The sequence below is a fragment of the Bradyrhizobium sp. CER78 genome, from assembly GCF_029846235.1.
In the GTDB taxonomy this organism is placed as follows: domain Bacteria; phylum Pseudomonadota; class Alphaproteobacteria; order Rhizobiales; family Xanthobacteraceae; genus Bradyrhizobium.
Window position 1 is genome coordinate 56,634 of the sequence record NZ_JARVWP010000010.1, and the last position, 57,671, is coordinate 114,304.

Sequence of the window (57,671 nt, forward strand, 5' to 3'; positions counted from 1 at the left end):
CGGCATCGTCGGTGATCTTCATCTCGACGCCGAACGGCGGATAACCTTGGGTCTGCAGGATGTCGAGCCGCTCCTCGCCGCTGCGATCGGTGAACGGCGGCTTCAGCGTCGCCAGCGTGCCGAGCGGACTCATCTCGGTCATGCCCCAGGCGTGGCGCACCTGGCTGCCCATGTCGAGGAACGCCTTGATCATCGAGCGCGGCATCGCCGAGCCGCCGCAGATCACCATCTGCAGGTCAGGCAGCTTGAGATTGTTGGCGGCCATGTATTGCAGCAGCATCAGCCACACCGTCGGCACGCCGGCGGTGTGGGTGACCTTCTCGGTCGACAGCAGCTCGTAGACGGAGGCGCCGTCGAGCTTCGGGCCCGGCATCACCAGCTTGGTGCCCATCGACGGGGCGGAGAAGGCGATGCCCCAGCTGTTGGCATGGAACAAGGGCACCACCGGAAGCATTGTGTCCGAGGCGGAGGTGCCGAGCGCGTCCTTCGAATTGGCCATCAGCGCGTGCAACACGTTGGACCGGTGCGAATACAGGACACCCTTGGGATCGCCCGTCGTGCCGGAGGTGTAGCACATCGCAGCTGCGGTGTTCTCGTCGAAGGTCTTCCACTCGAACTTGCCGTCGGATGCCGCGATCCAGTCCTCATAGGCGACCGCGTTCTTCAGCGTGGTCTGCGGCATGTGCGCCTTGTCGGTCAGCACCACGTAGCGCTCGACGCTCGGCAACTGGCTCGCGATCTTCTCCAGCACCGGAACGAAGGTGAGGTCGGTGATGACGATGCGGTCCTGGGCGTGGTTGACGATCCAGGCGATCTGTTCCGGGAACAGGCGTGGATTGACCGTATGGCAGATCGCGCCGATCCCCATGATGCCGTACCAGACTTCCAGGTGGCGCCAGGTGTTCCAGGCGATGGTGGCGACACGGTCGCCGAGCTTGATGCCATCGCGCTCGAGGCTCTGCGAGACCTTCAGCGCGCGGGCATGGATCTGGGCGTAGGTGGTGCGATGAATCGGGCCTTCGACCGACCGAGTCACGACTTCCTGCGTGCCGTGATATTTGGCGGCGTGCTCAATAATCTTGTGGCACAGCAAGGGCCAATCTTGCATCAAACCAAGCATACGCAAATCCCTCCTCGATCCTCACGCATGATCTGCCTGCATCTTGGACGGCCGGCAGTAAAATCATGGAACTGACATGAACTGTAGCGCGGAGAAAGCAAGCCGAAAATGGCCTGATGGCGCGTTTCGCCGCGGGGGTGCGGCAATGGTTACCGCCGTCGCTGCGCTGCTTTGCCTTTTGCTTTCCCTTGGTATGCAAGCGGGGCCCGCGCAGGCTGCCCGCGGCGCGCCCACCTTTCCGTGGGACGATCTGTTCGGCACCCGGCTGCAACGGTCGCACAAGGCGGTCCGCCGTTCCGCGGTGCCGCTGCCGAAGCCACGCCCTGCTGACGCGCCTGCTGCAGCCGAGCCCGAGCCGCCGGCGGCCGAGACGCAGCCTCCGGCCGCGCCTGCCGAGGCTGCCAAGCCCAGCGAGGCGGCGAAACCTGCCGAAGCAGCCAACCCGGCCGAGCCTCCCAAGCCGCGGCTTTCGGCCTGCCGGCAGGCGCTCACCGAGGAGATCGCGATCGCGCCGAGCATTCCGGATATCCACGGCGCCGGCGGCTGCGGCGGCGAGGATCTGGTGCGGCTCGAGGCCATCGTGCTGCCGGACAAGCGCAAGGTCGCGGTCAAGCCGGCGGCGATCCTCCGCTGCAAGATGGCAAGTGCGGTCGCCGACTGGGTCCGCACCGACATCGCGCCGCTGGCGCTGCGCGTCGGGGGCGGGATCAGCAATCTCGACAATTTCGACTCGTTCGAGTGCCGCGGCCGCAACCGTGTTGTCGGCGCGCAGCTCTCCGAGCATGGCCGCGCCAATGCGCTCGACGTGCGCGCGTTCGGTCTTGCCAACGGCAAGTCGATCTCGCTGACCGACCGCAGCGTGCCGCGTGATCTGCGCGAGACCGTGCTGCATTCGGTCTGCGCCCGCTTCTCCACGGTGCTCGGTCCGGGCTCGGACTGGTACCACGAGGACCACATCCATCTCGACCTCGCCGAGCGCCGCAACAACTTCCGGATCTGCCAGTGGAACGTGTACGACCCGCTGCCCCAGGTCGCGCCGCTGCTGCCGGCCGAGCGCCCCGAAGAGGCGCCGCCGCGCGAGGTCGCCGCCAAATCGGAGGCATCCAGGCCGGACGCCGCCAAGGCCGACCACGGCAAGGCCGATGAGCCGGATGCGGCGCAATCAGATGATGCGGCGGCCGCACCCAAGGGCGCGCCGGAGACCAAGCCGCCGCCAACAAAAAAGCGCCGGCAAAGCCGGCGCCTTTGATCGCGGTTGCGATGTGATTGAGATCAGTAGGGGACGTTGCCGCCGCCCTGCAGCGCCATCTGCGGCTTGTAGGGCGAGTCGCCGTGCTTCGGCTCCAGCACCACGACGATGGTGCCGAGCTTGACGCGGTTGTAGAGGTCGATGACGTCCTCGTTGGTCATGCGGATGCAGCCCGAGGAGATCGACGAGCCGATATATTCCGGCTGGTTGGTGCCGTGGATGCGGAACAGCGTGTCCTTGCCGCCCGAGTAGAGATACATCGCGCGCGAGCCCATCGGATTGTCCGGACCGGGCGCCACGAAGGTCGGAACGCCGAGGCGCGAGATCTCGCCGGGGGTCGGGTGCCATGCCGGCCATTCGGTCATGCTGCCGACCTTGGCAATGCCGGACCAGGCCATGGCTTCTTCGCCGACGGTGATGCCGTAGCGGATCGCCTTGCCGTCGTTCAGCACGTAATAGAGGTAATGGTTGTCGGAATCGACCACGATCGAGCCGGGGGCTTCCTTGCGGTGATACTCGACGATGGCGCGGCGGAACGGTTCAGCCACCGGCGTCTTGACGTAGGTGGTCTTGGCCAGGAGTTCCTTGTCACGCGGCTTGAAGGCAGCAGTATTGGTTGCCTCGTAGGTCGTGGCCTGCATGCAGCCCGACAACATCAGACCCGCGGCCAGGATCCCGAAGGTAACTTTGAGCGACGACATGATTACATTCCAATCGAAAATCCGCGCTCAAAAGCGCCAACATTACGCCCCAAACGCCACGATTCCATGAGGGGCATTATTGCCTGAAAGCCGCCATTCTTCCCAGACTTTAGATGGCTTTCCCGCATCGCGGGACGTGATCTGTGGCTTTTTTGCCGCAACTGTTCTGGCGTGGGTCGATTTTTTGTGCAAACAGGCAACGGTCGTCGAGTTGGATCTCCTTCACTGCCACCCGGCTGCCACAAATATGGACGCCCGGTAAATGCCCCGGTCATGAAGCGCCAGCCAGAATCGCGCTAAGTCGGCGGGTCCTGCCAGCCCTGTTTTGTGGAGTTCCTGATGCTGTCGGTGTTCGTTCCCTCCGATTCTTCGCTGAAGAAGGCCGCCGCCAGCGACCTCGGCGCGCTGCCGGAGGGCGCGGTCTGGGTCGATCTGGTGAACCCGACCGTCGAGGAGGACCGGGCCGTCGAGAGGCTCGCGGGGATCGCGGTTCCGACCCGGGAGGACATGCAGGAGATCGAAATCTCGAGCCGCCTCTACATCGAGAACAGCGCCCGCTACATGACCGCGACGCTGATGTGCCAGTCTGACACCGACATGCCGCGCACCACGGCGGTCACCTTCATCCTGACCAGCCATCGGCTGGTGACGGTGCGCTACGACCTGCCGAAGCCGTTTGCGCTGGTCGAGAACAAGCTGGCCCGCGCCTGCTCCCCCGGCATCACCGGCGAGCAGGTGCTGATGGAACTGCTGGATGCCGTGATCGACCGTTGCGCGGACCTCCTGGAGCGCTGCGGGGCCGACATCGACCAGGTCTCCCACGACATCTTCGAGCCGGAGAGCGAGCGTCACGGCCACGCCAAGCAATATTCGCAGATCCTGATCGCGATCGGCCGCAAGGGCGACCTGACCTCGAAGGTGCGCGAAAGCCTGGTCTCGATCGGCCGCCTCGTCACCTTCCTCTCGGCGATCGTGGAAGGCGTGAAATGGTCCAAGGACATGCGCGAGCAGCTCAAGACCATGCAGCGTGACGTCGCCTCCCTGACCGATCACGCCTCCTATCTCTCCAACAAGATCACCTTCGTGCTCGACGCCATGCTCGGCGTGGTCAATCTGGAACAGAACAACATCATCAAGCTGTTCTCGGTGATGGCGGTGGTCCTGATGCCACCGACGCTGATTGCCTCGATCTACGGCATGAATTTCAAGGTGATGCCGGAACTCGAATGGGTGAACGGCTATCCGTTGGCGCTGGTCGGCATGCTCGCGGCAGCGATCGTGCCGTACTGGATCTTCAAGTGGAAAAAGTGGCTGTAGAGCAGTTCCATACGTCGCGTTTTGGGACGCGCTTTTCTGCCTTATTTCCTCTCCTAAAATTTGAGCGTTGCGCTGAACGTTTGGGCGAAACTTGTCTGCGATAACGCCTGCCTCGAAGCCGGAGGACAGCAATGGTTGAGAAGATCATAACGCCACGGCGTAACGTCATCGACTTTGCGCGCTATCAACAGGACCGCGCAGCAGGCAAGGTGCAGGCGATCTCGCCGAGACTTTGCCGTTACTGTGACGCTGCGCTGCTTGATGGCGAGGACGAAGACGACTGCTCCAGCGCGCTGAATGACGTCGCGCTGCGGCGGACTGAGAAGAAGTCGCGTCGATTCTATGCGGACTAAAGGCTGAGGCCTTCTGGAGGCAGAAGCCTCGTCTGCGTCGTTACGCCTGCCATCGAAGCAATCCCTGCACTACGGCCGCGGCGGCGGCCGGGATCGCCTCGAACCTCTTCCCCCGAACATCCAAGCCAAAGCTCAGACGTGCTGGCCACCATTGATGTGGATCTCGGCGCCGTTCACGTACGAGCTGGTTTCCGTGCACAGCACGTAGATGATCTTGGCGACCTCGTCCGGGGTGCCGAGGCGATGCATCGGGATTTGCTGATCGACGATCTTCTCGGTGCCGGGCGACAGGATCGAGGTATCGATCTCACCCGGGGCGATCGCGTTGACGCGAACGCCGACGCGGCCGAAGTCCGACGCCATCTCGCGCGTCAGTGCCGCGAGCGCCGCCTTCGACGTCGCGTAGGCCGCGCCGGCAAACGGATGCACGCGCGAGCCGGCGATCGAGGTGACGTTCACCACCGCGCCCTTGGCATGCTTCAATTCCTCGATCAGCCCGCGCGCGATCATGATCGGCGCGAAGAAGTTGACGTGGAAAACATGGGTCCAGGTCTCGATGTCGGTGTCCATGGTGCCGAGCCGGCCGCCGCCCACGGCCTTCGGCGAGATCGCGGCATTGTTGACCAGCGCATGCAACTCATCATTGTCCAGCCGCTGCCGGATCTCCGAGATCGCGCGCACGGTGTCGTCATGGCTGCCGAGGTCGACCTCGATGTGATCTTCCGGCCCGGCGCCCCAGGGGCAGACCTCCGGAAACGCATGCCGCGAGAGGGTGATGACGCGCCAGCCGGCGGATGAGAACCGGATCGCGGTGGCATGGCCGATGCCGCGGCTCGCGCCGGTCAGGAGCAGCGTGCGCCGCGGTGCATTGGAGGGGCGGGTCATCGATGGTTTCTTTCGTTTTCGCCATGCGCGGCACCGTGCCGGGCATCGACGTCTTCGAACGAAGAGGGATCAGGACGTCGATGGCCGGGTCATCTTACACGAAGACGCGCTTCGCGCTTTCGCCCTTCCATGACAGTCGCGGGTTTTCAGGGATAGAGCCGCAGCTTCGACCATGCGCGACCTTCGTCATCGCGGCGGAATTCGATGCGGTCGTGCAGGCGGAACGGGCGGTCGTGCCAGAACTCGAAGCGCTGCGGCGTGATCCGCCAGCCGCTCCAGCCCGGCGGCCGCGGCACCTCGCCGATGACATACTTCGCGCCGACCTTGGCGATCGCCTGCTCGAAGGCGAAGCGGCTCTCGAGCGGCTGCGATTGCTTGCTGGCCCAGGCGCCGATCTGCGCCTGCTTCGGCCGCGTGGCGAAATAGGCGTCGGCCTCGGCATCGGCGACCTGCGTCACCGGCCCGCGGATGCGCACCTGGCGGCGCAGCGATTTCCAGTGAAACAGTAAAGCGGCCTTAGGATTTGCGGCCAATTCGCGGCCCTTGGCGCTCGCAATGTGGCTGTAGAACACGAAGCCGTCGGCATCGAAGCCCTTCATCAGCACCATCCGCACGTCGGGCAGCCCGTCGGCATCGACGGTCGCGAGCGCCATCGCGTTCGGATCGTTCGGCTCGGACTTGACCGCTTCCGCAAACCATTCAGCGAACAGGGCGAACGGCTCCTCCGCCGCGGTGAAATCACCCGATGTTAACGGTGTCGGGTGTTTGATGGAGGTCGTGTCGGTCATGTCAGGAGTCCCGATTTGCGTTCGCCCGCGTCCGAGAGCGCGTTACTAGCCCTATATAGGGCATGGGGGCGCGTTGGCCTATCGGCGATCCACCCCGCGGGCGCGGTGGTGACATTGATCCTGATCGGCGTCGGCGCCAGCGGCTGCAGCCTGTCGCGCACCGATGCCTTCGCCAAGATGGACGACAAGGATGTGACCGGTTCGATCAGCCCGACCCAAGTCAATTCGACCCAGGTCAGTGCCGTGATGCCGACCGACAGCGATCTCGCCTTTGCCCGCAACGCGGCCTCCGACGTGCTGACCAAGGGCGACAAGGATTCCAGCCAGCCCTGGGAAAATCCCGAGACCGGCGCGCGCGGCTCGGTGACGCCGCTCGCCCAGGCCTATTCGGGCGAGGACGGCAGGACATGCCGGGATTTCCTCGCCAGCTATGTCAATGGAGCCACCGAGAGCTGGCTGCAGGGAGCCGCCTGCAAGGCTGGACAGGGACGGTGGGAAATCCATAGTTTGAAGCCTTGGAGAAAGTCCTGAGAGTTCCGGCAGAAGCCGGTACTGGCCTAGTTGCAAAAATGCCACTGAGCCCCCACATGAAGGTAAAGTGGGCCCGGATGGGTTCCCGGCCAGGACTGATTTTCCCGTGAAGGAGACGTGACGGATGCGCGACCCCTATGAGGTCTTGGGGGTGCAGCGGAGCGCCAGCGCTGCGACGATCAAGAGCGCTTATCGCAAGCTCGCCAAGAAGCATCACCCTGACAACAACAAGAACGACCCGAAGGCGGCGGCCCGCTTTGCGGAGATCAACACGGCCAACGAGATCATCGGCGACGAGGACAAGCGCAAGCAGTTCGACCGCGGCGAGATCGATGCCGAGGGCAAGCCGCGCTTCCAGGGTTTCCCCGGCGGTGGCGCCGGCGGCCGTGCCGGTCCGGGCGGCGGCTTCGAGTACAGCTTCCGCGGCGGCCCCGGCGGGGGCATGGGCGGCGGCAGCTTCGAGGACATCCTCAACAGCATGTTCGGCAACGCCGCGCGTGGTGGCGCTGGTGGCCGCACGGGGCGGGCCAGCCCGTTCGAATTTGACGGCGGCGGGGTCGGCGTCGACCTCGATCTGTCGGTCGCGATGACAGTGTCGCTGGAGGAATCGGTCAGGGGCGGCGACAAGCGCGTCCGCCTGCCGACCGGCCGTGAGCTCAACGTCAAGATTCCGCCCGGCGTCACCGCAGGCCAGCAGATCCGGCTGAAGGGGCAGGGCGACACCGCGCAAGGCCACCCGCCCGGCGATCTCCTGATCACGATCTCGATCACGCCGCATCCTTTCTTCAAGGTCGACGGCAACGATCTGCGGATCGACCTGCCGGTGACCCTCTACGAGGCGGTGCTGGGCGGCAAGGTCCGCGTGCCGACGCTCGGCAGCGCGGTCGAGCTGTCGATCCCGAAGAACACCTCCAGCGGCCGTACCTTCCGCCTCAAGGGCAAGGGGTTGCCGAAGGCGGGCGCTGTCGGCGATCTCTATGTCACGACCCGCATCATCCTTCCCGACGGGAACGATGCCGAGCTTGAGGCATTGATGCAGACGTGGCGGGAGCGAAATCCCTACAATCCGCGCAGCGATCTCGGCTGACCGCCGGGAGCGCGCTCCAGAGACGCGAAGACGCGAAACTGCAACTACCCCGGACTCTATCGGGGTAGACGCGGCGCCGTGAGCGCGTCAAAGGATGACCGGCCGTCCGAACTTCTGGCCTGCGGCGTGCAGACCGGATGGCGGAAAAAGAGTGCGGCCTCGAGAGGGGGACCAGCGCGGTACACAAAACCCCAATCGAGGCCGCGTGCGCCGATCGGCGGATCGGGCGCAGATCATCTTCGCGTGAGCATCCGGTGCGATAATGAGACGCGGCAATGACGCGAATCGAAATTTTCAATGTCGGAATTGGGACGCCGGCTGAGGCTGGATTCACTTGCTCGAAACGGCACATTTTCCCGACGTGATCTCCCGTAAAATTACGGGAGATCAGCCGCCGCTCTTTTCCATCTGATCGTAGACCGCCTGCGCGACCTGGGTCAGACGGTTGCGGTCGGTGCCGCCGCTGACGACATAGGCGACGCCGCGATCGGCCCAGAACAGCGCGCCGTCGCTGCCCTGCGCGGCGTAGCGCATCTGGGTCGCCTCGGTCTTCGCCTTGGCGGTGTAGACCGTGAAGCGCTCACCGGACGTGCTCTCATACATCAGGAACGACGCCGGCCCGCTCGGCCCCGGCAACAGGCGGCCGCCGACCAGCTTGAGCCCGCTGAGGTCGGGGGCGCGGACATCCCAGCCGCAGCGCTTGGTCAGCCATTGCTGCAGATGGTCGCGCTCGCTGCCGGGCACCTCGACCGGATGGCGGACCTCGACCACGTAGAGCCGATGCGCATCCAGCGCATCGAGCGTGAAGCTCTGGAAGGTCGACGGCGCAGCGGTAGCGCCGCGCGCGACCCAGCCGACGCCGCCGCCGGCGATGAAGGCGGCAAGCGTTGCCGCCACCGCGCCATAGACCCAGCGGCGCGGCTGACGCACTAACCGCTCGAGCTCGAGCCGCTTCGGCACCGCCTCGTCCAGCACGCCGTCGTAGCGCGCATGCAGCGTCTCGGCCATCGCGCGCCATGATTGCACCCGTGCCGCGTCGTCGGGATGGGTGGCGAGCCACGCCTCGACATCGCTGCGGCGTTCGGCCGGCAGCTCATTGTCGACGTAGGCGTGCAGCTCGTCTTCGGTGACGGGAATGTTCGGGTCGGTCATATCAGTCGTCTCTGCCAAATCTTGTTCGAAAATCGCTCATCATAACGTCTGCCAATGCGCACATTATCATTTCACCCGCCTCAGCGCCGGACGCTGGCCTTCGATCGAGGCCCGCACATGGGCGCGCGCACGGGCGAGGCGGGACATCACCGTGCCGATCGGCACGCCCTGGATGTCGGCGACCTCGCGGTAGCTCATGCCCTCCAGCATCACGAGCAGCAGCACCGAACGTTGCTCCTCGACCAGCGTCGACAGCGCGCGCTCGATGTCGCGTCCCTCGGCCTCGGTGCCGCTGGCGTCGGCGTTGTTGTCGAGCAGCGGCATGAAGGCCGGTCGCCGCGCCAGCGAACGGCGCCGGTTCTTGTTCAGATTGGTCAGGATCGTATAGAGCCAGCTCCTGATGTCGCCGCCGAGAAACAGCCGCTCCGAGCGCAGCGCGCGCACCAGCGTGTCCTGCACCAGGTCGTCGGCGATATCCGTGTCACGCACCAGCGCGCGCGCATAGCGGCGGAGCGCTGGAATCATGGCTTCGACACTTTGACGAAACGCGGTCATGCATCCCAGTCTTCGATGGTCCCGGCGACAGCCGCCTTGTCAAACATAACACCCTAACGGCGTGGCTATTCCGGTTGCATCCACCTGCATGCATACCGCCTCAGCTGCGGCCGATTTGGGCTTGTCGCCAGCCGAAGTGCTGGTGTACCTCCGAGCCGAAAAAATTCGAAGCGTGCAAGCCTCAGGTCAGGCGCCCGACAGCTCGCTCAACAGGGACCAGCGGTTACGGGAATGCCGGTGCCAACGATCTACTACATCCGCCACGGCGAGACCTCGTGGAACGCCGAAGGCCGGCTTCAGGGCGTGCAGGACATCGCCCTCAACGAGCGCGGCCGCGCCCAGGCGGTGCATGCCGGCCGCATCCTTGCCGATCTCCTGGCGCGCGCCGGCCGTGACAAGACGACGCTGCCATTCGTCGCAAGCCCGCTGATCCGGGCACGCGCGACCATGGAGCTGGTGCGCAACGAGCTTGGCCTGCCGGTGGGCGATTACGCGCTCGACGCGCGGCTGCGCGAGATCGCCTACGGGACCTGGGAGGGCTCGACCTTGGCGCAGGCGCAGGCCGCGGACCCCGTCGTCTATGCGCGCCGCCTGGCTGAGAAGTGGCAGGTCGCGCCGGAGGGCGGCGAGAGCTATGTCGATGTACAGGCGCGGATGACCGAATGGTACGGTTCGGTGACGTCGGACACGGTCGCCGTCGCCCATGGCGGCACGGCGCGGGCACTGATGGTCGCGCTCGGCTTCGAGACGGCGGCCTCGGCCGCCGACCTCACGATCGAGCAGGGCGCGGTCTACGTGTTCGGCGCGGCGGGCCTGCGGAAATATAGTTAACTTGCACTGTCATTCCGGGGCGGTCCGCAGGACCGAACCTCAGGGGCGCAATTGCGGCCCGGGGAATCTCGAGATTCCGGGCGCGATGCTTCGCATCGCCCCGGAATGACGGACTCGAAGTTTGACCCCGCTGCCTGCGCGCGTTACGACACGCCATGTCCTTCAATACTTTCGGCCATATGTTCCGCGTCACGACCTTCGGCGAGAGCCATGGGGTTGCGATCGGCTGCGTGGTGGATGGCTGCCCGCCGATGATCCCTCTGACGGTTGAGGAGATCCAGCACGACCTCGATCGTCGCCGGCCAGGCCAGTCGCGCTTCACCACCCAGCGCCAGGAGCCGGATGCGGTGAAGATCCTGTCCGGCGTGATGGCGCATCCGGAAAGCGGCGTGCAGGTCACGACCGGCACGCCGATCGCGCTGCTGATCGAGAACACCGACCAGCGCTCGAAGGATTATTCCGAGATCAAGGACAAGTTCCGTCCCGGCCATGCCGACTTCACCTATGAAGCGAAATACGGCCTGCGCGACTATCGCGGCGGCGGACGCTCCTCCGCACGCGAGACCGCGACCCGCGTCGCGGCCGGCGCGATCGCGCGCAAGGTGCTGCCCGAGGTCAAGGTGCGCGGCGCGCTGGTGCAGATGGGGCCGCACAAGATCGACCGCGAGAAGTGGGACTGGGACGAGATCGCAAGGAATCCGTTCTTCTGTCCCGACAGGGACAAGGCGGCGTTCTTCGAGAGCTATCTCGACGGCATCAGGAAGAGCGGCTCCTCGATCGGCGCCGTCATCGAGGTCGTTGCCGAAGGCGTGCCGGCCGGTCTCGGCGCGCCGATCTACGCCAAGCTCGATAGCGATCTGGCTTCGGCGATGATGAGCATCAACGCGGTCAAGGGCGTCGAGATCGGCGCGGGCTTCGGCGCTGCCGAACTGACCGGCGAAGAGAATGCCGACGAGATGCGGACCGGCAACAACGGAACGCGCTTCTTGTCCAACCATGCCGGCGGCGTGTTGGGCGGCATCTCGACCGGCCAGCCGGTGGTGGTGCGCTTTGCGGTGAAGCCCACCTCGTCGATCCTGACCACACGCCGGACCGTGGACCGCAAGGGCGCCGATACCGACATCCTGACCAAGGGCCGCCACGATCCCTGCGTCGGGATCCGGGCCGTGCCGGTGGGCGAGGCCATGATGGCCTGCGTGCTGGCCGATCACTTTCTGCGCGACCGCGGGCAGATCGGGCGCTAAGGCGCGATGATCGCGCCTTAGCTTCTTGTTTGGGCATGATCTTTTCGGAAAACCGCTTCACACTTTTCCGGATCATGCCTTGGTCCCTATATAGTGGTGGTCGCCAGACCGCCTGGGGGACTGCCATGAACGCGTCGGAGCTTCGGGATATCATCGCATGGATGATCGGCGGCGCGCGGTCGGCGCCGACCCCGCAGCAGATGATGGCGGAATGCTGCGAACGGCTGGTGCGGGCCGGCCTGCCATTGTGGCGCGTCGGCGTGTTCGTGCGCACGCTGCATCCTGAGATCTACGGCCGGCATTTCTTCTGGAAGCCCGGCTCCGAGGTCGAAACCGGCACCGTCGATCATAACATCGAGGACACCCCGGAATTTGCCGCCAGCCCGCTGCGGGTCGTCTTCAAGCAGGGAATTGAAGTGCGCGCGCGGCTCGACGACCCTGCCAGCAAACGCTTTCCCGTCGTCGTGGACCTGCAGGCCGAGGGCGTCACCGACTATATCGCGGTGCCGCTGATCAATACCGACGGCCGGCCGAACGCCTCGAGTTGGACCACCCGGCAGCCCGGTGGCTTCACCGACGAGCAGCTCGATGCGATCCGCTCGATCACCGTGCCGCTGTCGCGCTACATCGAGATCGTGACGCTGCGCCGTACCGCCTCGCTGCTGCTCGACACCTATGTCGGCAACCGTGCCGGCGAGCGCATCATGGGCGGCCAGATCCGGCGCGGCCATGCCGACACGATGGATGCCGCGATCTGGCTATCCGACCTGCGCGGCTTCACCGCGCTGTCGGACCGTTTGCCGCCCGAGACCGTGGTGGAGATCCTCAACCTCTATTTCGACTGCCAGGTCACCGCGATCCGCGAGCATGGCGGCGAGGTGCTCAAATTCATGGGCGACGGCCTGCTCGCGGTGTTCCCGGTCGACGAATATCTCGGCGACGAGGTGCAGGTCTGCGCACGTGTGCTGGATGCCGCGCGCGCATCCCGCGCCGGCGTCGAGGCGCTACAATTTGCCAATGGCGACGCCGTCGAGCGCTTCCGCTTCGGGGTCGCGCTGCATCTCGGGCGGGTGCTCTACGGCAATATCGGCGGCGGCAACCGGCTCGACTTCACCTGCATCGGCCCGGCGGTCAATCTCGCGGCGCGGCTGGAGAAGATCGCCGGCCGGCTCGGCCGCACCGTCGTCGCGTCCGAGCGCTTCGCCGGCCTCCATGACGGCGGCTGGAGCGATCTCGGCGAGTTTCCGATCGCGGGGTTCTCGAAGGCGGAACGGGTCTACGGCCTGTTCGACGAAGCGCCGATTGCTGCGGCAAGCTAGCATCGGTGCGACGTGACTGACGCGGACGCGCAGCATCGCACCGGGATTGCGCTGGTCGTGGCGGCCGCGGCGGCGTGGAGCACCGCGCCGTTCTTTACCCGGCTGCTGCATTTCGATTCCTGGACCATCCTGTTCTGGCGCGGGCTGTTCGGTGGCGGCGCGATTGTGCTGTTCCTGGTCGCGACGCAAGGCCGGCGCGGCGTGCGCGATCTCGTCGCGATGCCGTTGAGCGGATGGCTGGTGGCCGGTCTCTCGACCCTCGGCATGGTGACGTTCATTCCGGCGCTGCAACTGACCAGCGTCGCCAATGTCGCAATCCTGATCGCGATGCAGCCGTTTGCGGCCGCTGCGATCGCCTGGCTTTGGCTGCGCGAGCGGGCGCGCCCGGGCACGTTGCTGGCGAGTCTCGTCGCGCTCGCGGGCGTCGCCATCACCGTCAGCGGCGCCGGGGGCATCACGGACTACAGGGGCATCGGGCTTGCCTGCGTGATGGTGCTCGCGATCTCGCTGATGACGGTGGTGATCCGGCGGCACAGGGGCACGCCGATGATACCCGCTGCGGCGCTCTCCAACTTCCTCGGCAGCGCCGTTAGCCTGCCGTTGGGGCTCGGCATCGGCGCGGCCGGCGGTGCCGATCTCGGCGTGCTCGCGATGTTCGGCGCATGCCAGGTCGGGCTCGGCCTCACTTTGTTTACGGTCGGCTCGAGATTCCTCCCGTCCGGTCAGGCATCGCTGATCGCAACCCTCGAAACGCCGCTGATGCCGTTCTGGGTGTGGCTGGCGTTTGCCGAAGTGCCGTCACTCCGCGCCCTCATTGGCGGCGCGCTGGTGATGGGGGCGGTCATTGCTGACATCCTAGTCAGCCAGCGGACGCAGCTCGCGCAACCTACGGAGTTTTGAGGGCCGCTATTCTTCCGGCTCTGTCGTGAACAGCAAGGGATAGCCCTTGGCGCGGCCGGCGTCGGTGGCGCGCGTCGCCTTGGTCTCGGCGACGTCCCGGGTGAAGACCGCGACCACGCAGACGCCGCGCTGATGCGCGGTCAGCATCACCTTGTAGGCCTGGTCGTCGGTCATGCGGAATTCACCCTTCAGCACGGTGACGACGAATTCGCGCGGCGTGTAGTCGTCGTTGACCAGGATCACCTTGTGCAGGCGCGGCCGCTCGACCTTGGTCTTCGTCCTGGTTTTCGGCTTGACGACAGTATCGGGCATCGCACTCCCTCGCGATTGCTCCGTAAGAATACCGTCTTCCGGCGCGTCTTGGAACCGTTCGATTTGCACGGCGTCATTGCGGCAACGGCACGGCGCGTGTTGCCGCATTCGCGGCAAACAATGTCCAGCTTGCAAAAGCGACTGAACTGCGGACCTCTAACCTGAATGTGAAGGACTGATGCTGTTCGCGCTTGCGTCGCCGGATTTGCGTGTCACGATGACAGCTACACGACGGGAGGTCCGCCATGCGCTGGTATGTCTCGATCGGAGCGGTGCTTGTCGCCGGCATGCTCGCCGGCGGCGATGTGGCCGCTGTTGCCGCGCCCGGCGTGGGTAGAGAGCCCGACCGACGGGTCGAGAAGGAGTCTTCGCCGAGCGTGGATGTCGAGCTGATCCTCGCAACGGACGTCTCCTATTCGATGGACATGGACGAGCTCGCGATCCAGCGCGAGGGCTACGCGCAGGCGATCGTTTCCAAGGAATTTCTGCAGGCGCTGAAGGCCGGCCCGAACGGCAAGATCTCGATCACCTATTTCGAATGGGCCGCTTCCAACGACCAGAAGGTGATCATCCCCTGGCGGGTGATCGACGGCCCCGAATCCGCCGATGCCGTCTCCGCCGAGATCATGAAGACGCCGGTGCGCCGCGCCTCGCGCACCTCGATCTCGGGTGCGATCTATTTTGCGATCCCGATGTTCGACGAGAATCCGCATCGCGGCCTGCGCCGCGTGATCGATATTTCCGGCGACGGCCCCAACAACAACGGCGCGCCGATCACGCCCGCGCGCGAGGCGGCGCTGGAGAAGGGCATCGTCATCAACGGCCTGCCGATCATGGTGAAGGAGCCGTCCTACTCCACGATGGATATCGAGAATCTCGATTGGTACTACGAGGACTGCGTGATCGGTGGTCCGGGCTCCTTCGTGGTGTCGATCAAGGATCGCGAGAAGTTCAAGGAAGCGATCCGCACCAAGCTGTTGCTCGAAGTCGCCGGCCGCACCCCCGAGCGCCCGATCGTGCGGACCGCCGAGAAGGAGCCGCGGGTCAGCTGCACGATCGGCGAGAAGATCTGGCAAGATCGCTGGGGGCGATGATCTTGTAGGGTGGGTTAGCCGAAGGCGTAACCCACCATTCGTTCCGCGGAGGTGCGGTGGGTTACGCTAACCCACCCCACAAATCTCTCCTACGTCGCTCTCCAGCACGCGCAGTGTCTGCAACACAGCCGCGTACTCCGCGGCCCCGATCCGCCGCCAGACTTCGGCGACACGCGCGGCGTGGTCACGAACCGTCATGGGAAAATCCGCGGCCTGCGCCAGCGCGCCCTTCTCATTGATCAGATACTGCCCGTTCAGCGCAAACAGCACCTGCGCGATGCAGGCCAGCGCGCGACAGGCGCAGCCGGCGATTTGCGTAGTGTCGCCGCGCGGCACGGCAAGTTCGGCATTCTCGATGCTGAACAGGATTTCCCATTGAAAGCGCCGGACCAGTGCGTCGCGCAGGGCGGGTGGATAAGGCGTGGTCCTTTCCTTCATCGCGGCGACGAGGCGGCAGGGATCATGCAGCACACGGCACAGCGCGATCTCACCCATCCAGATCGCCGAGCAGAAGCCGTGCGGATGGCCCGGCTGGTAGTGCATGCTGATCTCGCCGTTGCGGCAGGCGTCGATAACAGCCGCGACCTGCTCGATGCTGCGGTAGAGCAGGTCGACCTTGCGGCCGTCGATCACAAGCCAGGCGCCGCCCACGATCCACGGTCCCCATTCGTCGACTGTTGTCACATGCGCAGCAGCGGGATCGTCGACCAGGCCCGCGACTGCCACGCGCAACCGATCGATATCGAGAGCTGAGCCATCCCGGTAGTAGAGGCCGAGATCGTAATCAGAGGCGTCATGCGCCGTGCCACGCGCCCGCGAGCCGCCGAGCACGATGGCGGCGACGCCCGGCACGGCGGCGAGGACGGGAATGATGCGCGCGAGCAGCGGATCTTGGGACATGCGAGGCGGATTATAGCGAGACCACCGCACGCTGCGATAGGCGCAACAATACCTCAGCGTGCGAAGCGCGCCACCAGCTCGACATGCGGCGTATGGCGGAACTGATCGACCGGTGTGACACCGGCGATCCTGTAGCCGCCGTCGATCAGGATCCTGGCGTCGCGCGCAAATGTCGCGGCGTTGCAGGACACCGCGACGATCACCGGCACCTTGCTCGCCGCGAGCTGGGTGACCTGCGCCTGCGCGCCTTGCCGCGGCGGATCGAACACGACGGCGTCATAGTCGCGCAACTCCTGCGGCATCAGTGGGCGGCGGAACAGATCGCGCGCCTCGGCCTTCAGCGGCTTCAGCCCCGGCGTCGTCTGCGCCGCCTTCTGCAGTGCCGCGATGGCACCCGCATCGCTGTCGAAGGCTGCGATCCGCGCCTTCTCGGCGAGGCGCAGCGCGAACGGGCCGACGCCGCAGAACAGATCGGCGATGTGCTTGGCGCGGCCGCAATGCTCGCGAACCAGCGCCGCGAGCGTCTCCTCGCCCTTGACCGTCGCCTGCAGGAACGAACCCGGCGGCAGCACCACCTTCGTCTTGCCGATCGCAACCTCAGGAGAGCCGCGCTGCAGCACCAGCTCGCCGTGCCGCGTCAGCCGCGCCAGCCGGTGTTTCTCCGCAACCCGCGACAAAGTGGTGATCAGGTCGGTCGGCAGCGCGCCGGAGCCGCGCACATCGATGTCGAGGCCGTTCGCGGTCGCCGTCACCTGGATGTCGAGCGGCTTGCCGATCGCAATCAGCGGCTCGGCCATGGCCCAGGCCGCCTCGAGCGCGCCGTCGAGCACGGGGTCGAGGATCGGACAGCGGTCGACCGGGATGATGTCGTGCGAACCAGCGGCGGCGAAGCCGACCTTGAGGACTTCATGGGTACCCATGCGTCCGTGCAGCGTGATGCGGCGTCGGCCGGCGCCATGGGCGTCGCGCAGCGGCGCGACCTCAGTCGCGATCTTCGCCTGCGCCAGCGTCTCCACCACGATGTTGCGTTTCCAGGTGTGGTAGGGCGCCTCGTTCCAGTGTTGGATCGCGCAGCCGCCGCACACGCCGAAATGCGGACAGAACGGCGCGATGCGCTCGGGGCTTTCGTGCATGACGCGCAGCAGCCGCCGCCGGTCGCGATGATTGCCGGGGACGTCCTCGACCTCGACCGTTTCACCGGCTAGCGTATAGGGCACGAAGATCGACTGCGATCGGTCGATCGCGACGCCGTCGCCGCGGTGGCCGACATGGTCGATGGTGAGCAGTTCAGCCACGGCGCGCGCCGAGGAAGAATTCGATATTGCCGTCGCCGCCCGGTATCGATGACGGAAACACCTCGATATCGGTGCAGCCGAGCGAGGCGGCAAAGGCTGTCATATCGTCGCAGATCTCCTGGTGCACCATCGCATTGCGGATCACGCCGCGCTTGGAGTGTTTTCGGGCCGCCTCGAACTGCGGCTTGATCAGCGCGAGCAGGTGCATCGGGGCTGCCGCCAGCGACAGCGCCACCGGCAGCACCAGCTTGAGCGAGATGAAGCTGACATCGATCACGACGATATCGGGCCGTGCCGGCAGCCGCTTGCCCTCGTAGTTCCTGATGTCGGTCTCCTCCATGGAGACGATCTTCGGATGGCCTTGCAGCGAGGGATGCAACTGGCCGTGGCCGACATCGATGGCGAACACGAGGCTCGCGCCATTGGCGAGCAGCACTTCGGTGAAGCCGCCGGTCGAGGCGCCGACATCGAGGCAGACATGGCCCTCGACGTCGATCGGATAATGCTCGAGTGCGCCGGCGAGCTTGACGCCGCCGCGCGAGACATAGGGATGCGCCGGCTCGGCCGTGAGCGTGGCGCCGGGGGCGACGATCTCGGATGCCTTCGCAATCTGTGTGCCGTTGGCGGTGACGAGACCGGCGTCGATTGCGGCGCGCGCCCGCGCCCGGCTCTCGAACAGGCCGCGCTCGACCAGCAGCACGTCGATGCGCTTGCCGGCGGATGCGCTATTGTCGTTGTCGCCCGCCTTGGTCACTTGCTTGCTCACTTACTTGCTCACTCACTTACTCATTTGGCGCTCTGCCGGCGCTGCGCGGCGGCGAGCCGCACGCAGGCCTCGAAGGAGGTGAGGTCGTGCCAGAGGTCGGTCGCCGGCTCCCGCGGTGTCACCAGCGGGCTGCCGTGCAGATCGAGCGCGTGCATCATCATCAGATTGTCCGGCAATCCAAACTCTTCCACCGTCAGCCCCTCCGCGTCGATCAGGCGTCCGTCGGATGCCGGCACGACCTGGCTCAGCCGCGCCACGCGATTGGCGTAGGACGTGGGATCGTTCGAATAGGCGAGGCACAGTTTGCTGCGTCCTGCCATGTAGCCGAGTTCGTAGACCGTGCCTGCGTCGGCACTGGGGCCGCGAAAGGGCGTCAAATTGGCGATGATGGCGTCGGCAGATTCCATCATCGCCTCGTTGCTCTTGAAGATGGTGAGCGAGGCGCCGGCGACGGTGGGATTGATGCTGTTGTCGAGCGGATACAGCCCGGTCAGCCCGTGATAGGCGCAAACCTCCGCCTTGCGGCGGCCGATCTCCACGGCATCCGGCAGGAACACGTCAGGACCTGCCAGATAGATTCTCATGGACTTGCCCGGAACAAGATCGACTCGAAACCTCTCCCATCGGGAGAGGTCGCGCTGCAGGCGCGGGTGAGGGGTAATGCACTTTCATGGGACCTCACCCCCTCACCCGGATCGCTCGCGCGATCCACCTCTCCCCGGTGAGGAGAGGTGGAAGGCGATTACGCGAGCTTGACGGTTTCGGTCTTGTAGTCCTTGCCGAGGGTTTCGAACACCTTGGCAACGATGCTCTTGGCGTCGAGACCGGCGCGGGCATACATCGCCGCCGGCGAGTCGTGATCGAGGAACACGTCGGGCAGGATCATCGAGCGGAACTTGAGCATGCCGCTGTCGAGCATCGCATTGTCGGACAGGAACTGCATGACATGCGAGCCGAAGCCGCCGATCGAGCCTTCCTCGATCGTGATCAGGATCTCGTGGTCGCGGGCGAGCTTCATGATCATCTCTTCGTCGAGCGGCTTCATGAAGCGCGCGTCGGCGATGGTGGCGGAGAGGCCGTGGGCGGCGAGCTCGTCGGCCGCCTTCTCGCACTCGGCGAGACGGGTGCCGAACGACAGCAGCGCGACCTTCTTGCCTTCGCGGATGATGCGGCCCTTGCCGATCGGCAGGGGAACGCCGACTTCCGGCATCTCGACGCCGCGGCCCTCGCCGCGCGGATAGCGCAGCGCGCTCGGGCGATCGTTGATCGCGACCTGAGTCGCGACCATGTGCACCATCTCGGCCTCATCGGAGGCCGCCATGATCACGAAGTTCGGCAGACAGCCGAGATAGGCGTTGTCGAACGAACCGGCATGGGTCGCACCGTCGGCGCCGACCAGGCCGGCGCGGTCGATCGCGAAACGAACCGGCAGGCTCTGGATCGCGACGTCGTGGACCACCTGGTCATAGCCGCGCTGCAGGAAGGTCGAGTAGATCGCGCAGAACGGCTTGTAGCCTTCGGTGGCAAGGCCCGCGGCGAAGGTCACCGCATGCTGCTCGGCAATGCCGACGTCGAAGGTGCGGTCCGGGAACGCCTTGTTGAAGATGTCGACGCCGGTACCCGACGGCATCGCCGCGGTGATGGCGACGATCTTGTCGTCCTTCTGTGCTTCCTTGACGAGGCTCTGGCCGAACACGTTCTGGTAGGCCGGCGCATTCGGCTTGGCCTTGGCCTGGGTGCCGGTCGCGACGTCGAACTTGACGACGGCGTGGTACTTGTCGGCGGAGGCCTCGGCCGGGCCGTAGCCCTTGCCCTTCTGGGTCACGACGTGAACCAGGATCGGGCCGGTCTCCATGTCGCGGACGTTCTTCAGCACCGGCAGCAGATGGTCGAGATTGTGACCGTCGATCGGGCCGACATAGTAGAAGCCGAGTTCCTCGAACAGCGTGCCGCCGTCCATCATGAAGCCGCGGGAATATTCCTCGACGCGGTTGGCGCGGTTGGCGAGGATCTTCGGCAGGCGCTTGTTGATCTGCTTGGCCGCCTCGCGCAGCGAGCGGTAGGTCTTGCCGGAGTAGAGCCGCGACAGATAGGCGCTCATCGCGCCGACCGGCGGCGCGATCGACATGTCGTTGTCGTTGAGGATCACGATCAGGCGCGAGTTCATCGCGCCGGCGTTGTTCATCGCCTCATAGGCCATGCCCGCCGACATCGCGCCGTCACCGATCACGGCGATAACGTTGTTCTTGCCGCCGGAGAGGTCGCGCGCCACGGCCATGCCGAGGCCGGCCGAAATCGAGGTCGAGGAGTGCGCGGCGCCGAACGGATCGTAGTCGCTCTCGGTGCGCTTGGTGAAGCCGGAGAGGCCGCCGCCGGTGCGCAGGGTGCGGATGCGGTCGCGGCGACCGGTCAGGATCTTGTGCGGATAGGCCTGGTGGCCGACGTCCCAGATCAGGCGGTCGCGCGGGGTGTCGAAGATGTAGTGGATGGCGGTGGTCAGTTCGACCACGCCGAGGCCGGCGCCGAAATGGCCGCCGGTCACCGACACGGCGTCGATGGTTTCCTGGCGGAGCTCGTCGGCAACTTGCCGCACCTGCTCGACCTTCAGCTTGCGCAGGTCATCGGGCGTGTGAATAGTGTCAAGAAGCGGCGTTTTACTAAATGTGGTCACAGCGAATTTCCAATTTTTGCCTGTCGGAACGAACCGCCCGACGCGAGATGGGTTGGCGCGCACATCGCGCAGCGAAAGCCAGACACTGGGTGCCGCCCCGGCAGACCGTGCCTGGTTGTAAGCCTAGATTCACTCCGGATTGGACCACGTGATACGCATCACCTTGGTCGCTCTTCACCCGTCCCGGTTCAGTTTTGTCGAACCATTTGAGATGCATGCCGCCCGAAAATCGGGCCGCCGGCCACCCTCAAATGCCCATAGAACTGGAAGCATTACACCAAAGCCGTAACCAAAGCCAACCCGATAGGCGGCGCAGGGTTCCTATGCGCCGTCTTGAAAAACCTATATTTTTCAATGGCTGGGGCCCGGAGCGGGTTCCAATTTGGCCATTTTAGCGGCAACCGGCCGGTCCGGAACGGCCCGATTCGTGGCCGCGCCGGTCGCCGCGGTCCCCCCGCGGCGCGATCAATCAATGGAAATACCCAGCAACAATTGCCCGCTGTGGCGGACATCCTGTCGCATGGGGCGCGGCGGTCGGCGGCGCTACTGCACGTCCAGCGGCTCGGTCCCGTTCGCCTGGCCCGAGGCGTCGGTAGTGATCTTGTCGACGCGGGCTTCGGCCTGGCGCAGCAATTCCTCGCAGCGCCGCTTCAATGCCTCGCCGCGCTCGTAGATCGCGACCGATTCCTCAAGCGGGACCTTGCCGTCCTCGAGCCGCTTGACGATCGATTCGAGTTCCTCGATCGCGCGTTCAAAGGAGAGCTTCTTGACGTCGGCTTGAGTATTTTCGGCCATTCTTTGCGTTCCCGATTGCGTGGATCAGATCGCAACCTGATCTTGTCGTCCAAACATGACCTGTCGCAGGCCATGCTTGCCCCGGCGCAGAATCAATCGAATTTTTGCGGGGGTATTGTGGCGGGGATTTACCGGCCCATCAATGCGGTGACGTGAGATGCCACCGACTCTTTCAGGCCCTCGAGGTCGTAGCCGCCCTCCAGCACGGAGACGACGCGGCCGCCGGCGCTCTTGTCGGCGAGGTCCATCAGCTTGCGCGTGACCCAGCCGAAATCCTCGCCCGTCAGGTTGATCGAGGCCAGGGGATCGCGGTGATGGGCGTCGAAGCCGGCCGAGATGACGACGAGTTCGGGAGAAAACTTCTCGAGCTGCGGCAGGATCAGGTTCTCGAAGGCGGAGCGGAATTTGGCGCCGCCGTCGCCGGGCGCAAGCGGCGCGTTGACGACGGTGTCGTGTTCGCCGCGTTCGCCGGCAGCCCCGGTGCCGGGGAACAGCGGCATCTGATGCGTCGAGCAGTACATCACGGTCGGATCGGCCCAGAAGATGTCCTGCGTGCCGTTGCCGTGATGGACGTCGAAATCGATGATCGCGGCGCGCTTGATGCCGTATTTGCGTTGTGCGTGGCGCGCGGCGATCGCGACATTGTCGAAGAAGCAGAAGCCCATCGGCGTCGATTTCTCGGCGTGATGCCCGGGCGGGCGCACCGCGACGAAGGCGTTGTGGTGCTTGCCCTCCATCACCGCATCGGTCGCCGCCACCGCGCCGCCGACGCCGCGCATCACGGCTTCCCACGTGCCCGGCGACATCGAGGTGTCGCCGTCGATATAGATCATGCCCGAGGTCGGCGCGATGTGGCGCAGCTCGCCGACATAGTGCTCGCCATGGCAGAGCAGCACGGTGTCGAGGTCGCCCTCCGGCGCGAGGTCGCGCACCAGCGCCTTGAAGCGGTCTTCGCCGAGCACCTCGGCCACCGCGCGCAGCCGGTCGGGGCGTTCGGGATGTCCGGGTGGGGTCAGGTGATCGAGGCAGGCGGAGTGCGTCAGAAGCAGTGTCATGCAAATTCCCGGCGCAATGGAGGCGCGTACGAGGCCGCTCTAATGTAGGCGGTTACCGGCCCAGCGGAAAGGGCCCGCTCTGACCCGGTCCTCACCTTTTCGGGACAGCATGGAAGGCAAAAAAGCGCGACCCTTTGGCCGTCATTGCGAGGAGCGAAGCGACGAAGCAATCCATGTAACCGCGTACGCGGACAAATGGATTGCTTCGCTTCGCTCGCAATGACGGAGATAGGCGGGTGTTCCAACGCCCGCACTTCACTCAATTGATCCGCTCGATCCGCTTGCCGGCCGCCGGGCCGACCGGGCTGTTGGCCTTGAAGTAGGCATAGAGCGCATCGACGTCGTAGATGCCGAACTGCTGCGCTGTCCCTTCCTTGAACACCGTGAAGCCGTCGCCGCCTTCGGCGAGATAATTGTTCACGGTGACGCGATAGCTCGCGGCCGGGTCGATCGGCTTGCCGTCGAGCGACATCCGCGCCGCGATGATGCGCGCGCCGTCACCCTTGCTCGCATCCCACGCATAGGCAAAACCCTTCGAGACCTGCAGGGCGCGCGGCCGCTTCGGGTCGGCCCATTGCTGCTCCAGCACGTCCTTGAGCTGCTTGCCGGTCAGCGTCATCGTCACCAGCTGGTTGCGGAACGGCTGGCTTGCGAAGATGTCGGCATAGGTGACCGCACCGTCGTCGCGCTTGACGATGTCGGTGCGCACGCCGCCGGGATTGGTGAAGGCGATTGCCGCGCCGCCATTCGGCTCCGAAGCGGTCGCAGCGAGCTGCGCGTCGGCGACGATATCGCCGAGCACGCTTTCGCCGGTCTCGCCGGGCGTGCGCGACAGCGTTTCCGTGACCGAGCCCGCCGCGCGGTTGGCGATCGGCGCGGCCAGCCGGTCATAGGATTCCAGGAGCGCGCTCTGCTCGGGATCCTTGGCGGTGCCGCCGATCTTCACGATGGTGTTGTTGGCCTTGGCGCTGATCATGTCGTGGGTCTTCGGATCGAGCTGCAGATCGATCGCGGTGACCAGCGTGCCGTATTTGTCGCCTGACGTGACGAGCCGTCCGTCGATCTCGCAGACATAGGCCTGGTGGGTGTGGCCGGAGATCACGACATCGACCGCGCGATCGAACTTCTTGACGATGTCGACGATCGGCCCGGAGATCCCGGGGCATTCATTATAGTCGCCGGTTGGAAAACCGCCTTCATGGATCAAGACCACGATCGCCTCGACGCCCTTCGCCTTCAACTCGGGAACCAACGCATTGACGGTGTCGGCCTCGTCGCGGAATTCGAGGCTGGCGACGCCGGCCGGCGACACCAGGTTCGGCGTGTTCTTCAGCGTCAGACCGATGAAGGCGACCGGAACGCCGTCGAATTCCTTGATCTCATAGGGCGGAAACACCGGCTTGCCGGTGGCCTTGTCGATCGTGGAGGCGGCGAGATAGCGGAATTTGGCGCCCGTGAAGGGACGCGGCCCCTGGCACTTGTCGACCGGGTGGCAGCCGCCATTCTGCATCCGCAGCAGCTCGTCCTTGCCCTCGTCGAATTCGTGATTGCCGACCGAGGAGATCGCAAGCCCCATCATCGAGAGCGACTCGATGGTCGGCTCGTCGTGAAACATCGCCGACAAAAACGGGCTCGCGCCGATCAGGTCGCCGGCCGCGACGAAGATGTTGTTCCTGTGTCCTTCGCGCAGCTGCTTGACGACGGTTGCCACGCGCTCGGAACCACCGGCGGGCACCATGATCTTCTTGGTCGCATCCGCAGGATCGGTGATGCGGATGCCGCCGGGCGGCGGCCGCAGATAGCCGTGGAAGTCGTTGATCGCGAGAATGCGCAAGTCGACCGGTGCGGCGCTCTGCGCCAGGCAAGGGCCAGTTGCGGCGAGGCCAAGCGCGAAGAGCGCGGCGAGGGGCGTGAGGCGGGGCTGTCTCATGACCTGTCCAAGGCTTTACACAATCATGGAACACACGATCATGGCGCGACGCCACTACAATTTTGCGACGCTTCGTTTCAATCCCGACGCTTCGTTCAATCCTTGGGGCGCGCCATGAACGCCTTGAAAGCGGCGATCGCTTCCTTGGAGCGCATCCGTTCGCTGAACAAATGGTTCTCCTGCTCGATGCGGCGGGTGACGTCCTCCGGCGGCAGCCGGATCAGCCGCCGCGAGGTCGCCACCGCCTCGGCCGGCAGCGCGCAGATCTCGCGCGCCACCTTGTGCGCCTCGACCTCGGCATGTCCCGGCGCCACCACGGTGTTGACGAAACCGGCGACGCGGGCGTCGTCGGCCGACATGGTGCGGCCCATCACCAGCATCGCGAAGGCGCGCTGGTGGCCCATCATGCGCGGCATCAACAGGCTGGAGGCGCCTTCCGGCACCAGGCCGAAATTGGAGAAGGGCGTCGAGAACAGCGCGGTCTTGCTGGCCAGCACATAGTCGCAGTGAAACAGCATCGTGGTGCCGATGCCCATCGCGACGCCGTCGACGGCGGCGATGATCGGCTTCACATTGTGGGCCAATGAATACAGGAATTTGACGAGGTCGGAGGCGGGCGGCGTTTCTCCGGTCGAGGTGCCCTCTGCGAGCAAATCCTCGATGTCGTTGCCGGCGGTGAACACGCCGGAGCCGCCGGTGATGATCAGGCAGCGGATCTTCGGATTGTTCTGCGTCTTGTCGATCGCGTCGCTGATCGCGCGAAACATCTCCTGGGTGATCGCGTTCTTCTTCTCGGGCCTGCGCAGCCGGATCACGCGCGTGGCGGCTTCGTCGGTGACTATGACATGCGCGGTCATCAAGCCGTCCCAGGGTCGGCCGGCATCGTCGCCGGTGGAGGTCGTGACCGCTATCCTACATCATCCCGTGCAGGCCCCAAGGGTTCAGACGCGTTCTGGATCGCTTTTCCCCCTGCGCGCGCATGAGAACAGCGCAGGGCAGTTAACCGGATTTTGCCATGCCTGGCCGGGCACTGCGCAAGTCCGACCCGCGCCACGATCGGCAGCGCTCGCGAGGAGTTCAGGCGACCGCGAGAAACAATCCGCAGGCCGGGGCATTCCCTCGATGGACCGGCAGGTGCGCGCGGAGTCGCCGGTTCCGCCCGCCAAGGTGCGGCTCGGCGTGACACGTAGAAGGAGAGCGGCATGCAAATCTCAGGACGTTTGGAACTATCCCGGCGCCATCTGTTGATTGTGGGAGCCGCCTCGCTTGCGGCGTCGTCGGTCGCAACGCCGCCGGCTGCGGCCGCCCAACCTGCTGCGATCGGAGCGCCCGTGATGACGCGAGTATCCTTTGATGTGAACGGCGAAACCCATCAGCTCGAGCTCGATACCAGGACCACCCTGCTCGATGCGTTGCGTGAGCACCTGCACCTGACTGGCACCAAGAAGGGCTGCGACCACGGCCAATGCGGCGCCTGCACGGTGATCGTCGATGGACGGCGGATCAATTCCTGCCTGACGCTCGCCGTGATGCATCACGGCGACGAGATTACGACGATCGAGGGTCTCGGCACGCCGGACGGGCTGCATCCGCTGCAGGCGGCGTTCGTCGAGCATGACGGCTATCAATGCGGCTATTGCACGCCCGGCCAGATCTGCTCTGCGGTCGGCGTGCTGGCCGAAGTCAAGGCCGGCATCCCGAGCCATGTCACGGCCGATTTGAATGCGCCGCTGCGATTGACCAATGCCGAGCTTCGCGAGCGCATGAGCGGCAACATCTGCCGCTGCGGCGCCTATTCCAACATCGCCGAGGCGATCAGCGAGGTCGCCGGGAGGAGCGCATGAGATCGTTCAGCTATGAGCGTGCCACCTCGCCGGGCGCAGCCGCCGCTGCCGCCGCCGGTACCGCGAACGCCAAGTTCATTGCGGGTGGTACCAACCTGCTCGACCTGATGAAACTCGAGATCGAGACGCCGGCGCATCTGATCGACGTCAACGGCCTCGCGCTCGACCGTATAGATGAAACGGCGGACGGCGGCTTGCGGATCGGCGCGCTGGTGCGCAACACCGATCTCGCTGCGGATCGGCGCGTGCGCCGCGACTATGCAGTCCTGTCACGCGCGCTGCTTGCGGGCGCGTCGGGCCAGCTGCGCAACAAGGCGACGACCGCGGGCAACCTGTTGCAGCGGACGCGCTGTCCATATTTCTACGACGCCAATCTGCCCTGCAACAAGCGCAAGCCCGGCAGCGGCTGTGCCGCGATCGGCGGCTTCAGCCGCCAGCATGCGGTGATCGGTGCCAGCGAGGCCTGCATCGCGACCCATCCGAGCGACATGGCGGTGGCGATGCGCGTGCTCGACGTCGTGGTCGAGACCGTACGGCCGGACGGCGCCACGCGCAGCATCCCGATCGCCGATTTGCATCGCCTGCCCGGCGACAGTCCGGAGATCGAAACCACCCTGCAACCCGGTGAATTGATCACTGCGGTGGCGCTGCCGAAACCTGTCGGCGGCACGCAAGCCTATCGCAAGGTGCGCGATCGCGCCTCTTATGCGTTCGCGCTGGTCTCGGTTGCTGCGATCGTGCAGGGCGACGGCACCGGCCGCGTCGCGCTCGGCGGCGTCGCGCACAAGCCGTGGCGGGTCGAGGCGGCGGAATCCGAATTGCCCCGTGGCGCCAAGGCCGTCACGGCGCGGCTGCTCGCCGATGCAAAGCCGACCAAGGACAATGCGTACAAGCTGCCACTCGCCGAGCGAACGCTGGCAGCGGTGCTGCGCGAGGCCAGGGGCTAAGATCAAGGGCTTAGATCATGCGTTTTGAACATCCCGCGACGTTCAATCCGATCGACCAACTCAAGGTGATCGGCCATCCGACCAGCCGGATCGAAGGACCGCTGAAGACCACCGGCACCGCGCCTTACGCCTATGAACGCCACGACGTCGTGCCCAACCAGGCCTATGGCTACGTGATCGGATCCGCCATCGGCAAAGGCCGGATCGCGGCGATCGATCTTGAGGCGGCAAAGGGGGCGCCCGGCGTGCTCGCGATCGTCACGGCCGAGAACGCCGGCAAGCTCGGCAAGGGCGAACGCAATGCGGCGCCGCTGCTCGGCGGGCCCGAGATCGCGCATTACCATCAGGCCGTTGCCATCGTCGTCGCCGGAACCTTCGAGCAGGCTCGCGCCGCAGCGCAACTGGTCCGCATCGATTACGCGAAGGGCGACGGCCGGTTCGATCTTGCCGCCGGACGCGACGAGGCCATCGCACCGCATCCGTCGTTCGGCGGCCCCGCGGACACCGCGGTCGGCGATTTTGCCGCCGCCTTCGCGGCGGCGCCGGTGCAGCTCGATGCCACCTACGCCACGCCCGATCAGAGCCACGCGATGATGGAGCCGCACGCGTCGATCGCGGCCTGGGATGGCGACAAGCTCACGGTCTGGACCTCCAACCAGATGATCGCCTGGGGCGCGGAGGACATGGCCAAGACGTTAGGCATCCCCAGGGACAACGTTCGTCTGGTTTCGCCCTATATCGGCGGCGGCTTTGGCGGCAAGCTGTTCCTGCGCGCCGACGTGCTGCTCGCCGCGCTCGGCGCGCGCGCGGCACGCCGCCCGGTCAAGGTGGCGCTGCAACGCCCGCTGATGTTCAACAACACGACGCATCGTCCAGCTACGATCCAGCGTATCCGCATCGGCGCCGAGCGTGACGGCAGGATCACCGCGATCGGTCACGAGAGCTGGTCCGGCAATGTCAGCGGTGGCGAGCCGGAGACGGCGGTGAGCCAGACGCGGCTGCTCTATGCCGGCGCCAACCGGATGACGGCAACGCGGCTCGCGGCGCTCGATCTGCCCGAGGGCAACGCGATGCGCGCGCCCGGCGAGGCCTCCGGCATGATGGCGCTCGAGATCGCGATCGACGAGCTCGCCGACAAGCTCGGCATTGATCCAGTCGCGCTGCGTATCGCCAACGACACCCAGGTCGATCCGGAGCATCCACAGCGGAAGTTCTCGCAGCGTCAGCTCGTGCAGTGTCTGAACGAGGGCGCCGCGCGGTTCGGTTGGAGCAAGCGCAATCCGAAACCGAGCCAAGTCCGCGACGGCCGCTGGCTGATCGGCATGGGCGTTGCCGCGGCTTTCCGCAACAATCTCGTGACCAAATCGGCCGCGCGCGTTCGTCTCGACCGGCAGGGGAGGGTGACGGTCGAAACCGACATGACCGATATCGGCACCGGGTCCTACACCATCATCGCGCAGACCGCCGCTGAGATGATGGGTGTGCCGCTCGAGGAGGTCTCGGTTCGGCTCGGCGATTCCGACTTTCCGGTGTCCTGCGGCTCGGGCGGGCAATGGGGCGGCAACAACTCCACCGCCGGTGTTTATGCGGCCTGCGTCAAGCTGCGCGAGGCCATTGCGCAGAAGCTCGGCTTCAATTCCGCGGAGGCGGTATTCGCCGACGGCGTGGTTCGGTCCGGCAACCGCAGCGTGTCACTGGCCCAGGCGGCAGCCGGAGGCGATCTCGTGGCGGAGGACGCTATCGAGTATGGCGATCTCGCCAAGACCTACCAGCAATCGACCTTTGGCGCTCACTTCGTCGAGGTCGGCGTGGATGCGGACACCGCGGAGATCCGCGTGCGGCGGATGCTGGCGGTGTGCGCGGCGGGCCGCATCCTCAATCCGAAGGCGGCCCGCAGCCAGGTGATCGGTGCAATGACCATGGGTGTCGGCGCCGCTCTGATGGAGGATCTGGTGGTCGACAAGCGTCATGGCCTGTTCATCAATCACGATCTTGCCGCCTACGAGGTGCCGGTCCATGCCGACATTCCGCACCAGGACATGATATTTCTCGACGAGACTGATCCGATCTCGTCGCCGATGAAGGCCAAGGGCGTCGCCGAGCTCGGCATCTGCGGCGTCGCCGCCGCGGTCGCCAATGCGGTCCATAACGCCACCGGCGTGCGCGTGCGCGACTATCCGATCACGCTCGACAAGCTGATTGCAGCGATGCCGGTCTAGCCGCGCCCGACGAACGAGCCGATGCCGCGGCCGATCGCTGCGCCGTGCTGCAAGAGCGCGCCGAGATGATCGCCGGGGACCGACATCTCGTAAAGGCCGTTCTCCGCGGCAAAACGTTGCATCGGCGCATGCGGTCCGTCGTCCTGTCCGTTCCACAGCAGCACCGGCACGCGCGAGGACAGCACGGCATCCTTGGCGCCGTCGACCTGGCCGAGCGCATCGAAGCAGGCACGCACGCCGCCTTCGAGATCGGGCGTCACCCATTCGGCAAGCTCCGGCACGGTGCGGCGGGCGAAGGTGATGAAGGCGCCATAGGTCAGCGGGCCGGCATTGCCGCGCGGCAGTCCGGTGAGAAAGTCCCAGCCGCCGATCGCAAGCGAAGCCAGCCGCGCCGGGAAAAACCGGGCGACGCCGACCGCGACCCAGCCGCCCATCGAATGTCCGACCACATGGGCACGCTCGTCGCCGAGATCGTCGATCACGGCAACGATGTCGCCGGCGCGCTGTGCCTGATCGTAGAACCCGGGATCGGCGGGCTTGTCGCTCAAGCCGTGTCCGAGCGAATCGACACAGGCCACGCGGAAGCGATCGGCAAGCGCGTCGACCACGCCGCATTGCTTCCAGCTCGCGGCGTCGAGCAGCAGGCCGTGCTGCAGCACGATCAGCGGCCCGGATCCTTCGACGGTGTAATGGATGCGCTGGCCCCGATGATTGGCAAAAGGCATGTACTGAGTTCCCCACGTTACACCGTCAGGTGAGCGTGCAGACGGGCCGTTTCAAGACCTCGTTCCGAATTGGGAACCATTCCGCATGGCGTTGTCGCGAACGGAACCTCGTCCTCAGCCACCCCACACGGCCGTCTCGCTCCAGCCGAGCTCCTTGAACTCGGCCTCCCGGAGCGGGGCTTCGCCGGCGGCAAAGAATTCGTCGAGCTGCGGCGGCTTGACCGTGGTTTCGGACAGCATCGCGTGAGCCTGGCCGCGATGATGGATCTGATGCTGGAACAGATGCATCAGCAGGCGGTCGCGCCGCTCGGTTTGTACCGATGTGTCGCGATTGACCTTGACGACGTCATCGAGCTGCCCGGCCGTCAGCGCCTCGCAGTGCGCGATCAAGCGCCGGTCGACCGCAGCCTGCGCCGCTTGCACCTCCGCGACCAACGGGTAGGGCACCTCGTTGGCCCATGCCGCCGGCCCGAGCCAGCCACCCTCGAGCGCGTCGACATAGAAGAGATCGATGACATGGATGTGGTTCAGCGTCGCCTGCAGGCTCGGGAAGAACCCGGTCCGCGCCGCCGCGAACTCCGCCTGGCTGAGACCGGCGCATGCCGTGAGCAGGCGATGATTGGCCCAGGCATTATTGTAGGCAAAAGCTCGAAAAGTCTGAACGAGGCTCGCAGGCATTTCGGTCCTCACTGCATCGCGTGATCTTAGAGCGCTTTCGAGGCAAGTGGACACCCGTTCACGTGAAGAGAACGCGTCAAATGCGCCAATACAAGAATCTCTAGACGGGCGCCTCGGCCAGCCGGCCGACGCGCGACAGCATCAGCTTCAGGACCGGGGATTGTTGGCGCTTGCACAATGAGGTGATCCTCGCATAGCTAGTCGGGTCCGGAGACTATGTGTGAGGGCGGCAGGCAAATGCAACTCGCGAAGAATGTGATCGACATCGGCCTCTCGACGAACAATCTCGAGCCGATGCTGCATTTCTGGCAGCAGGATGCCGGGCTTCGCTTCGATCATGTGCTGCCGATCCGGCGCGGGCAGAAGCAGTATCGGCACGACGCGCACGGCTTGGTCATCAAGCTCAACCATCATGTCGAGCCGCTGCCCGACGCGGCACCGAGCGGCTATCGCGAGCTGATCGTTGCGCGCGAGGGCGTTACCGCGCCGCAGCGCATGGCCGATCCCGACGGCAACAGCGTTTGTCTGGTCGCACCCGGACATGACGGCATCACCCAGATCGCCATCGCGATGGCGGTGCGCGACCTCGCCGCGCACCGCAGGTTCTACGGCAACATCCTCGGCTTCGTCGAGCAATCATGGTCGGGCGGCCCGGCCTTCCGCCTCGGCGAAAGCCTGATCCTGCTCAGGGAAGATCGCGCCGCGAGCGTCGATCAAACTCGGCAGGCGCGCGGCTGGCGCTATATCACGTTGCAGGTCGCCGACATCGACGCCGTGCATGAGGAACTGCGCGCGAAGGGCGTACGCGAAGGCCTCGCGCCGGTGACGCTCGGCGAGGTCGCGCGGATTTCCATGATCCTCGATCCCGACGGCAACTGGATCGAGCTGTCCCGCCGCGCGTCGATCGTCGGTAGCCTGTCCGACGATTAGACGGACGCATCCGCACGACCGAGGTGCGGATCCCATCCAAATTCTCTGCCCGTCGAGCGGCGCCGATGGTATGATCCGGGCGGACACAGTCTCCGTTTTGATGATCGCTTCATGCAGTCGAGTTCCGGGCCGCGGCGGATTCATCGATTTCCACGAACGGCCATCGCCTCGGCCTGTCTTCTGCTGCTCGTCCGCGTCGCAGGCGCCGAACCGGTCGGCAATCCGGCGGTGACGCCGGCCGCGCAACACGCCGAGCCGGCGCAAGCGGAAGCACCTCATCCGAAGCCGAATATCGGAGAGAACAACGCGGAGACCGATCGATCGGCATCAGACCGCCAATCCGCATCCTCTCCATCTCCGCCGCCAACGCAACCGGACCCGAAGCTCGATGGGCCGCAACAATATTGCAAGGCGTTGGAGGAGACAGCTTTAAGGAACGGCCTGCCGCCGGATTTCTTCGTCCGGCTGATCTGGCAGGAGAGCAATTTCGATCCCGGCTCAGTCAGCCGGGCTGGTGCCCAGGGCATCGCCCAATTCATGCCCGGCACCGCACGCTGGCGCGGTCTGGCTGACCCGTTCGAGCCGTTACCCGCGTTGCAGGTATCCGCGCGCTGGCTCCGCGAGCTGCGCGCGCAGTTCGGCAATCTTGGCCTCGCGGCGGCCGCCTACAATGGCGGCCCGCGGCGCGTCCAGGATTGGTTGGCCGGACGCGGCAACCTGCCGGGCGAAACGCGCGCCTATGTCAGGATCATTACCGGCAAGTCGGCCGAGGAATGGGCGCGGAATTCGGTCGAGGATCGAGTCCATACGGACGCTGCAATGGCCTGCGGCGACATCGTGCGCGGCATGCTCATCAGGGCGCTTCCTGCGGCTCCGAGGGAGTCCGTGACGTCTGCACAGCAAGCTGCGTGGGGACCCTGGGGGCTTCAATTGGCCGGCGGTCCGTCGCAATCCCGGGTCCTTGCCGACTACCAGCAATTGCAGAAGCGGTTTGCATCCGTGCTCGGCGATCGCGCGCCGCTTGTTCTGAGATCGCATATGGCCGGGCCTGGCTCGGCCACCTGGTATCTGCTCCGGGTCGCCGAGACCTCCCGCGAGCGAGCCGACCAGCTCTGCGCGCGACTTGAGGCAATCGGCGGGCGCTGCCTCGTGTTTCGAAACTAGCGAGAACGCCGCGTGGGATCGGAGTCGAGCGACAGCACCGGCAGTCCCAATAGGAACATTTGCTATCCTTGAAGGGTTCTCGAAACGCCGCATGGAGCGGCGAGGAGGACACCATGAAGAAGCTGCTGCTGATTTCCGCCGTCGCTCTGGCGGCGTCGACGAGCGCATTCGCTCAAGACAGGGTTACCACAACGGGAGCCGGGCACACCGCGGTCATTCAGATCGAGCCGGAATATCGCACGCGGATCCACAGCTACGTCACTGAGCACAAGATCCGACCCGTCGAGACGCGGGAGAAGATTGTCGTTGGATCGCCCGTGCCGCGCGATGTTGAACTCGAAGCTGTGCCAGCCGATTGGGGGCCGTCGCTGACCAAGTATCGTTACGTATATTCCGGCGAACGCGTGATGCTGGTCGATCCCGAGACCCGTACGGTCGTCCAGGAAGTGGAGTGACGCCCGCGCAGCAGGGCCTTCGATAGATGGCCCGCTGCAGTCTGCGGCCAGCACTCTCGGTTTTCCACGGCTCCGAGACCGGCCGGCGCTCCAAGGGAGCCTTCCCGTATCGTGATGACGGTAAGCGGCCCACTGAGTTGCCCGACATGGCAAGCCCCGGCAGGAAAAACATTTCGGTTTACCGGAAGGGCAACTCAATGTATGGTTCGCCCGTCTCACCCGATCGAGGGGCGCTGCGCATCGTCAGGAGTGTTGCGGTGAGATGCGGTGGACGCCGAGGTCACGACAGACGACGCGTGATTGAGGCGGACGGTGAAGTCGTGTGGTCCTGACGCCCTAGCGGCAGGTGTCCGTCGCAAGGTGCGAAAGCATTTTGCGAAGGCGGTGACAAGCAAGCCCAGTCTCGCCGGGGAGAGCACGAAGTAAGCCGGTAAAACCATCGCGCAGGGAAAGCCGGGTTGTTCCCGGTTACACCTGTGGTCCTACCTCCCGCGTTTTTCATTACGCGGGACCCATGGGTGCGATCGGCACCCGGCTTTCCCTGCGCCCTCTGCTTTCGGAGCGGCGAAACGAGATGCAAGACTCGGACAAATCATGTCGCGAGAATGCGAGCGCTTGCCTCACCGGCCGCGCAACATACTCACTGTCGTCCCTGCGAAAGCAGGGACCCATAACCACGAATGGTTGTTGGTGCGCGATGTTGGAACGACGAGTCCCATTCACCACATCCGCCGCGGCGTATGGGTCCCTGCTTGCGCAGGGACGACGGGTGTGAATGTGGCGCGACGTGCGTGCCAAACTAGCGTGCGAACGATACAGCCGATGATGGCGGAAGGTGTATTACCCCGCCAGCACCGCATCCGCGCCGGTCACCGCCTCGGCGCTTTCGGTCACCGTCTTCTCCAGCGACGGCGCCTGCACGGAGATGTTCTCGGCGAAGAAGCGCGCCAATGCGACGTAGCGCTGCGGCTCGGCCTCGCCGTTGGCCTTGGCGGCGAGCGCCTCGCCGGCGAGCATGCAGCCGCCGAGCGTGGCGCCGAACAGCCGCAGATAGGGCGTCGCGCCGGCCAGCGCATCGTTCGGCGCGGAGGCCAGCCGCTCGAGCAGCCATTTGCTGCTGCGCTCGAGTGCGGCGTGGGCATCGCGCAGCTTGACGCCGGTGGTGCCGAACGCCGGATCGTTGGAGGTCTCGACCTGCTTGATGGTCGAGGCGAGCTCGTCGAGCAGCGCCCACACCGAAGCGCCGCCATTGGCGCCGAGCTTGCGGGTGACGAGGTCGATCGACTGGATGCCGTTGGTGCCCTCATAGATCGAGGTGATGCGGGCATCGCGGTAATGCTGCGCGGCGCCGGTCTCCTCGATGAAGCCCATGCCGCCATGGACCTGCACGCCGAGATAGGCGACCTCGTTGCCGACATCGGTGGAGAACGCTTTCGCGATCGGGGTCAGCAGCGCGCCGCGTGCCGCCGCGTCAGCGCGCACCTTGGCGTCCTTGGCGCGCACCGAGACGTCGAGCGCGACCGCGGTGGCGTAGCAGATCGTGCGCGCCGCCGCCGTCATGCTGCGCATCTGCATCAGCATGCGCTTGACGTCGGGATGCACGATGATCGGATCCATCCCGTCGCCCCTGTGGCCGACCGCCTTGCCCTGCTTGCGCTCCTGCGCATAGGCCAGCGCCTGCTGATAGGCGCGGTCGGCAATGCCGACGCCTTCGAGGCCGACGCCGAGCCGGGCCTGGTTCATCATCGTGAACATGCAGCGCATGCCCGCGTTTTCCTCGCCGATCAGAAAGCCGATCGCGCCGCCCTTGTCGCCCATGGTCATGGTGCAGGTCGGCGAGGCGTGCATGCCCAGCTTGTGCTCGACGCCGCTCGCGTGGATGTCGTTGCGCTCGCCGAGCGAGCCGTCGGCATTGACCATGAACTTCGGAACGAGAAACAGCGAAATTCCCTTGGTGCCGGCAGGGGCATCGGGCAATCGCGCGAGCACGAAATGCACGATGTTGTCGGTCATGTCGTGTTCGCCATAGGTGATGAAGATTTTGGTGCCCTTGATGCGATAGGTGCCGTCGGAGGCGCGTTCGGCGCGGGTGCGCAGTGCGCCGACGTCGGAGCCGGCATTGGGCTCGGTGAGCTGCATCGTGCCGGTCCATTCGCCGGTGACGAGCTTCTCGAGGTAGACCTTCTTCAACTCGGCGCTGCCATGGGCATCGAGCGCCTCGATTGCGGACAGCGTCAGCAGCGGGCAGAGGCCGAAGGCGACATTCGATGCGCTCCAGATCTCGGTGCAGGCGGCGTTGATTGCGAGCGGCAGGCCCTGGCCACCGAAAGCTTCCGGTCCGGACACCGCGTTCCATCCCGCGGCGGTCCAGCGCTGATAGGCGTCGGGCCAGCCGGGCGCGGTGGTCACCTTGCCGGTGTCGAGCTTGATGCCGTGCTCGTCGCCGACCTTGTTCAGCGGCGCCAGCACGTCGGAGGCGAACTTGCCGGCTTCTTCCAGCACCGCGGCGGTGATGTCGCCATCGAAATCGCCGTAGTGGCCGGCCTCGACGGCGGCAGCAAGCCCCGCACCATGATTGAGGGACAAGAGAATATCGTTGATCGGCGCACGGTAGGTCATGGCGTTACTCCCGACGAGGCGTTTGCGAATTGTCATCCCATGAAACCGGCGGGCTCTCAACTGTCCGAACGGACATCGCACGGTCTGTTTCGGTCACCGCGGCGGCGCTCTATAATGGGAGTGCCGTCATCATCCCTCGGCTTTCGTGCCTTTTCGATCGCCGCCCTGTTGAAATGGCGGGACTCACCCTATAGACCGGCGTGGCCTTCAATCGGCGCGTTGGGGCGTAGCCAAGCGGTAAGGCAGCGGATTTTGATTCCGCCATTCGGAGGTTCGATCCCTCCCGCCCCAGCCACAATCAACGTATTGATTTTGTTATTATAATCGTTGCGACCCAAGCCGCAATTTCGGGGCATTTGGAAACGGATTTGCCCCGTCATTTGGAAATCTGTGCGCATTTTGTTTCGGCATCCACGCGCACCGCGAGTCGAGCCGCGATCCGTGAGCGATGTTCAAATTTCGGCTGTGACGAGATGAGCGTCAGTCTCGTTATGACGCATTCCGTTGCATCTCGCCGTCGCCGCTCGTCGTGCCCGGCTCACCCGCGTTGGCATCTGCTTGTTCGAGCTGCTTCTGCGCCAACAGGTGCGCGTGACGTTTGCGTGTTGCCGCCAGCGCCCGCCGCATCGTTTCTTTGGCGTAGCCACGATAGGCCTGCGCCGTCTTGTGTCCGGAGAGGGCACGGCCCTGACCGTCGGTCAGTTCGGCTTCCTCGAGTTCGGTCATGCCGCCATGCCGGCAGGCATCAAGCGTAAACAGCTCCGATACGCCATCGATCTTCTTGCGCATCTGCTGCACGACTTTTTCCATGCCAGGATAGGACCACACCTTGGCATCGCCCTTGCGCTCACCTCTTTCGATCTTGCGCATGATCATGGGAATGCCGAGCCTCGGCAGATGGCCCAGGATCTCCTCGGCCTCGGCGTAGAACTTGATGGCTTCGCCGTCGACAATCTCCTCGAGGGGATGCCAGACCAACGACTTGTTCTTATGGTGTTCAATCCTCACCGCGTGCGGCCAGTTCTTGCTACGATAATCCGGCCAGCTCAGAAATCCGGCCACGACGTTCTCGGGCCGTTGCAGCCACTCAAAGCAGATGACCGCAACGGCGGCTGGTTCCGGCCGGTTCTCCTTGATGCAGCCCCAGGCGAATTTGTAAACCTCTTCGCGGGTGACCGCGTGCTTCTTGGTTTTGGTGCGGCTCCTGAGCGTAAAGTCGTCCCAGGGGTTCGGATGCTTCTTGTCGAACAGGTCCGGGTGCAGGCGCCGCATGATGCGCCAGACCTTGCGGCAGAGGGCCACAACCTTCTCGCCCTGCCGCAGCCGCAGCCCGTTCGGGCCGTGAATGATCCTCTCATATATTTTGTCGGCAGCTCGCGGTGTAACCTCTCTGATCTGCCGTTCTCCGATACGGCGCCCGCTCTTGCCGACCGTATCGCAGATCAGTTGCATGATGCGCTCGTAGTCTGGACGCGAACGGGGTGACACCTTCTCGGTGTAGGCCTTCTCGGTTTTGTATTGCCGAAACAGCCAATCGATGCTGCCGTAGCGCGCAATCTTGCCTTGCTCGATGGGTTCGCCCCTGCGCTGGCCGTTCCATTCATCGAACAATGCATTGAGAGTGGCGGCGCGTCCGCCTTTGCTGTCATCGCCGCACGCCGCCTCATAGTTCGTACCCAATGGCTCATTCGCCATCTCGCAGCCGAGCTTGCGGTAATGCGTCGGGATGCGGAAGTAGAAGCCGGTCGAGCCACTAGCCAACCGGCGCACTTCGACGAACCGCGGAAGCCGGCGCTCCAAAATCACAAATCCTCGGCGAGGTCGCCTGGCACGAGATCCGGGGCTATGGCCCGGTCCAGATCGTCTCTCAACCACAGCTGACGCCTTCCTTCCTTGATCCGTGGTTGAGGATACTCGATGCCGACTCGTTTGAGAAATGCTTCGACGGAAGATTCTCCGCAATATCCTGCTGCGATTGCAGCTGGCATACGCCGAGGCCAAGAGCCGCTTGGAATGATGGCAGAGCGTCGCATTGCCGAAACCAGAACGCTGAGTCTATCCGCGGTTGTTCCGCGGCTGAGCTGTCGATCACAATCAAACATGGCGCGCAGGAATCGCTCAACTGCAGGCAAAGCAAAGTTGCTGCATCTTCCGCCCGAGTCGGGCCGCTTGCGTTATCCCGATATGGCTGGCCGCCGTTAGATCAAGCTGATCATATTCGTGTTATCTCAAGGCTCGCGGCGGCCTATCTGTATAGGCGCGTGCGGCTGCCGCCGCAGTGAGCTCTTGTCAACCGAGCCGCGCGGCGTCTCGGCCATTCGGCTTCGATCTCTCGCGCAAGTACATATAATGTGTCGCTCGCCGGAGGCACTCGCTCGCGGGCCCCGCCGTCATTGCATGCCGGCGTCGCTATCACTGCCCTCTCGTCGGCTGCTTCTTTGATTTTCTCACTCCTGGCTTGATTTCACTTCGTTTGCGCTGCTCAGCATTCCCGCGCTTGCGAGCATCACTATTGCGATCATCCCAACCACCGCACGTCCGGTGTGGCGACGGACGCTTCGCGTCTTTTTCCTGGCAAAAGGACATTGAAGGGGCTCCGCCCCTCGCGCGCACCAGGGTAAAGCGCCGGCTTTTGCCGGCGCCGCCCCGAGCGGTCTCCCCGGTCTTCCGCGCTGTTTTCACTCTGCCGACTTCGGGCTGCATGGCTCACGCTTGTGCAGACCCGCTTCTTGCGAAGCGGCCCTGATCGGGCGGGTGATCCCCCTCCGCTCGGGTCGCCCTGGCACTTGCTACCCCCGGTCTCGCCGACGGGCAGGGGCGCAGGCGCGTGGTGCGCCTTGCACCCATGGAAGCAAAAGGAAGATTGATCATGTCGGCAAAGCACGTTGAAATCATTCCGGCGAGCGGGACGGAGGTTTTCATTCCGCTCAACAAGTTGAAGAAGTCACCGAACAATGCGCGCAAGACGCCGCATAGTGAGGCGATGATCGAGGCCTATGCGGCGAGCATCGCCGCGAAAGGCATCCTGCAGAATCTGGTGGTCGAGCCGGAGTTCGATGGAGAAGGAACCGCTACGGGGTTCTATCTCGTGACCATCGGCGAGGGCAGGCGGCTCGCCCAGCTCTTGCGGGTGAAGCGAAAGGAGATCAAAAAGACCGAGCCGATCCGCTGCGTCGTCGACACTGCCAACGATCCGCATGAGATCAGCCTGGACGAGAATGTCACCCGGGAAAACATGCATCCGGCCGACCAGTTCGAGGCGTTCAGGAGGCAAGCGGACGAGCGTGGGCTCAGTGCGGAGGAGATCGCCGCCCGCTTCGGCGTCACGCCCAATGTGGTCCGGCAGCGCCTGCGGCTGGGCGCGGTTTCCCCGCGATTGATGCAGCTCTATCGCGATGGCGAGCTCATCCTTGAGCAGGTGATGGCCTTTGCGATCACCGACGATCAGGCCCGGCAGGAGGCCGTGTATGAACGTCTCTCCTACGACCGTGATGCCTCTACCATCCGCCGTCTCCTCACCGAAACCCATGTCGCAGCAACCGATCGCCGGGCGCGGTTTGTCGGGCTCGAGGCGTACACGGAGGCGGGCGGGACGATCCTGCGCGACCTCTTCACCGAGGATCGCGGTGGCTATCTTGAGGACGTCGCGCTGCTCGATCTGTTGGTGACGGGACGGCTTGGCCGCGAGGCGGATAGCCTGCGTGCGGTTGAGGGATGGAAGTGGACCGAGCCCCATCTCGACTTCCCGCATGCTCACGGCATGCGCCGGGTCTACCCGCATCCGGTCGAGCTTTCGGCGGAGGATCGGGCGGCCCTTGAGGCGGTCCAGAGCGAGTTCGACCGGTTGACCGAGCTGCATCAATCAGCCGTGGAACTGGCTGACGAGGTGGACGCGCGGTTCGGTGAATTGGAGACCGAGATCGACCGATTGGAAGCAAAACGGCAGGCCTATGATCCCGACGACATCGTGCGCGGTGGCGCGTTCGTGATCCTCAATCATGACGGCACTGTCCGGATCGAACGGGGATTCATCCGCCGCGAGGATGAGAAACCCGACGCTGAGACCGGGCAGGGCGGCGATAATCAGGCATCGCATGAGGAGGGCGCAGGCGACGATCAAGCCCCGCGCGATGGTGAGGAAGAGGAGGGAGCCGGTGACGATGAGGACGAGGAGCAGCCGCTCTCCGACATGCTGGTTCGGGACCTCACCGCGCATCGCACCTTGGGGCTGCGGCTCAATCTGAGTGAGCAGCCGGAGGTCGCAATCGTTGCGGTGACCCATGCGCTGGCGGCTCAAATCTTCTATTTCGGGGCCAATGCAAATGTGGTCGGTATTCAACCGGTGAAGACGGATTTGGCCGCGCATGCGGTCGGAATCGAGGACACGGCGGCGGGCAAGGCGTGGTCGGATCGCCATGCCAATTGGGCCAGACAGATGCCCAAAGACGTTGCCGGGCTATGGGAGTTCGTGGCTGGACTCGATCACGACAGCCGCATGGCCTTGTTCGCGCATTGCACGGCGTTGACCGTCAATGCGGTCCGATTGCCGTTTGACCGCAGGCCGCGCGCCATCGCGGCAGCCGGGCGTTTGGCGGCGGCCGTGGCCCTCGACATGGCCGGATACTGGCGGCCGACGGTCGGCAGTTATCTCGGCCGGGTCACCAAGGCGTGCATCATTGAGGCGGTCCGCGAAGGCGTCAGTGACGAGGCCGCCGAGCGGCTGTCGGGACTGAAAAAGGCCGAGATGGCCGCAGCCGCCGAGCAGCTGCTCGCCGCAACTGACTGGCTGCCGCCGTTGCTGCGGACGGCCAAGTCGGAGGATCAAGCCGATGCGCTCAGCGAGGCGCAAGGCGACGATTCCCATTTGCAAGCCGCGGAGTGAATGGTGAGCCGGGGCCGCAAGGACGGCCCCGGCGTGCCTCAAATTTGCGGCCGCGCACCTGACGGCGCGCGGCCGGCTTAGGCTACGGGAAGCGGCGATTGTCCGCGCTGGCCCCTCCTCAAATGCGGGCTAAGATCCACCCCAACTCCGCGCTGTTTGCTGCAACCGGGACGGCTGTGTCGCGCCTCCTTTGCCGTGACGTGGCGATCTGGCTGTGGGCTTTGACCGTGGCCGGACCTCCTGGTCGAGCGCGCGATCCGGCGGACAATTCTGGTGCCGACGTCGTTTTCCTGCACCGAATGCGGAGAGTTCGCGTTCATTTGTCCGGTGCGTCGTCCTTGCGATTGATGCACTGACGCTCGCTTGTCTCCGATCGATCCCGCCGCTTTTCTGACGCTGCGGGGGGCGCCGGCAGTCATGATAATCTCCGTCAGTCCGGGCACAGGCTCGCGTCCAACGCACCCTCGAATGGGCTGATCAGGCCCGGGGGACGGCAAGAGCCTCGATCGCCTTCCCGCAACGGCTCACGCCTGCTTTTTTCCCCTGCCGGCCTGGCGGCGGCATTCCTCGCGCAAGACAAAAAAGCAGGCTTTCGCCGTCCTCCGCTGGCGCTGCGGGCCTTGCGGCTGCGGGCCGATCGCTCCCCCGGGCCAAGGACAGCCATCGAGGCTGCGATGGACGCGGCCCGAGCAACAGACGGAGATCACCATGGCGACCATCGGCACCTTCACCGCTTCGGACAACGGCTACACCGGCTCGATCAAGACGCTGACGCTGAACATCAAGGCCAAGTTCACGGCGTCCGAGAAAGACAATGACAAAGCTCCCGACTACCGCATTTTCGCAGGCGCAACCGAGTTCGGCGCCGCCTGGAAGAAGACCGTGCGCGACAGCGACCGCGAATATCTCTCGGTCAAGCTCGACGATCCGAGCTTCCCCGCTCCGATCTACGCCTCGCTGGTCAAGGTCGAAGGCGAGGAGGGTTTCACGCTGATCTGGTCGCGCCGCAGCGGCGACTGATCGCATCGGATCAAAGGCCCCGCCTCCCTCGGAGGCGGGGCTTCTTTGCGTTTCTTGCACCGCTTCGAGAAGGGAAGCCGAGGACTTTTGCGTTCAGAAGAGGCGCTTCGCCTCTCGCAAGAATGCGATCAATCGGACTGTATTGGAGCGGTGTCTTGGACCGAGCGATCAGAGTTTTGCGTCGGATTGGGTGCTGACTTTCGATCTTTGGAGATGATATTTCGTCAGCTTCCAGGAGCGACGGTGCCCCCTTGCTGCAGCAAAATTATGCCGTTGGATGAGCGTGGAACCTGCACGGCGCACCGAGATTTTCGCGGTCGGCGACGCTGCGCGGCGTCGATGAAAGGATCTTGTCACGGCAGAGAGAGGAAGCTTGAGCGAGGAGAGCCTGAAGAGGGGGGGATCGCAAGATAAAAGCACTGTCGCCGAAGGGCGGCTAAGTGGTTGTCTGCACATCCAAGACTTATCGCTAGCGGTAAGCATGGTGTCGCTACAAATTGCTAAGCGCCGTGTCTCGCTGAAGAATAACGTCTGCATCGGATTGCGGCATGTTTTAAGCGTTGCGAGCGCCTCGGAAAGGGCGTCGATATCTTGCCGAGAAATTTCGTGCTGCTCGCAGGCATCGCCGCCGGTTCAAAAGCAGACCATGGTTTCCTGTCGAACACGTTGATGGCTGGAAACCCAAGTTGCTCCGCCCGTCCCCGAACCGTTCGTTTGGCCGAGAGAAGTCGCACGTTGTCGTTGTTGCGCGTTGATGCGCAGGATGAATCTCCCGAGCCTTCGAAGACGCGGTGGGCACATGCATCGCGGAAGGGCCAAGACTGAGGCTCACGCTAAGGTCCAATCGCGTCCACGTCGTCGGTACAGAGACTGCCCTTCGTTTCACCGAGGTGGAACTTTCGTAGATTACGGTTGCGCCTTGGCCAAGGGAGCACCGCCACCGCTTATCCAAACCGAGGGTCTTTGCAGTTGTTTGAAGGTGAGAACTCGGCTGGCTCCCGTTCCTTGCCCCAGAGCTTGCCGCCCGCGCGCCGTGGATTGCCCTTGAAGTGAGCATTGCGTTCGCAAAAGTATCGGTCGATGGCCGCCTTAGCCTCGTCAATCGATCCATAGTTGCTGTTGTGAATGATAGCCCGAGCCATACCGCTGAAAACCGACTCGATCACATTGAGAAACTGCGCGCGGGCTGGAAGCGGCGCCGTGTCAATCTGTGGGCCGTCGCGCCCAATAGTGGCGTTATGGGCATCAATATGTTCGAACAGCCTTTTAGAGACGTGCCAGGAGGCGGCATCCCAAGAAAGATAAAGCTTGGTGCGATTGCGGTACTTGGCGACGAGTGCCTCCAGCATGCTGATCATTTCGTCGGTGTTCTTCTTCAGGCTGTAGAGATGGGTCACCTGGTTGGATGACAACTCAACGGCGGCCGTGACGATGAGTGAGCCCTTCGATTGCTGGAATTGCGGTACAAAATGTTGTTCGCCAGGACCGATCAGCATGCGTCCCGGCTGGGCCTTAACAGCAAAAGGTCCGAATTCGTCGACTGAGAAGAAGGCTTCTTCGGCCTTGAGATCGGCTAGAATGGAACGGATGCGTTGCAGCTTGTCCGAGAATTCGGGATCGTTGGAGGTCAGCACCATCCGCGCCTTCCGCCAGCGGTAACCGGCATCTTTCACGATTGTGCGGATTACATCTTCGCAGGCCGGCTGTCCTGTCTTATGCATCGCACGCACGAGATCAGCCATTTTCCAAGTTGTACGGTTAATGCCGAAATTGGCGGGCGGCTGGTGTAGGATGCTGAACAAAGCCTGTTTGACTTGCTCGCTGTCGAACTTGCGATGGGGGTTAATGCGAGGGGCGAACAGCCGTTCGGCTCCACCCTCATCGAACACGCGAACCGAACGTACATAGCTTGACCGGCTCTGTCTGAGGATGCGGCAAGCCACGCTTGTCCGCAGCCCACTGCGTGAAGCCACTACTGCGAGCGCGCGACGCCGCTCAAAGGGACTGCCCATTTCGAGCTTCTCGAGTAGGATCTTGAGGCCGGGATGACTTTCGAGGGAAGCCGGCAGATCCCGTTCACTTAGCGGGTTGTGCAGCTGCCCGAGCAGACCAAAAAACCTGTCCAGGTCGGGAGTGCCCTTCAATTGGTTATGGCGGGCCAAGATCGCTGTGATGGTTGATGCCGCGGGCACTCCGGCGCAGCCCACTGATCGAAGATGGAATGCTATTTTTCGCCCACCCCAGGTCGGGTGGTCGGCGCGCACGGCTAGAACCGCCGCTTCGATAGGGCCCGGACAGCGATGGGGCGTGTGGTGCGGCCGGCGTGACTGGCTCTCCAGGCCTCTCGCGCCGGCTGTCCGATATCGTTCCAGCGTTCGATAGCCCGTCTGCCGGCTGATATTGAAGCGCCGACAGAGGCTCTGAATGTTGGCATTCGGGGCGAGCGCCAGTTTCACGAATTCGCTGCGGGCCTCGAGAAGCGTATTTGATTTCCAGGGCACGTTGCACCTCCCTGTTCAAAACCACGGGTCACGCGGGTCGGCGTGTACGCCTCGGACGAACCCGGCTCGCGAGCGTCTCGGCCTTGCGCTGCTGCCGGACCCGCCATCGCCGCTCCGGCTGCCACCGTTGCTCCCCAACGAGGAGTAGGACGGTCGGGAATACGAGGACCGCAGCTGCGGTAGCGGCGGCCACAGCTGCCATGGCGTGCAGGGCAGGCTGCTACAGCGCTATCTGAGCGATCGCCCTTTACTGGCGCTATGTATCTAACCATGTCGCCGATGATACTGGGTACCATCGCCGCTTCCAGGCGCTGGCACAAAGCGACTTCGTCCTCCCAGGGCTGTGGCTCGGCTTCCACCATTCTCGGGCATTCGGTTTATGACTTAATCCGACCGATGCTTAATGACCTCGTGCAGGAGAGCTACGGAACGCTCAAGCCGTTCTAACAGCGAACCCAAATCCGCCGCGCTAATCCCCTCTAGCCTCAGATTCTCGCCTGAAAATGACTGGGCAATGAGTTGGTCTATTGGCTCGGCTTTAGACGCGAGGTCCGAGACCCCGCTAAGGGTACATCGAACGTATCCGGCCGGCGTAATCGTTGTCGCAAGCGCGAAATTGGCCGCGATCGCCGCCTCAGCGATCGCTGCAGGAAATTCCACATTGCAAAGAATGCTTCCCGTTGCGCGCACGCGGTAGCCCGCGCGGTAAGACGTGGGGCCCAAGGGGCCCACCTCGCCGGTCTCCCAAAACGCTTCCACCGTATCAGTGGTTGGACACTCCGGAGCCGAACCGTCATGGTGGAACGCAGTATCGCAGGTCGCCAAGTTTCTATCCCTCGGAACGCGCATTTCGATAACGCTATCGATGTAGACGATAGTCAACATTTGCGGCCAAAAATGGGACTCAGAGTCCGTGGATCGATAGTCTGCTGCGACGTTCTTTGGGCCGATGACGGCCGGGAAGAACGATTTAGGAATAATTGGGGTAGTGGCCGACAACGTCAGGGCGCTTAGGAAGGCGGCTGAGCTCTCGCAGGAGGAGTTAGCCCATGAGGCGGGGGTGGATCGGACCTACATTAGCCAGGTCGAACGCCGCCAAAGAAACGTGACAATCGTGGTCCTGGCGAAAATCGCAAAAGCTCTGAACGTGACACCGGACAAGCTACTATTGGTGCCCTCATCTCGGAGAAAGGGCCCCTGAGCGTGGCGCCGAGGATTGTGACTCTACTTATCAGGCGGCTTTACTAAAGCGATCAATATCTCGGGTAGCCGCCTCCCACCGCCGAAGGGGACTTTCCGCGCCAGCGAGACTATTCCTGCTGCCTAGCAGTTTCGCAGTCACCTACGATTGCTGCGCCATTTGTTTATCGCGAACGTTGGCGGGGTACCCGGTGACCGCTTCCGCATTTGCTCGTTAGCCTCACGAGCTGAAGGTCCGAGGTTCAAATCCTATCCCCGCAACCAGCCCCCCAGACTCCTGGGGGCAGCTGGCGGTGCCGTTTGTATGCGGGGAAACGCGTTGCCCAAAGATGCCGGACTGGCCGAGGATCATCGAATTGAAGTTTCCATCGAGGAGATAGCCATGCCGAGTCTCAGTTTCGAGCTGAGAGACTTGCCGTTTCTGGTGATGTCGACGTTTGAATCAATCAAGGAATTGGAAGCTCTGGACAGCCAGGAAAAGACGGCCGCTCTGCAACGGCAGTTTCTCTAAATGGCCGACGTACTGAGAAATGCGGGATACCCACCGACAACCTGATAGCCGCGTTGTTGGGGGCGGCGGTCCAGGACTACACCGAGAACGCCATGCTCCAGCTGATCGACGAGGAGCGGCGAAGGGACCCGGCTTATCCAGCGACGCTGACAGTGCTCGCTCAGGTCATGAAAGCGCAGGGCACGATGATGGTGAACTAGGGCATTCCGGCTCGCCTGCTTGGGGATGCGATGATGAACGCAGGTATCGCCGTGGCGCAGAAAGAGATGACCAAAGCCAATGTGGCTGAGGCTGTCGAGGTTAGCCTCGAAGCTTTGAAAGGAAAAAAACGGACGTTGTTCAGCAGATTTTGAGAGCAGCCGGTCACCATCTGCAGGATCTTAGACTTTCGTCAACTTCAGGGAAGTTGTTGAGCAGGTAACTGCCCGGCTTTATTTACGCTTGGGTACAACCTAAAGTCACGGGCATTCAAGGGGGCATGAATGCTGACGAAGTTTATTTCCATCAAGAATATCGGACGGTTTCGCAATTCCGCGGGTTCCCCGAACCCGCAATTGTTCAAGCATACGTTCATTTCGGGCGCCAACGGGTTTGGCAAAAGCACGCTGTGTGCTGTCCTGCGCTCCCTTCACACCGGACAGCCCGATCAACTCATCGGCCGAAAATCGCTCGGGACCACGGAGGCCAGCAAGGTCGATCTTCTGTTTGATACCGGGGTCATCCGGTTCAATGAGGGGCGCTGGAGCGAAGCCAAACCCTCCTTCAGCATCTTTGATGGCGTCTTTGTCGCAGAGAACGTTCACGCCGGTGAAGTCGTTGATGTTGCCCAGAAGCGCAACCTCTACCGGATCATCGTAGGAAGCGCCGGGGTCGGGCTGGCCGAACGCGACTCCGAGCTTGCCGCGGACAGTCGCGCCAGGACCACCGAGATTTCTGCTTCAACGAGGAGCTTACAGCCTCATCTCGGCACGGGAATGTCGCTTGAGACGTTCCTGAACCTGGAGCCTCAAGCGGACATCGACGCTGAGATTGACAGGCAAGAAGTCGAAGTGGCAGCCCTCACCCATATCGACACGATCCTTGAGCGCCCGGAACTGTCGACGTTCGACCTTCACACGATCCCGTCGGGAATACCGGAGACGCTGCGCCGAACGCTTGATGGAATTGCCGATGATGCGGAGCGGATCATCGAAAAGCACTTCGCGTCTCACAACATGAAGAACGGTGGCGGCAATTGGGTGTCGACCGGCTTGAACTTCGCCAATGATGACTGTCCCTTTTGCGGGCAGGAGATCGCGCGGCTCCCACTTGTAAAAGCTTTCCGCGCCGTTTTCAGTGACGCCTACGCTCAGCTGCACAACGACGTATCGGCTCTGCGCGAGCGTACTGCGTCGGACTTTGGGGAAGGCTTCATCGCGGCCCAGGCCGCAAAGGCGGATCGTAATAGTTCCGGTGGCGAATTCTGGAAGGAATACGTTTCGTTTGAGTGGGATGGCCTCAAGCTGCCGCCGGCATTCGAGGACGCGGTCCGAAACCTTCGCCAAGAGCTGCTTGACCTGCTTGATCGGAAGGCGCGCGCTCCCTTGGAGGTGGTTGACATTCCTCCCACTTGCGAAGCTGCCGTTGAAGCCTATCGCAAGGTTTTTGAAAACCTGGCCGAACTTAATGCAAGAGTCGCGCGGGCAAACGCTGCGATCGTCGCCAAGAAACAGGAGCTTGGCACGGCTGATCCCGAAGGGGCGAAGCGCCGTTTAAGCCACCTTGAGGCTGTGAAGGCCCGCCATACGCCGACCGTTTCGACACTGTGCGACGAACACAACAGGTTGGTGGCAGAAAAGACGGCCATTGATGAAGAACGAGGTGCGATCCGGGCTGAACTCAACGAACATACAAGAACTGTGGTTGCGCCTTACCAGAACCGCATCAATGAGCTTCTCGACCTGTTCAACGCCGGATTCAGAATCGCGCAAACCACCCATAGCTATCCAAGCGGGATAGCGAGCACGTCATATCAGCTCGTCATCGACGGTACTCCCGTTGATGTTGGTGGCAGCCGCACCCCAGAAACGCAGCCGAGCTTCAAGAATACCCTGAGTGCCGGCGACAAGATGACCCTGGCTCTATCGTTCTTCCTGGCCGGTCTGGAGCAGGATGCCGACCTAGCTAACAAGATCGTCGTCTTCGATGATCCCTTCACCAGCCAGGATGTATACCGGCGCCGGCAGACAGGCCATGAAATCATGCGGGTGGCGCGCGCCTGCAAGCAGCTGATTGTCCTTTCGCACGATCCCACCTTTCTCAAGCAGCTCTGGGCGAAGGCGCCCTCGTCCGAACGCATCTGCTTCATGCTGTCGGATCACCGGGCGCTCGGAACGAAGCTGGCGGAGGTCGACATAGAGAGGGCATGCCAAGGCCGAACTCTCACCGATACCGACGACCTGCGCAGCTTCGTGTCGAACGGATCGGGCAATCTACTGGATATAGTGCGCAAGATGCGGGTGGTGCTGGAGGCCTATTGCCGGACCACGTTCCCCAGCTCTTTTCAGGATAATGACTGGCTGGGTGACATGGTGCGCAAGATACGGGAGGGCGGCGCAACCCACCCGGCTGCGGCACTTTATGACGAGCTCGATCAAATCAATGGTTATTCAGCGGAGTATCATCATGGCGAAGATAACAACGACACCACGCCGGATCAGATCGACGACACGGAACTCAAGGGCTATGTGCGCCGGACGCTGAGGGTCATCAATGCGCTTGAAGCGTAGACGTGCCCTCGTTGGGAGGAGAGAAGGGGCCTTCCATCGTGTCCGAAAACATGACGAGTGAAGTCGACTACGATGCACTGCTCGTACTAATTGAGTGCATGGAGCAGACGCCTCCGCTGTCCCGTCAAGAGATCGCTGATTTGTCCGCCAACCAGCATGCTGTGGTCGAGCGAATGGTTGCAACCGGCGAAACCTGGAATCAAGCGTCGTCCGGACCAGCCTTCCTTTCACTGGATGAAGGCGAATTCCGAAATCATCTAAAGGGATTTGATAACGATCTTGGAGAGCAGACGGCCATCGTTGCCGAGTCCATCGCCAGGTATCTGAAGGTGGGTGAAGTGCCGGCGCCGTACTATCCCTGGCGCATTGCCATCATTCTGCGGCATGAAAAGAGGCCGGAATTGGAGAAGCGCTTCCTTGCCGCGTGGTGTCAGCATTTTCCCGACGGGTACGGTGCACCTTGCCCGATGCCTAGAGAGGGGCTCAAGACGCCCCCTCAGGCGCACCGTCGGACTCGAGAGCCGCGATAACACACTGTATGAGGCGGTCCTCGTCGACCGGCTTGTGCAGGTAGCAGACGACCCCATCGTTCAGTGCGCGAACCCGGTCAGCATCGTCGGGAAGGGCAGTCACGAGAATTGTCGGTATTGTCCGGCCCGAACTGATGAGCTGTCCGTGGAGTTCCAGGCCGGTCATCGCTGGCATATGGATATCGGCGATCAGGCAGGCCATCTCGGCAAGGCGCGGGGAGGCAGATGCAAACGCCCAGATCGCGGATGTAAAAGCCGCAATGCATTGCCAAAGAAAGAACTACGCGCCACCCGACAACAACCTGTCGTACCGTGTGGATTCCAACTCTTCGCAGCAAATACTCCAAGCAAAATGGCGCCTAGGGCTCCACCGGCACCATGTACTTCCCCCAGAATGCCGACTACGAAGCGGACAATAGGCGTTCGCCGCGTTTGAGGGTATTCCTTTCGGTCGACTGGAAAGAAAGGCCGCTTGCGTTGCCACAAGCGGCCCAAGTCTAGGGAGGAAACGCCCAAGGGGGGCAGCGATAGCGGAACGCCACCGCTCGCCTACCTAAGACAATCACGCTCAGCGGCGCAATTAAACGGAAGTAAAGGTCTGACATCGAAAGGTGGTACGCACCGATACGTAGGTCTATGATACTCGGCCCAGCTGGCGCGCAGCTGCTGCGAGTACACGCGCAGAGCGGTTGGCGCTGCCTCGTCGTCGTGCTCCTATACGGCGGTCGCGCCGGCGAGGTCTCTGTTTCGTGAGGGTGCGGACTCTGCTGCCGCGACGGCGTTCGAAATGGCATCGAGCATCGACCAATCTCGTCCTTGAGCTCAGCATCATCATGATTTTGTTCCTTGGATGGCAGTTCACTGTCGCCGAATTCGTGGGCGCTCCGATCATGGTGGCGTTTCTCGCCTTTCTGTTCCGTTGGTTTCTTCGCGCGAGATGCTAGATGACGCTAGGTAGCAGGCGGATAAGGGAATCGCCGGCCGCATGGAGGGGCATGCCGCGATGGACATGTCCGTCCGCGGTGGCGGCTCGTTGGTATCGCGGTTGACGTCGCGGGAGGGATTGTCCGCCGTCAGCCATGGTGATCTTCGTGATCTAGTCGCTCGACACAACTGGGTGAGGTTTCTTTCGCAGCAACAAGCAGGATCGGCACTAGCCCGTTGCCAGAGAGTGTAGTGGCTACGCCGTAGGCAGCCTTCGGCAGGACGAGAGAGCCGGCTTCCAATTAGCAGTCCGGACGATTATCGCCTGATCACCTCGCCGCGCCCGCAGCGCTTCGACGGCGAGCGCTGGGTTCCGATGTCCGGGGCCATGGCCGCGCAGTGAGGTGGGAAACGGCGGTCGGGCGTCAGCGACCGCGCCTGAGCTCCTCGGTGGCGCGCCGGAGCACCTCGTGAAGCCATTCGTGCGACGGCTCGTCCTCGACGCGTTCGTGCCAGAGCAGCCTGACCTCCACGGGCGTCGTGGTGTAGGGCAGTTCATGGGTCGTGATCGCATGCGCTTGTTCGAGCCCACGCGCCAGCGGCCGCGGAACAATCGCGGCCAGCTCGGAATCGATCAGCAGCGCGGGCAGCGCGAGGAAATGCGGCAGCGAGACCGCGATCCGGGGCGGGTGATCGCTGTCGGCCAGTGCCCGCTCGAGTGCGGGGCGGTCATACATCTCCGAACGCCGCGCCAGCCCGCGCTCGGAGATGAAGCCACCGATCGCGCCCTCCTGCTCGCCTCCGAAGGAGACGACGACCAGCGGCAAGGTCGCGAGCTTCGCCTTGTCGAGGCGGCCGAGCTTGCGCTTTTTGCCGACGATCAGCACATCGTCATATTCGAACAGCAGCGCGGTGCGGAAGCGGCTCGGCGGCGACGAGAACACGCCGATCGCGACGTCGATGCGGCCGAGGTCGATCTGCTCGGCAAGATCGATCCGCGTCACCGGCTTGATGGTGAGGTCGATCAACGGCGCTTCGCGGCCGAGGATTTTCAGTAGCGGTGGCGCCAGCACCATCGTGGTAAAATCATTGGCGGCGAGCGTGAACGGCTTGGTGGATTTCGCCGGCGCGAAGGTCGGCAGCTCGACCGCGGCCTCCAGCGATCGCAGCGCCTGGCGTACCTGCGGCGCCATCGTCAACGCGCGCGCCGTCGGCTGCATGCCGGTCGCGGTGCGGACAAACAGCTCGTCATCCAGCATCTCGCGCAGCCGTGCCAGCGAGTGGCTCACCGCAGACTGGCTCAGCGCGACTTTCTGGCTGGCGCGCAGCACGCTGCGCTCCTCCATCACGGCGTCGAACACCTTGAGCAGGTTCAGGTCCAATGTCTTGAACGAAACGGACACGATGAGAGTCCCGTCGGTAGCGGATCGCGCGCCTGTGCGAAAATTTGCGATCGCACGCAGTTAAGGCCAGGCGCCCGGCTGATGCAACCGACCGGATTGTCCGGGGCAGGTTGCCGCATTGCCGCCGTCGGCGTTCTGAAGCCGGTTCAGGATCACCCTGCAAGACTTTCACTTCCGCAATCCCGCGTTCTGGCCAAGATTGCGGCCGCCGGGTCGGGAGGAAACAACATGATCAATGCCTCGGTGAAATCGAACCAAGGTGGTGCGTGCAGGTCGCTCGGATTGGCGCTGGCGCTCGCGATGCTCGCAGCGCCCGCGATTGCCCAGAACGGGCCGGTCAGGCTCGGTGTGCTGACCGACATGTCGTCGCTCTACGCCGACAATGGCGGTCAGGGATCGGTCGTGGCGGCGCAGATGGCGGTGGACGATTTCAAAGGCAGGGTGCTCGGGCGCCCGATCGAGATCATCGCGGGGGATCATCAGAACAAGGCCGACATCGGCGCAACGATCGCACGGCGGTGGCTGGAGAACGACAACGTCGAGGCGATCCTGGACGTCCCGAATTCCGCCGTCGCGCTGGCGGTGCAGGGCATCACCCGCGACAAGAAGAAGCTCTTCCTCGCTACCGGCGCGGCGACGTCCCGGCTGACCGGCGACGAGTGCTCGCCGACCGGCATCCATTGGACCTACGACACCTACGCGCTGTCGCAGGGCACGACCAAGGCGATTTCGCGGCTCGGCGCCAAGTCCTGGTTCATCCTTTCGGCTGACTACTCGCTCGGCGCGCAGCTCGAGGCCGACAGCCGCAAGGTGATCGATGCCACCGGCGGCAAGGTGCTCGGCGCGGTGAAGCATCCGATCAACACGCCCGATTTCTCGTCGTTCCTGTTGCAGGCGCAAGCCTCCAAGGCGGACGTGATCGCGCTGGCCGATGCCGGCGGTGATTTCATCAACGCCGTCAAGCAGGCGGGCGAATTCGGCGTGACGCGCACCCAGAAGCTTGCCGGCCTGATCGTCTTCATCGCCGACATTCACAGCCTCGGGCTGCAAAGCGCGCAAGGCCTGATGCTCAGCTCGGCGTTCTATTGGGACTATAACGACGAGACGCGGGCGTGGTCGAGGCGCTTCATCGAGAAGACCAAGAAGGTGCCGACCATGATCCAGGCCGGGACCTATGGCGCCGTCATGCACTATCTCAAGGCAGTCGAAGCCGCAGGCACGCTCGATGGGCCGACCGTGGCCGCCAAGATGCGGGAACTGCCGGTCAACGATTTCATGACCCGCGACGGCAAGATCCGTCAGGACGGCCGGCTGGTCCGCGACATGTATCTGTTCCGGGTCAAGTCTCCGGAGGAGTCGAAGTACCAGTTCGACTACTACCAGCTGCTGGCGACGATCCCTGGCGACGAGGCCTTCAGGCCGATGGAGGACGGCGGATGCTCGCTCGTGAAGAAGTCGTGATCGAGCCCGATGCAGGGTATGAGGTTGAGCGCAACCCGATCGACGAGGTGATCGCAGGCCGGCTTTCGTGCCGGGAGTTCTCCGGCAGTCCGGTCTCACGATCGACCGTCGAGCAGATCCTGCGCGTGGCGCGGTTCGCGCCGAGCGGCGCAAACATCCAGCCCTGGCACGTCTATGTACTCGCAGGCACAGCCAAGGCCGAGGTGTCGGCTGCGCTGCTGCACGCGTTCGAGACGGAGCCGAGCGAGCACGTCTCCGAGTATCAGTACTACGCCAGCGAGTTTCCCGAGCCGTATCTCGGCCGCCGCCAGCAATTCGGGCGATTGTTCTATGACTCGCTCGGCATCGCGCAGAGCGACACTGCGGCGCGGAGCAGGCAGACCGCAAAGAACTTCGCCTTCTTCGGCGCGCCGGTCGGGCTGATCGTCACCATCGATCGGCGCCTGGCGATGGGAAGCTGGCTCGATCTCGGCATGTTCATCCAGAACGTGATGCTGGCGGCGGTCGGCCGCGGGCTGCAATCCTGCCCGCAGGAAACCTTCGCCAAGTACCACCGGATCTTGCGGTCTCGCCTGTCGATCCCGGTGGAGCAGATGGTGGCCTGCGGGATCTCGATGGGTCACCCCCGGGAGCGGGGCAGAGCGCGGCTGATGCCGCGCGCGGATCTGGAGGCATTCGCCTCCTTCAAGGGCTTTGAGAACTAGCACAGGAGAATGTCATGGGAAGCCGTGAACAGCTTATCGAACGCAGCATTCCGTTTCTGCGTGAAGTCAAGGACATGACACCGAGCGCGGCGATGGAGCGCTGGCTCAACGAGACCTATGGAGAGACGAGCGCGCTCTATCAGGATCTCGCCCGTCTCATCAAAATGGGCGTCGAGGAGGGCTGGGCGGCGAACCAGGAGGTGGAAGGCCCGAACTACCGGCGCAGCCGCATCCTTGAGCCGGTCCCCGAGACGTTCCAGTTCAGCATCACCGCGGTCTACATGAACAGCACCGACCCGCGCCGCTTCAAGGACGAGGACGATCATGACGTGCTGCGCGGGCAGTACCACGGGCATCCCTATGGAGAGCTCAACCTCGTCGTTCCCCTGGACAAGGGCGCCCAGTTGAAGGGGTTGCAGGGCTGGCAGGGCCCGGGCTGGACCGCTCCGGATCCCGGCAGCCGGCACTATCCGGAGGTGAGGGGCGGCGCGGTCATCGCGCTGTTTTATCTACCGGCCGGCCGCATCTCCTACGATTTCAAGGCGCCGGCGTGATGTAGGTCCCGCGCCGACTGGCGCTCGGTTTGTCTGGAGCAAGCACATGACGTTGATCTATCCGGTCGCTTCGAACGGCATCCATCCCGCGCGCCTGTCTCCCGCGTATCGCAGCGCGCTTCTGCGTTCGCCGCAAAAGCCGTTGATCCCGATGCGGCACACGCTCTCGGAGCTGACCGGTCCGGTCTATGGTCATGAGACGGTGCGTGCACACGACAACGATCTCACCATCCAGGCCAAGGGCGAGCCGCTCGGCGAGCGCATCATCGTGCACGGTCACGTGCGCGACGAGGACGGCCGTGGCGTTCCCAACACGCTGGTCGAAATCTGGCAGGCCAATGCCTGCGGCCGCTACATCCATGTCGTCGACCAGCACCCGGCGCCGCTCGATCCGAATTTCACCGGCGCGGGGCGGACGCAGAGTGATGACAAGGGCTGTTACAAGTTCATCACCATCAAGCCCGGCGCGTACCCCTGGGGCAATCACCACAATGCGTGGCGGCCCGCGCATATCCACTTCTCGGTGTTCGGGCACTCCTTCGTCTCGCGCCTCGTCACGCAGATGTATTTCCCGGGTGATCCGCTGTTCCCGTTCGACCCGATCTTCAACTCGGTCACCGATGAGAAGGCGCGGGCGCGGATGATCTCGTCCTTCGATCTCGACAACACCAAGCCGGAATGGGCGCTGTGCTACCGCTTCGATATCGTGCTGCGCGGCCGCAACGCCACGCCGATGGAGACCAAGTAACGTGTCACGTCCTGATGGAATCACACCCTCGCAGACCGTCGGCCCGTATTTCAAATACGGCCTGACGCCGAATGGCGAGTATGAGTGGAACGACGCCTTCACCAACAATCTGCTGACATCTGATACATCCGGCGAACGCATTCGCGTCGAGGGCAAGGTCTATGACGGCGACGGCGCTGTCATCCCGGATTGCATGCTGGAGATCTGGCAGGCCGACGCCCAGGGCCGTTTCTCCGATCCGCAGGACAAGCGCGCGCTGCCGAACTCCTCGTTCAAGGGCTTCGGCCGCTGCGGCACCGACAAGAGCGGCGGTTATTCCTTCGACACCATCAAGCCGGGCGCTGTGCCGGATGCCGACGGCAAGCCGCAGGCGCCGCACATCGTGCTTGCGGTGTTCGCGCGCGGCATGTTGCTGCACCTCTGCACCCGGATCTATTTCGACGATGAGGCGGGCAACGCAAACGATCCCGTGCTGGCGCTGGTGCCGGCCGATCGCCGTGCGACCCTGATCGCCAAGAAGACGGGTGGCAACGCCTACACCTTTGATGTCCACCTGCAGGGTGACAGCGAGACGGTGTTCTTCGAGGTGTAGCGAGAAGACTTGATCATGATTGTGGCCGCTCCCGCGCGCAGCGTCTTAGGCGCGTAAGGTTCTGAACGCACGCCGCATTTTCTGTGCGAATAGCTAAGGCGCCGGTATACTGTCTGATGCCTTAGATGATTGGGGTGGGCGAATGGAAAGTGGACGTATCTGGTGCGGCCGTCGCGTTGCGGACGACGAGAACGGAGTAAGCTATTGATCTCGTTGGTGGGCCCGGCAGGACTCGAACCTGCAACCAGACCGTTATGAGCGGCAAGCCAACCTAACCCCGTATAGGGCAGGGCGCCTATTCGTCGGTTGGGCTAAAAGGCATTTTTTGCCGACGAAATGCACCTCAACTCGTTCTTGGCCACTATGACCCATTGAAATCGTATCAAATGCGAACGCCTCCGAGCGCGCCATAAACCCACATTTGAATGCTGATCGAAAGTTGCCCCTCGATCACCGACGCGCTTGAGCAAAGCCTCGATTGCATTAGCGATAGAATAGGGCGCCGGCGCCAGTCGGCGCCGGACCTCCATGCTGCCTGATCGCCGGTGCCGCTGGGTGTAAACCGAGAATTTTCAAGAGACAGTATTTCAAGCGCTTTCACGGATCAGGTCACTATAGTCGGTGTCGGTAAATCCTGATTGCTGCCCGGCGATCGCGCCCGCCGCAGGCGGTCACACATGCGAACCTGATCACGGCGAGCTTCTTCACTAATAATTCACGACCGAGGCCTCCCGCGATGCGGCGGATGTGGCTAATATTATCAGTATATAGCCTTATATTGCGCTGCAATCGTCGCTCAACTTGCTAAACCTGGAGTTCGAACGATGCACGTTATGCGCAATTTTTCAGCCATTTTGTTGCCGCGGTCCAGTGAGGTCTCTTCGGCTTGCATTGTCTAAAATAGGATGTATACTGATCAAAATTCAGGGTGGCTCCGAGGGTTTGGATGGCGTGGCGAAAAGCAATTGCTTTGGACGAACTGAAGCCTAACGGCGTCAGGAGTGTCGAGATCGACGGCAAGCCTGTGGCGCTCTATCTCCTTGGTGGAGAAGTCTTTGCCACGCATGGCATATGCACGCATGCGCTAGCCTTTCTTGCCGATGGTTTCGTTGACGGCGACACGATCGAGTGCCCGCTGCACCAAGGCATCTTCGATATCAGGTCAGGAAAGGCGCTGTGCTCCCCGGTCACGAAGGACCTTGAGACCTACGCGGTCAAGGTTGCGGATGGCGAGGTGTTTGTCGATCTCGATGAGGGCAAGAAGGCTGCGACCGAAGATCGGGCGCCGGTCGGCCCACCGAGGGAACCGCCTGCCAGTAGGGCTGTAGTCATCGTGGGAGCCGGGCAAGCCGCTTCAGCCGCAATTCGAAGCATGCGTGCCAGTGGATTCACCGGCACGATAGATCTCGTTGGACGGGAGGAGCATCTGCCGTACGAGCGTC

General features: G+C 63.7%; 51 protein-coding genes and 1 tRNA gene (2 of these 52 cut by a window edge). 29 read left to right on the forward strand and 23 right to left on the reverse strand.

Going from position 1 to position 57,671, the window contains the following annotated elements:
- Positions 1-1,120 carry the 5' portion of a fatty-acid--CoA ligase gene (locus QDT69_RS22150; protein ID WP_279708595.1) on the reverse strand. The gene continues 509 nt to the left of window position 1, outside the view, so 1,120 of the gene's 1,629 nt are visible here — the first part of the coding sequence; it begins with the start codon at positions 1,118-1,120; its stop codon lies beyond the left edge, outside the window.
- Positions 1,121-1,265: 145 nt separating this feature from the next.
- Between QDT69_RS22150 and QDT69_RS22155 the strand changes: the two genes are divergently transcribed.
- Positions 1,266-2,369: an extensin family protein gene (locus QDT69_RS22155; RefSeq protein WP_279708596.1), complete on the forward strand. Its 1,104-nt coding sequence runs from the start codon at positions 1,266-1,268 to the stop codon at positions 2,367-2,369.
- Between the two features lie 23 nt (positions 2,370-2,392).
- Here the strand turns inward: QDT69_RS22155 and QDT69_RS22160 are convergent, their stop codons facing one another.
- Positions 2,393-3,070, reverse strand: coding sequence for a L,D-transpeptidase (locus QDT69_RS22160; protein WP_279708597.1), 678 nt, complete (start codon positions 3,068-3,070; stop codon positions 2,393-2,395).
- A 339-nt stretch (positions 3,071-3,409) separates the two neighbouring features.
- On the opposite strand from QDT69_RS22160, the gene QDT69_RS22165 reads away from it, so the two are divergent.
- Together QDT69_RS22165 and QDT69_RS22170 are read left to right on the forward strand one after the other, a co-directional pair.
- Complete coding sequence (locus QDT69_RS22165; protein ID WP_279708598.1) at positions 3,410-4,387, forward strand: magnesium transporter CorA family protein; 978 nt, start codon at positions 3,410-3,412, stop codon at positions 4,385-4,387.
- A gap of 131 nt (positions 4,388-4,518) precedes the next feature.
- Entirely contained in the window at positions 4,519-4,740 is a 222-nt protein-coding gene (locus QDT69_RS22170; protein ID WP_050423076.1) for a hypothetical protein, read from the forward strand.
- 132 nt (positions 4,741-4,872) lie between these two features.
- On the opposite strand, the gene QDT69_RS22175 is transcribed toward QDT69_RS22170, so the two are convergent.
- Positions 4,873-5,625, reverse strand: a complete 753-nt coding sequence (locus QDT69_RS22175) for an SDR family oxidoreductase (protein ID WP_050423074.1) — start codon at positions 5,623-5,625, stop codon at positions 4,873-4,875.
- A 146-nt stretch (positions 5,626-5,771) separates the two neighbouring features.
- On the reverse strand, positions 5,772-6,413 hold the full coding sequence (pdxH, locus tag QDT69_RS22180) for a pyridoxamine 5'-phosphate oxidase (protein WP_279708599.1): 642 nt from the start codon (positions 6,411-6,413) through the stop codon (positions 5,772-5,774).
- A 105-nt stretch (positions 6,414-6,518) separates the two neighbouring features.
- Here pdxH and QDT69_RS22185 point away from each other — a divergent pair, with 105 nt between their 5' ends.
- Together QDT69_RS22185 and QDT69_RS22190 are read left to right on the forward strand one after the other, a co-directional pair.
- Complete coding sequence (locus QDT69_RS22185) at positions 6,519-6,944, forward strand: RT0821/Lpp0805 family surface protein (RefSeq protein ID WP_279708600.1); 426 nt, start codon at positions 6,519-6,521, stop codon at positions 6,942-6,944.
- Positions 6,945-7,068: 124 nt separating this feature from the next.
- Entirely contained in the window at positions 7,069-8,031 is a 963-nt protein-coding gene (locus tag QDT69_RS22190; RefSeq protein ID WP_279708601.1) for a J domain-containing protein, read from the forward strand.
- Positions 8,032-8,418: 387 nt separating this feature from the next.
- Here the strand turns inward: QDT69_RS22190 and QDT69_RS22195 are convergent, their stop codons facing one another.
- Together QDT69_RS22195 and QDT69_RS22200 are read right to left on the reverse strand one after the other, a co-directional pair.
- A complete protein-coding gene (locus QDT69_RS22195; RefSeq protein WP_279708602.1) occupies positions 8,419-9,183 on the reverse strand; it encodes an anti-sigma factor in 765 nt (254 codons plus the stop codon).
- 66 nt (positions 9,184-9,249) lie between these two features.
- A complete protein-coding gene (locus tag QDT69_RS22200) occupies positions 9,250-9,738 on the reverse strand; it encodes a sigma-70 family RNA polymerase sigma factor (RefSeq protein ID WP_279708603.1) in 489 nt (162 codons plus the stop codon).
- A gap of 231 nt (positions 9,739-9,969) precedes the next feature.
- Here QDT69_RS22200 and QDT69_RS22205 point away from each other — a divergent pair, with 231 nt between their 5' ends.
- From QDT69_RS22205 to QDT69_RS22220, 4 genes are all read left to right on the forward strand, one after another.
- Positions 9,970-10,569 carry a histidine phosphatase family protein gene (locus QDT69_RS22205; RefSeq protein ID WP_279708604.1) on the forward strand — a complete coding sequence of 200 codons (600 nt, stop codon included), beginning with the start codon at positions 9,970-9,972 and terminating at the stop codon, positions 10,567-10,569.
- Between the two features lie 155 nt (positions 10,570-10,724).
- On the forward strand, positions 10,725-11,813 hold the full coding sequence (gene aroC / locus QDT69_RS22210) for a chorismate synthase (protein WP_279708605.1): 1,089 nt from the start codon (positions 10,725-10,727) through the stop codon (positions 11,811-11,813).
- A 125-nt stretch (positions 11,814-11,938) separates the two neighbouring features.
- Positions 11,939-13,132, forward strand: coding sequence for an adenylate/guanylate cyclase domain-containing protein (locus QDT69_RS22215; RefSeq protein ID WP_279708606.1), 1,194 nt, complete (start codon positions 11,939-11,941; stop codon positions 13,130-13,132).
- A 12-nt stretch (positions 13,133-13,144) separates the two neighbouring features.
- Positions 13,145-14,032, forward strand: coding sequence for a DMT family transporter (locus QDT69_RS22220; protein ID WP_279708607.1), 888 nt, complete (start codon positions 13,145-13,147; stop codon positions 14,030-14,032).
- A 6-nt stretch (positions 14,033-14,038) separates the two neighbouring features.
- Here the strand turns inward: QDT69_RS22220 and clpS are convergent, their stop codons facing one another.
- Entirely contained in the window at positions 14,039-14,344 is a 306-nt protein-coding gene (gene clpS, locus QDT69_RS22225) for an ATP-dependent Clp protease adapter ClpS (protein ID WP_021076758.1), read from the reverse strand.
- Between the two features lie 245 nt (positions 14,345-14,589).
- Here clpS and QDT69_RS22230 point away from each other — a divergent pair, with 245 nt between their 5' ends.
- A complete protein-coding gene (locus QDT69_RS22230) occupies positions 14,590-15,438 on the forward strand; it encodes a DUF1194 domain-containing protein (RefSeq protein WP_279708608.1) in 849 nt (282 codons plus the stop codon).
- A gap of 66 nt (positions 15,439-15,504) precedes the next feature.
- Here the strand turns inward: QDT69_RS22230 and QDT69_RS22235 are convergent, their stop codons facing one another.
- The 9 genes from QDT69_RS22235 to QDT69_RS22275 all read right to left on the reverse strand — a co-directional run bounded on the left by QDT69_RS22235 (position 15,505) and on the right by QDT69_RS22275 (position 25,707).
- Complete coding sequence (locus tag QDT69_RS22235) at positions 15,505-16,338, reverse strand: nucleotidyltransferase domain-containing protein (protein WP_279708609.1); 834 nt, start codon at positions 16,336-16,338, stop codon at positions 15,505-15,507.
- A 53-nt stretch (positions 16,339-16,391) separates the two neighbouring features.
- Positions 16,392-17,633: a methyltransferase gene (locus QDT69_RS22240; RefSeq protein WP_279708610.1), complete on the reverse strand. Its 1,242-nt coding sequence runs from the start codon at positions 17,631-17,633 to the stop codon at positions 16,392-16,394.
- Positions 17,626-18,399 carry a TlyA family RNA methyltransferase gene (locus QDT69_RS22245; protein WP_279708611.1) on the reverse strand — a complete coding sequence of 258 codons (774 nt, stop codon included), beginning with the start codon at positions 18,397-18,399 and terminating at the stop codon, positions 17,626-17,628. The genes QDT69_RS22240 and QDT69_RS22245 overlap by 8 nt, the downstream gene beginning before the upstream one ends.
- A 20-nt stretch (positions 18,400-18,419) precedes the next feature.
- Entirely contained in the window at positions 18,420-18,983 is a 564-nt protein-coding gene (locus tag QDT69_RS22250; protein WP_279708612.1) for a nucleoside 2-deoxyribosyltransferase, read from the reverse strand.
- Positions 18,984-19,141: 158 nt separating this feature from the next.
- The gene (gene dxs / locus QDT69_RS22255; protein ID WP_279708613.1) at positions 19,142-21,070 is read right to left on the reverse strand and encodes a 1-deoxy-D-xylulose-5-phosphate synthase; all 1,929 of its coding nucleotides are present in this window, start codon (positions 21,068-21,070) and stop codon (positions 19,142-19,144) included.
- A gap of 543 nt (positions 21,071-21,613) precedes the next feature.
- Complete coding sequence (locus tag QDT69_RS22260) at positions 21,614-21,865, reverse strand: exodeoxyribonuclease VII small subunit (RefSeq protein ID WP_279708614.1); 252 nt, start codon at positions 21,863-21,865, stop codon at positions 21,614-21,616.
- A 128-nt stretch (positions 21,866-21,993) separates the two neighbouring features.
- Positions 21,994-22,920, reverse strand: coding sequence for a histone deacetylase family protein (locus QDT69_RS22265; protein WP_279708615.1), 927 nt, complete (start codon positions 22,918-22,920; stop codon positions 21,994-21,996).
- 259 nt (positions 22,921-23,179) lie between these two features.
- Complete coding sequence (locus QDT69_RS22270) at positions 23,180-24,850, reverse strand: bifunctional metallophosphatase/5'-nucleotidase (protein WP_279708616.1); 1,671 nt, start codon at positions 24,848-24,850, stop codon at positions 23,180-23,182.
- A gap of 95 nt (positions 24,851-24,945) precedes the next feature.
- Positions 24,946-25,707, reverse strand: coding sequence for a crotonase/enoyl-CoA hydratase family protein (locus tag QDT69_RS22275; RefSeq protein WP_279708617.1), 762 nt, complete (start codon positions 25,705-25,707; stop codon positions 24,946-24,948).
- A gap of 345 nt (positions 25,708-26,052) precedes the next feature.
- Between QDT69_RS22275 and paoA the strand changes: the two genes are divergently transcribed.
- From paoA to paoC, 3 genes are read left to right on the forward strand one after another with little or no spacing between them, the layout of a single operon-like run.
- Entirely contained in the window at positions 26,053-26,694 is a 642-nt protein-coding gene (paoA, locus tag QDT69_RS22280; RefSeq protein WP_279708618.1) for an aldehyde dehydrogenase iron-sulfur subunit PaoA, read from the forward strand.
- A complete protein-coding gene (locus QDT69_RS22285; protein ID WP_279708619.1) occupies positions 26,691-27,641 on the forward strand; it encodes a xanthine dehydrogenase family protein subunit M in 951 nt (316 codons plus the stop codon). The genes paoA and QDT69_RS22285 overlap by 4 nt, the downstream gene beginning before the upstream one ends.
- Before the next feature lie 17 nt (positions 27,642-27,658).
- A complete protein-coding gene (gene paoC / locus QDT69_RS22290) occupies positions 27,659-29,860 on the forward strand; it encodes an aldehyde oxidoreductase molybdenum-binding subunit PaoC (protein ID WP_279708620.1) in 2,202 nt (733 codons plus the stop codon).
- Here paoC and QDT69_RS22295 read toward each other — a convergent pair.
- Together QDT69_RS22295 and QDT69_RS22300 are read right to left on the reverse strand one after the other, a co-directional pair.
- Complete coding sequence (locus QDT69_RS22295) at positions 29,857-30,585, reverse strand: alpha/beta hydrolase (protein WP_279708621.1); 729 nt, start codon at positions 30,583-30,585, stop codon at positions 29,857-29,859. The two genes, paoC and QDT69_RS22295, sit on opposite strands and share 4 nt — an antisense overlap.
- 114 nt (positions 30,586-30,699) lie before the next feature.
- On the reverse strand, positions 30,700-31,263 hold the full coding sequence (locus tag QDT69_RS22300) for a DinB family protein (protein WP_279708622.1): 564 nt from the start codon (positions 31,261-31,263) through the stop codon (positions 30,700-30,702).
- Between the two features lie 237 nt (positions 31,264-31,500).
- Here QDT69_RS22300 and QDT69_RS22305 point away from each other — a divergent pair, with 237 nt between their 5' ends.
- From QDT69_RS22305 to QDT69_RS22315, 3 genes are all read left to right on the forward strand, one after another.
- Entirely contained in the window at positions 31,501-32,193 is a 693-nt protein-coding gene (locus QDT69_RS22305) for a VOC family protein (protein WP_279708623.1), read from the forward strand.
- Between the two features lie 111 nt (positions 32,194-32,304).
- The gene (locus QDT69_RS22310) at positions 32,305-33,357 is read left to right on the forward strand and encodes a lytic transglycosylase domain-containing protein (protein WP_279708624.1); all 1,053 of its coding nucleotides are present in this window, start codon (positions 32,305-32,307) and stop codon (positions 33,355-33,357) included.
- 113 nt (positions 33,358-33,470) lie between these two features.
- Positions 33,471-33,812: a DUF1236 domain-containing protein gene (locus tag QDT69_RS22315; protein ID WP_050423057.1), complete on the forward strand. Its 342-nt coding sequence runs from the start codon at positions 33,471-33,473 to the stop codon at positions 33,810-33,812.
- An 840-nt stretch (positions 33,813-34,652) separates the two neighbouring features.
- Here QDT69_RS22315 and QDT69_RS22320 read toward each other — a convergent pair.
- Positions 34,653-36,431 carry an acyl-CoA dehydrogenase gene (locus QDT69_RS22320; RefSeq protein WP_279708625.1) on the reverse strand — a complete coding sequence of 593 codons (1,779 nt, stop codon included), beginning with the start codon at positions 36,429-36,431 and terminating at the stop codon, positions 34,653-34,655.
- 220 nt (positions 36,432-36,651) lie between these two features.
- Between QDT69_RS22320 and QDT69_RS22325 the strand changes: the two genes are divergently transcribed.
- A tRNA-Gln gene (locus QDT69_RS22325) sits at positions 36,652-36,726 on the forward strand.
- 194 nt (positions 36,727-36,920) lie between these two features.
- Here the strand turns inward: QDT69_RS22325 and QDT69_RS22330 are convergent.
- Positions 36,921-38,231, reverse strand: a complete 1,311-nt coding sequence (locus tag QDT69_RS22330) for a hypothetical protein (protein WP_279708626.1) — start codon at positions 38,229-38,231, stop codon at positions 36,921-36,923.
- A gap of 1,069 nt (positions 38,232-39,300) precedes the next feature.
- Between QDT69_RS22330 and QDT69_RS22335 the strand changes: the two genes are divergently transcribed.
- Both QDT69_RS22335 and QDT69_RS22340 read left to right on the forward strand, forming a co-directional pair.
- Positions 39,301-41,313, forward strand: a complete 2,013-nt coding sequence (locus QDT69_RS22335) for a ParB/RepB/Spo0J family partition protein (protein ID WP_279708627.1) — start codon at positions 39,301-39,303, stop codon at positions 41,311-41,313.
- Between the two features lie 708 nt (positions 41,314-42,021).
- Positions 42,022-42,333, forward strand: a complete 312-nt coding sequence (locus QDT69_RS22340) for a DUF736 domain-containing protein (RefSeq protein ID WP_279708628.1) — start codon at positions 42,022-42,024, stop codon at positions 42,331-42,333.
- A 944-nt stretch (positions 42,334-43,277) separates the two neighbouring features.
- Here the strand turns inward: QDT69_RS22340 and QDT69_RS22345 are convergent.
- On the reverse strand, positions 43,278-44,834 hold the full coding sequence (locus QDT69_RS22345) for an IS630 family transposase (RefSeq protein ID WP_279708629.1): 1,557 nt from the start codon (positions 44,832-44,834) through the stop codon (positions 43,278-43,280).
- Positions 44,835-45,783: 949 nt separating this feature from the next.
- On the opposite strand from QDT69_RS22345, the gene QDT69_RS22350 reads away from it, so the two are divergent.
- The 4 genes from QDT69_RS22350 (at position 45,784) to QDT69_RS22365 (ending at position 49,843) form a co-directional block, all read left to right on the forward strand.
- Entirely contained in the window at positions 45,784-46,035 is a 252-nt protein-coding gene (locus QDT69_RS22350) for a helix-turn-helix transcriptional regulator (protein WP_279708630.1), read from the forward strand.
- A 318-nt stretch (positions 46,036-46,353) separates the two neighbouring features.
- Positions 46,354-46,545 (forward strand): hypothetical protein, encoded by a 192-nt coding sequence (locus QDT69_RS22355; RefSeq protein WP_279708631.1) that lies wholly within the window; start codon positions 46,354-46,356, stop codon positions 46,543-46,545.
- A gap of 482 nt (positions 46,546-47,027) precedes the next feature.
- The gene (locus tag QDT69_RS22360; RefSeq protein WP_279708632.1) at positions 47,028-49,313 is read left to right on the forward strand and encodes an AAA family ATPase; all 2,286 of its coding nucleotides are present in this window, start codon (positions 47,028-47,030) and stop codon (positions 49,311-49,313) included.
- Between the two features lie 38 nt (positions 49,314-49,351).
- Positions 49,352-49,843, forward strand: coding sequence for a hypothetical protein (locus tag QDT69_RS22365; RefSeq protein ID WP_279708633.1), 492 nt, complete (start codon positions 49,352-49,354; stop codon positions 49,841-49,843).
- Here QDT69_RS22365 and QDT69_RS22370 read toward each other — a convergent pair.
- Both QDT69_RS22370 and QDT69_RS22375 read right to left on the reverse strand, forming a co-directional pair.
- Positions 49,797-50,045 carry a response regulator gene (locus QDT69_RS22370; RefSeq protein ID WP_279708634.1) on the reverse strand — a complete coding sequence of 83 codons (249 nt, stop codon included), beginning with the start codon at positions 50,043-50,045 and terminating at the stop codon, positions 49,797-49,799. The genes QDT69_RS22365 and QDT69_RS22370 overlap by 47 nt on opposite strands.
- Before the next feature lie 1,147 nt (positions 50,046-51,192).
- Positions 51,193-52,170: a LysR family transcriptional regulator gene (locus QDT69_RS22375; RefSeq protein WP_279708635.1), complete on the reverse strand. Its 978-nt coding sequence runs from the start codon at positions 52,168-52,170 to the stop codon at positions 51,193-51,195.
- Positions 52,171-52,398: 228 nt separating this feature from the next.
- Between QDT69_RS22375 and QDT69_RS22380 the strand changes: the two genes are divergently transcribed.
- From QDT69_RS22380 to QDT69_RS22405, 6 genes are all read left to right on the forward strand, one after another.
- The gene (locus tag QDT69_RS22380) at positions 52,399-53,631 is read left to right on the forward strand and encodes an ABC transporter substrate-binding protein (RefSeq protein WP_279708636.1); all 1,233 of its coding nucleotides are present in this window, start codon (positions 52,399-52,401) and stop codon (positions 53,629-53,631) included.
- Positions 53,607-54,335 (forward strand): nitroreductase, encoded by a 729-nt coding sequence (locus QDT69_RS22385; RefSeq protein WP_279708637.1) that lies wholly within the window; start codon positions 53,607-53,609, stop codon positions 54,333-54,335. Before QDT69_RS22380 ends, QDT69_RS22385 begins: the two co-directional genes overlap by 25 nt.
- A gap of 14 nt (positions 54,336-54,349) precedes the next feature.
- Positions 54,350-54,889: a DUF4863 family protein gene (locus QDT69_RS22390; protein ID WP_279708638.1), complete on the forward strand. Its 540-nt coding sequence runs from the start codon at positions 54,350-54,352 to the stop codon at positions 54,887-54,889.
- Between the two features lie 46 nt (positions 54,890-54,935).
- Entirely contained in the window at positions 54,936-55,637 is a 702-nt protein-coding gene (gene pcaH / locus QDT69_RS22395) for a protocatechuate 3,4-dioxygenase subunit beta (protein WP_279708639.1), read from the forward strand.
- A 1-nt stretch (position 55,638) separates the two neighbouring features.
- Positions 55,639-56,229 carry a protocatechuate 3,4-dioxygenase subunit alpha gene (pcaG, locus tag QDT69_RS22400; protein ID WP_279708640.1) on the forward strand — a complete coding sequence of 197 codons (591 nt, stop codon included), beginning with the start codon at positions 55,639-55,641 and terminating at the stop codon, positions 56,227-56,229.
- A 946-nt stretch (positions 56,230-57,175) separates the two neighbouring features.
- Positions 57,176-57,671, forward strand: partial view of an FAD-dependent oxidoreductase gene (locus QDT69_RS22405; protein WP_279708641.1) — the beginning only. 2,357 nt of this gene lie beyond the right edge of the window; the window shows 496 of its 2,853 coding nt (coding positions 1-496); its start codon is at positions 57,176-57,178; its stop codon lies off the right edge, out of view.

Coding starts and splice junctions, on each gene's coding strand:
- QDT69_RS22340 (WP_279708628.1), top strand. CDS start 42,022: ATGGCGACCATCGGCACCTTCACCGCTTCGGACAACGGCTACACCGGC.
- QDT69_RS22205 (WP_279708604.1), top strand. CDS start 9,970: ATGCCGGTGCCAACGATCTACTACATCCGCCACGGCGAGACCTCGTGG.
- QDT69_RS22195 (WP_279708602.1), bottom strand. CDS start 9,183: ATGACCGACCCGAACATTCCCGTCACCGAAGACGAGCTGCACGCCTAC.
- QDT69_RS22265 (WP_279708615.1), bottom strand. CDS start 22,920: ATGACACTGCTTCTGACGCACTCCGCCTGCCTCGATCACCTGACCCCA.
- QDT69_RS22260 (WP_279708614.1), bottom strand. CDS start 21,865: ATGGCCGAAAATACTCAAGCCGACGTCAAGAAGCTCTCCTTTGAACGC.
- QDT69_RS22385 (WP_279708637.1), top strand. CDS start 53,607: ATGCTCGCTCGTGAAGAAGTCGTGATCGAGCCCGATGCAGGGTATGAG.
- QDT69_RS22305 (WP_279708623.1), top strand. CDS start 31,501: ATGCAACTCGCGAAGAATGTGATCGACATCGGCCTCTCGACGAACAAT.
- QDT69_RS22380 (WP_279708636.1), top strand. CDS start 52,399: ATGATCAATGCCTCGGTGAAATCGAACCAAGGTGGTGCGTGCAGGTCG.
- QDT69_RS22370 (WP_279708634.1), bottom strand. CDS start 50,045: ATGGCCTGCCTGATCGCCGATATCCATATGCCAGCGATGACCGGCCTG.
- QDT69_RS22250 (WP_279708612.1), bottom strand. CDS start 18,983: ATGAGAATCTATCTGGCAGGTCCTGACGTGTTCCTGCCGGATGCCGTG.
- QDT69_RS22190 (WP_279708601.1), top strand. CDS start 7,069: ATGCGCGACCCCTATGAGGTCTTGGGGGTGCAGCGGAGCGCCAGCGCT.
- pcaH (WP_279708639.1), top strand. CDS start 54,936: ATGACGTTGATCTATCCGGTCGCTTCGAACGGCATCCATCCCGCGCGC.
- QDT69_RS22285 (WP_279708619.1), top strand. CDS start 26,691: ATGAGATCGTTCAGCTATGAGCGTGCCACCTCGCCGGGCGCAGCCGCC.
- QDT69_RS22275 (WP_279708617.1), bottom strand. CDS start 25,707: ATGACCGCGCATGTCATAGTCACCGACGAAGCCGCCACGCGCGTGATC.
- QDT69_RS22230 (WP_279708608.1), top strand. CDS start 14,590: ATGCGCTGGTATGTCTCGATCGGAGCGGTGCTTGTCGCCGGCATGCTC.
- QDT69_RS22390 (WP_279708638.1), top strand. CDS start 54,350: ATGGGAAGCCGTGAACAGCTTATCGAACGCAGCATTCCGTTTCTGCGT.
- QDT69_RS22360 (WP_279708632.1), top strand. CDS start 47,028: ATGCTGACGAAGTTTATTTCCATCAAGAATATCGGACGGTTTCGCAAT.
- QDT69_RS22270 (WP_279708616.1), bottom strand. CDS start 24,850: ATGAGACAGCCCCGCCTCACGCCCCTCGCCGCGCTCTTCGCGCTTGGC.
- QDT69_RS22310 (WP_279708624.1), top strand. CDS start 32,305: ATGCAGTCGAGTTCCGGGCCGCGGCGGATTCATCGATTTCCACGAACG.
- aroC (WP_279708605.1), top strand. CDS start 10,725: ATGTCCTTCAATACTTTCGGCCATATGTTCCGCGTCACGACCTTCGGC.
- QDT69_RS22350 (WP_279708630.1), top strand. CDS start 45,784: ATGACGGCCGGGAAGAACGATTTAGGAATAATTGGGGTAGTGGCCGAC.
- QDT69_RS22155 (WP_279708596.1), top strand. CDS start 1,266: ATGGTTACCGCCGTCGCTGCGCTGCTTTGCCTTTTGCTTTCCCTTGGT.
- paoA (WP_279708618.1), top strand. CDS start 26,053: ATGCAAATCTCAGGACGTTTGGAACTATCCCGGCGCCATCTGTTGATT.
- QDT69_RS22295 (WP_279708621.1), bottom strand. CDS start 30,585: ATGCCTTTTGCCAATCATCGGGGCCAGCGCATCCATTACACCGTCGAA.
- QDT69_RS22235 (WP_279708609.1), bottom strand. CDS start 16,338: ATGTCCCAAGATCCGCTGCTCGCGCGCATCATTCCCGTCCTCGCCGCC.
- QDT69_RS22300 (WP_279708622.1), bottom strand. CDS start 31,263: ATGCCTGCGAGCCTCGTTCAGACTTTTCGAGCTTTTGCCTACAATAAT.
- QDT69_RS22335 (WP_279708627.1), top strand. CDS start 39,301: ATGTCGGCAAAGCACGTTGAAATCATTCCGGCGAGCGGGACGGAGGTT.
- QDT69_RS22200 (WP_279708603.1), bottom strand. CDS start 9,738: ATGACCGCGTTTCGTCAAAGTGTCGAAGCCATGATTCCAGCGCTCCGC.
- QDT69_RS22175 (WP_050423074.1), bottom strand. CDS start 5,625: ATGACCCGCCCCTCCAATGCACCGCGGCGCACGCTGCTCCTGACCGGC.
- QDT69_RS22320 (WP_279708625.1), bottom strand. CDS start 36,431: ATGACCTACCGTGCGCCGATCAACGATATTCTCTTGTCCCTCAATCAT.
- clpS (WP_021076758.1), bottom strand. CDS start 14,344: ATGCCCGATACTGTCGTCAAGCCGAAAACCAGGACGAAGACCAAGGTC.
- QDT69_RS22215 (WP_279708606.1), top strand. CDS start 11,939: ATGAACGCGTCGGAGCTTCGGGATATCATCGCATGGATGATCGGCGGC.
- pdxH (WP_279708599.1), bottom strand. CDS start 6,413: ATGACCGACACGACCTCCATCAAACACCCGACACCGTTAACATCGGGT.
- QDT69_RS22315 (WP_050423057.1), top strand. CDS start 33,471: ATGAAGAAGCTGCTGCTGATTTCCGCCGTCGCTCTGGCGGCGTCGACG.
- paoC (WP_279708620.1), top strand. CDS start 27,659: ATGCGTTTTGAACATCCCGCGACGTTCAATCCGATCGACCAACTCAAG.
- QDT69_RS22170 (WP_050423076.1), top strand. CDS start 4,519: ATGGTTGAGAAGATCATAACGCCACGGCGTAACGTCATCGACTTTGCG.
- QDT69_RS22165 (WP_279708598.1), top strand. CDS start 3,410: ATGCTGTCGGTGTTCGTTCCCTCCGATTCTTCGCTGAAGAAGGCCGCC.
- QDT69_RS22160 (WP_279708597.1), bottom strand. CDS start 3,070: ATGTCGTCGCTCAAAGTTACCTTCGGGATCCTGGCCGCGGGTCTGATG.